The sequence below is a fragment of the Enterobacter sp. GER_MD16_1505_Eko_090 genome (assembly GCF_003331015.1).
Taxonomy (GTDB): Bacteria; Pseudomonadota; Gammaproteobacteria; order Enterobacterales; family Enterobacteriaceae; genus Enterobacter; species Enterobacter roggenkampii.
Window position 1 is genome coordinate 57,672 of record NZ_PUQF01000012.1, and the last position, 56,810, is coordinate 114,481.

Below are 56,810 nucleotides of genomic sequence, written 5' to 3' on the forward strand. Positions count from 1 at the left end.
CTGCTGCCGCAGCTGTTGCAGGAGGTGTATGGCTATACCGCCACCTGGGCGGGTCTGGCGTCGGCACCTGTCGGGGTGATCCCGGTCCTGCTGTCGCCGATTATTGGCCGCTTCGCCCATAAGCTCGACATGCGTCGGCTGGTGACGTTCAGCTTCATCATGTACGCGGTGTGCTTCTACTGGCGTGCGTATACCTTTGAGCCGGGAATGGACTTTGGCGCCTCGGCGTGGCCGCAGTTCATTCAGGGCTTTGCGGTGGCGTGCTTCTTTATGCCGCTGACCACCATCACGCTCTCTGGCCTGCCGCCCGAGCGTCTGGCGGCCGCGTCGAGCCTGTCGAACTTCACCCGTACGCTGGCGGGCTCTATCGGGACGTCGATCACCACTACCCTGTGGACAAACCGCGAATCAATGCACCACGCGCAACTGACCGAAGCGGTGAACCCGTTCAACCCTAACGCACAGCAGATGTACAGTCAGCTGCAGGGAATGGGGATGACGGAGCAGCAGGCGTCCGGCTGGATCGCCCAGCAGATCACCAACCAGGGGCTGATTATCTCGGCCAACGAGATTTTCTGGATATCGGCAGGGATCTTTATCGTCCTGCTGGGGCTGGTGTGGTTTGCCAGACCGCCGTTTGGTGCCGGTGGCGGCGGTGGCGGCGCGCACTAGTCTTGTGCGCAGGTTGCTAGTTCTGTGCGACGGTTGCCCGGTGGCGCTACGCTTACCGGGCCTACGAACGTAGGCCGGATAAGGCGGAGCCGCCATCCGGCAAAAAACCGCACCGTGTCCAGAACGCGACAGCCATTGTCAGTGCCGATAAAGCAGCGCGCCTGAAATCGATTCACGATAGTGAAAAGACAACAGGAGCGCATCATGCTGAACACACCCGCCGACAAGTACCAACCCTTTCCCCCCCTTTCCCTGCCCGACCGTCGCTGGCCGGAACAACGCATCACCCGCGCGCCGCGCTGGCTCTCGACCGACCTGCGCGACGGCAACCAGGCTCTGGCCGAACCGATGGACAGCACGCGCAAGCTGCAGTTCTGGGACCTGCTGTTAAGCTGCGGGTTTAAAGAGATTGAAGTTGCCTTTCCTTCCGCCTCGCAGACGGATTTCAACTTTGTTCGCCAGCTGATTGAAGAGAACCGCATCCCGGATGACGTGACGATTCAGGTGCTCACTCAGGCACGGGAAGATCTCATCCATCGCACTTTTGAATCCCTGCGCGGCGCGAAGCAGGCGACCGTGCATCTGTATAACGCCACCGCTCCGCTGTTCCGCCGCCTGGTATTCGGCATGGATAAAGCACAAATCGTTGAGCTGGCCACCCGCGCCACGCGGCTTATCCGCCAGCTTTGTGAAGAGAACCCTGAAACCCGCTGGCAGTACGAATACTCTCCGGAAACCTTCTGCTTTACCGAGCCGGAATTTGCGCTGGAGATTTGTGAAGCCGTAGCGGAGATCTGGCAGCCTTGCGACGAACGCCCGATGGTGATCAACTTACCCGCCACCGTCGAAGTGAGCACGCCGAACGTCTATGCCGACCAGATCGAGTACTTCTGTCGCCACTTCAGCCGCCGCCGCGATGTCTGCATCAGCGTGCATCCGCATAACGACCGCGGTACCGGCGTCGCCTGCGCGGAGCTGGCCGTAATGGCGGGGGCTGACCGCGTGGAGGGCTGTCTGTTCGGTAACGGCGAGCGCACGGGCAACGTCTGCCTGGTGACGCTGGCGATGAACCTCTACAGCCAGGGTATCAGCCCGACTCTGGACTTTAGCGATATGAACCGGGTGGTGGACGTGGTGGAAACCTGCAATCAGCTGCCGGTGCACCCGCGCCATCCGTGGGCAGGACGGCTGGCCTATACCGCCTTCTCCGGCTCGCACCAGGACGCAATCAAAAAAGGCTTTGATGCCCGCAGGCCTGGCGATCGCTGGGAGATGCCTTACCTGCCCGTCGATCCCCAGGATATCGGCTGCACCTACGAAGCGGTGATCCGCGTGAACAGCCAGTCAGGGAAAAGCGGCAGCGCGTGGCTGATCGAACAGAATCATGGTCTGAAACTGCCCCGCGCCCTGCAGCAGGATTTCAGCCAGCACGTGCAGCAGGAAACCGACCGTCACGGAAAAGAGATGACGCAAAATGCGCTGTGGCAGCTGTTTCGCACCCGCTACGGCCTGGTGGCCACGCCGCACTATGCGCTGCAATCCTACCGCAGCGACAGCCAGCAGGACGGCCAGCTGCGTTTGACGGCCAGCGTCGTCACGCAGGGAGGAACGCGCCAGCTGGAAGGTCACGGCAACGGTCTGCTCTCCGCCGCCGCTCACGGCCTGAGCCGCTGGGTCAACGCCCCGTTCGTGATTAAGGATTATCACGAGCATACGTTAGGCGAACGCAGCGACAGCCGCTCGGTGGCCTACATCCGCTGCCTGTTCCAGGACGGCAGCAGCCGCTGGGGCGTGGGCATTGATAGCGACGTGGCGCGCGCGTCGCTTCAGGCGCTCTTTAACGCCGTCAGTCGTTCTTAAAGTAATCGCTGGGGGAGACGCCCATCACCCGACGGAACATGGCCGTAAAAGCGCTGTGGCTGCCGTACCCCAGATCCAGCGCCACGCGCAATACCGGCTGGCCCTGCGCCAGCCGCACTAAGGCTTCCAGCAGACGCGCCCTTCTCAACCACTCGCCGTAGCTTAAACCCGTCTGCTGATGAAAATGGCGGTTCAGGGTGCGCTCGCTCATGTTCATCAGGCTCGCAGCCTGCGCGCTGCTCCAGCTTTCCCCCGGGTTTTGCCGGATTTGCAGGCACAGGCGACGTAACGCCTCGCTTTCCGGCTCCGGCAGGTGAAACGGCAGCACCGGCATAGTGCGGATTTCATCGAGAATCAGCTCATAGACGCGTTCATCCCGGCTTCCGGGTGAGTACGATTCAGGCAACGCAAGGGAGACGAGGATCAGCTCGCGCAGCAGCGGCGCGATCTGCACGATCTGGCAGGTGGCGGGAAGATCGGCCCGCGCCAGCGGATCGATAAACAGCGTTTGCGCCGCCACGTTGCCGGTAATGCGCAGGGAATGCTGCGTGCCCGCAGGCAGCCAGACGCCGCGACCGGGAGGCACAACCCAACAGCCTGATGCGGTATCCACCCTTACCACGCCGCTCAGGGTGTGCAGCAGCTGCGCGCAGTCGTGCTTGTGCCAGGGTTCGCTGTCACCATGAACGTAATCATGGGCAAACGGAACGAGGGGACGGTGGGTAAAGGAGAAGGTTAAGGTTGTGGTCAAAGGAGGCACCAGCACAATGTAGGCCCGGTCAGCGAAGCGCCACCGGGCATCCACAGGCACAATACTAGATGTGCAGTTCCTGCAGTTTTTCTTTCGGCAGGGCCAGCTCTTCGTTGCTGTTCACGCGAACGTCGCGTTCGATGATGTGGCGCGCGATCTCCTGCGCTTCTTCCAGAGAGTGCATCTGGTAGGTGCCGCACTGGTAAACGTTCAGCTCAGGGATCTGGTTCTGCTCTTTCACCTTCAGCACGTCTTCCATGGCCGCTTTCCAGGCATCTGCCACACGTTTCTCTTCAGGCTGACCAATCAGGCTCATGTAGAAACCGGTACGGCAGCCCATCGGAGAGATATCGATGATCTCAACGCCGTTGCCGTTCAGGTGGTCACGCATGAAGCCAGCGAACAGGTGTTCCAGCGTATGAATGCCTTTCTCCGGCATCACTTCTTTGTTTGGCACGCAGAAGCGCAGATCGAAGACGGTGATCGTGTCGCCGTGCGGGGTGTGCATGGTCTTCGCCACGCGGACTGCAGGTGCTTCCATACGGGTATGGTCGACAGTAAAGCTATCTAATAACGGCATACGTCACCTCCGATAGTGATTTTTTTTAAAATAAACTGAACTCTTCTACAGAATGCGCGTCTGAGTATATGAAAGACGCGCATTTGTTATCATCATCCCTGAATTCAGAGATGTATATTTTGGCCACAGCGATGTGGCCTTTTTCTTTTCTGCTTAAGCCTGCTTCGCCAGAAACGCCTCAAACGACTCGGTATCCGCCGCTTCAACCTCTTTCTGACGCACAACGGACGCTTCGCGTTCCGCGACAAAATCTGCTTCGCTCAGGATTTCTAACGGCTCCTGGATCAGCATTTCACGGTACTCCGCCGAGAGTGAGCGCCCCGTACCACCAATGCCCTGATCAATCATAGAACGCAGAATGCGCGCTGAGAACGTCAGTTCCGGGTTATCAAAGCACGCCACCAGCTGGTCGCAAATCTGTTGATACGCGTCGCCGCCGTCGATGCTGTCCATCGTCCGGGCAACACGCTTCAGGTCACGGAACAGATCTTTGCCGACTTTCGTCAGCGGGAACTGTGCCGTTTCGCAGCCGATACCCAGCGTCAGGCCCGGTTTACGCCCTTCCAGAATCACGCGGTTCCAGTTTGTACGGGTGCAGAGCAATTCGTCTGAACTCATTTCCGGCGCATCCGCCAGCACGCACCAGACCATAAACAGATCCAGGAAGCGAATCTGCTGTTCATCAACGCCAATCGGTGAGAACGGGTTGATATCCAGCGAGCGCACTTCAATGTATTCGATCCCGCCGCGCTGCAGCGCATCCGACGGGGTTTCGCCGCTGCGGGTTACGCGCTTAGGACGAATTGGCGCATACAGCTCGTTTTCAATCTGCAGGACATTGCTGTTGATCTGCAGACGCTTACCGTCTTTTTCGAGGCCGATTTTTTCGTACTCTTCCGACGGGGTTTTGATCGCCCGCTTCAATCCTGCCACATATTCGTGCAATTCGTTAAACGTAATACCGAGATTGCTTTGCGATTTATTGGTATAGCCGAGATCGCTCAGACGCAGAGAGGTGGCGTACGGGAGATAGTACATTCCGCAGTCGGTCTTCTCGAACGGCAGCGTCGTCGGTTTCCCCTGCAGGAACGAAGAACAGATCGCCGGGGAGGCACCAAACAGATACGGGATCACCCAGCCGAAACGGTAGTAGTTGCGTATCAGGCGGAAGTAGCCTGCTGAGATGGCGTCTTTATCCGTTTCACCGCATTTCGCCTGCCAGAACGCCATTGGCAGCGAGAAGTTGTAGTGCACGCCAGAGATGGTCTGCATCAACGCGCCGTAGCGGTTCTTCAGCCCCTCACGGTAGAGCGTTTTCAGCCTGCCGATATTTGACGTGCCGTACTGTGCCAGCTCAATCTCCTGCCCCTGCTCGATATAGCACGGCATGCTGAGGGGCCACATACGCTCATCGCCGAGATTGCGCGCGGTGTAGCGATGGATATCGCGCATAATCGTCAGCATATGATCAATATCACCTTCTACTGGGGTGATGAACTCCAGCAGCGCTTCAGCGAAATCGGTTGTGATCCATTTATGTGTCAGCGCCGAGCCTAACGCCTTCGGGTGACCCGTCGTCGCTAAACTGCCGTCCGCGTTAACGCGCAGCGTTTCACGCTCAAGACCACGCTGAATACCCTTCAATGCCTGAGGGTGGTTTTCCAGCCAGGCCAGCGCCTGAGATACGTCCGGGATCAAATTGACCTCCCGCCTGTCAAAGTAATGTTACTCAGCATAATTGTAATGGTTGACGATTGAAGGTCGCGTATTCATTCCACCAATTAGTGCCACCACGTCATACCCTGTAGTGTTGCCCACGCCACGAGAACATAGCGCAACGCCTTGCCAAGGCACAAAAAAAAGAGCACCGGTCCCCAGGAGATGCGCATCCATCCCGCCAGCAGACACAGTAAATCGCCTATTACAGGCATCCAGCTTAATAACAGCGTGGCAGCGCCATAGCGTTTTAGCCAGCCGACTGCCTTTTCCTGCCAGCGCGATTTTTCACGCAGCGGAAAGAAACGCCCAAGAATAACGTTAGTCAGCCCTCCAAGGCTATTACCCATTGTTGCTATTACTACAAGCAGCCAGGGCTGACTCACGCCGGACAACAGCATCGCCACCAGCACCACTTCCGAATTGCCCGGTAACAGCGTGGCGCTGAGAAAACTGCTGGCGAATAATGAGGCAAGTGACAGCGCGTCACTCACAGTAAGCGTACATCCACCGCATCCATTCCGGCATCACGCGCGGCCTGGATCCCAAAATCGGCATCTTCAAACACGACGCACTTTGCCGCCGGGACGCCCATTAATTCTGCGCAAAGCAGGAAGGTGTCCGGTGCGGGCTTGTGACGTTTAACATGATCGGCGGCGACCACGGCAGAAAAATAGTGGCGCAGGCCAAGATGATTGAGCAAGGCTTCTGCAATCGCGCTTTCGCTGCCCGTCCCCACCGACATCGGGCGACGCCCGTACCACTCTTTTACCACATCAATCAGTGGTAACGGACGTACCGTATCTAAAAGCATGGCTTTTACCGCATCGGTTTTTTCGCGCGCGAGCAGGTGCGGGTCGAGATCGGCCTGATTCAGTTCAATCACGGCCTGCGCAATACGCCAGGTGGGGGAGCCGTTGAGGGCGATCATCGCCTGAAGGTCGAAACGCATGCCGTAGCGGCCCAGGACGTCGGTCCAGGCTTGACGATGCGTGGGTTCGGTGTCCAGTAGGGTACCATCCATATCGAAGATCAAACCGTCATACTGTGCGTACATCGTGCTCTCGCTAACCGATTAACAAAGCATTACTTTATCGTAAATGGTGGTTTTTGTCGCTGATTGCAAAATGATAACAACGAGAGTGATTAAGAACTAAACATCGAAGGGAAAGGCAGAAGAGATGGTGCATCCGGGAGGATTCGAACCTCCGACCGCTCGGTTCGTAGCCGAGTACTCTATCCAGCTGAGCTACGGATGCATCGGGATTTACTACTGTACTGCTCGATATTCATATCACTTCTAAAGCAATATGAAGTAATAGATGGTGCATCCGGGAGGATTCGAACCTCCGACCGCTCGGTTCGTAGCCGAGTACTCTATCCAGCTGAGCTACGGATGCATCGGGATTTACTACTGTACTGCTCGATATTCATATCACTTCTAAAGCAATATGAAGTAATAGATGGTGCATCCGGGAGGATTCGAACCTCCGACCGCTCGGTTCGTAGCCGAGTACTCTATCCAGCTGAGCTACGGATGCATCGGGATTTACTACTGTACTGCTCGATATTCATATCACTTCTAAAGCAATATGAAGTAATAGATGGTGCATCCGGGAGGATTCGAACCTCCGACCGCTCGGTTCGTAGCCGAGTACTCTATCCAGCTGAGCTACGGATGCAAAATGGCGGTGAGGCGGGGATTCGAACCCCGGATGCAGCTTTTGACCGCATACTCCCTTAGCAGGGGAGCGCCTTCAGCCTCTCGGCCACCTCACCACACAACGCCTCTTTCGAGTGCTTCGAGTAACTCGTTAAGAGCTTCTCGTCGCTGCGTGGCGCATATATTACTTTCTGGGACTTATAAGTCAAACAATTTTCCAAAAGCTTTTATCGTTTGCACAAATCACACGCAATTCGCATGTAAAAGCCGCAAAGAGGGTGTTTTATAAGCGGATTTTGCAGGCATCTTCGCAGAAAACTGATGCGGAAAGAACAGTGTTGGGACGAGATAAGGGTAGCGGAGTGGTCAAAAAGAGAGCGATTGAAATTAAACGGTAACTTTGCGCAGGAAAAATAGCGGGAGGGTTGCGTCTCGCCCGACAGCGAGACGCGACAATATCAGTAACTGGACTGCTGGGATTTTTCAGCCTGGATACGCTGGTAGATCTCTTCACGGTGGACAGATACTTCTTTAGGAGCGTTAACACCAATACGTACCTGGTTACCCTTTACCCCTAAAACTGTCACGGTGACCTCATCCCCAATCATGAGGGTCTCACCAACTCGACGAGTCAGAATCAGCATTCTTTGCTCCTTGAAAGATTAAAAGAGTCGGGTCTCTTGTATCCCGGCATTATCCATCATATAACGCCAAAAAGTAAGCGATGACAAACACGTAAAGTGTAAGCAGTCACGGCATCACATTCTGTTAAACGTAAGTTTAGCCGATATACACAAACTCAACCTGACTTTATCGTTATCGATAGCACAGTGAACAAGACGCCATAACGTTACCGCTATGGCGTCAGCTTGTGCTTTGTAGTTATTACAGTTTCGCGCTTACCCAGCTTTCAACGCTGGCTAATGCCGCAGGAAGTGCCGCCGCATCCGTACCACCGGCTTGCGCCATGTCCGGACGACCGCCACCCTTGCCGCCCACCTGCTGAGCGACCATGCCAATCAGTTCCCCTGCTTTTACGCGGTCAGTCACATCCTTAGAGACGCCCGCAATCAGAGAAACCTTACCTTCTGCCACTGTCGCCAGCACGATAACGGTAGAACCAAGCTGGTTCTTGAGATCGTCGACCATAGTACGCAGCATCTTAGGCTCAACGCCCGCCAGATCGCTGACCAGCAGTTTGACGCCCTTAATGTCTACAGCCTTGCTGGAGAGGTTTGCACTCTCCTGCGCCGCAGCCTGCTCTTTCAGCTGCTGCAGCTCTTTTTCCAGCTGACGCGTGCGTTCCAGCGCAACGCGCACTTTCTCGCCCAGGTTCTGGCTATCGCCTTTCAGAAGCTGCGCGATGTCGTGCAGCTGATCGCTCTGCGCATGCAGGCTGGCAATCGCGCCTTCACCGGTCACCGCTTCAATACGACGCACGCCTGCCGCCGTTCCCGACTCGGAAACGATGCGGAACAGGCCGATGTCACCGGTGCGCGAGGCGTGTGTACCGCCGCACAGCTCGGTAGAGAAGTCGCCCATGCTCAGCACGCGAACACGTTCGTCGTATTTCTCGCCAAACAGCGCCATCGCACCTTTTTTCTTCGCGTCCTCGAGATCCATGATGTGGGTCTCGATTGGCAGGTTACGACGGATCTGCGCGTTCACCAGATCTTCCACCGCGCGGATTTCAGACGGCTTCATCGCTTCAAAATGCGAGAAGTCGAAGCGCAGCACTTTGTCGTTAACCAGAGAACCTTTCTGTGCAACGTGGTTACCGAGCACGTCGCGCAGGGCAGCGTGCATCAGGTGGGTTGCAGAGTGGTTCAGACGAATGCGCGCGCGGCGAGCTTCATCAACGTTAGCCTGGACGCCCTCGCCCACTTTCAGAGAACCGGAAACCAGTTTGCCCTGGTGGCCAATTGCCTGACCGTATTTCTGGGTGTCGGTCACGCTGAAGCTAAAGCCATTGCCTTTCAGCTCGCCTTTATCGCCAACCTGGCCGCCGGATTCGGCGTAGAACGGCGTTTTGTCCAGAATGACTACGGCTTCCTGACCTGCGCTGATGCTGTCCACGGCTTTGCCGTCAACAAACAGGGCGGTCACTTTGCCGGTCAGTTCCAGCGCCTCATAGCCTTTGAATTCAGACGCGCTATCAACGCGGATCATCGCGTTATAGTCTGCACCGAAACCGCTGGACTCGCGCGCACGACGGCGCTGCTCTTCCATCGCGGCTTCGAAGCCCGCTTCGTCAACTTTAATGTTACGCTCGCGGCAAACGTCCGCCGTCAGGTCAACCGGGAAGCCGTAGGTGTCGTACAGGCGGAAAGCGGTTTCGCCGTCCAGGGTGTCGCCCTTAAGCTTCGCCAGCTCTTCGTCCAGCAGCGCCAGACCGCGCTCCAGCGTACGGGCAAACTGCTCTTCTTCGGTTTTCAGAACCTGCTCAACCTGCGCCTGCTGGCGTTTCAGCTCGTCACCCGCTGACCCCATCACGCCAATCAGTGGCCCAACGAGTTTATAGAAGAAGGTGTCCTTCGCGCCCAGCATGTTGCCGTGACGAATAGCACGACGAATGATACGACGCAGCACATAGCCACGGTTTTCATTCGACGGGATAACGCCGTCGGCAATCAGGAACGCGCAGGAACGAATGTGGTCTGCGATAACGCGCAGCGATTTATTATTCAGGTCGGTCGCGCCGGTGACTTCGGCAACGGCTTTGATCAGAGTGCTGAACAGGTCAATCTCATAGTTGGAGTTAACGTGCTGCAGTACCGCGGCAATACGCTCCAGACCCATACCGGTATCAACGGAAGGCTTCGGCAGCGGCTCCATGGTACCGTCGGCCTGACGGTTGAACTGCATGAAGACGATATTCCAGATCTCAATGTAGCGATCGCCGTCTTCTTCCGGGCTGCCTGGAGGGCCACCCCAGATGTGGTCGCCGTGATCGTAGAAGATCTCGGTGCACGGACCGCAAGGACCGGTGTCACCCATCTGCCAGAAGTTGTCAGACGCGTATGGCGCGCCTTTGTTATCACCGATGCGAATAATACGCTCGCGCGGGATACCGACCTCTTTTTCCCAGATTTCGTAGGCTTCGTCATCGGTTTCATAGACGGTAACCCACAGACGCTCTTTCGGCAGGTTGAACCAGTTTTCACCGGTCAGCAGTTCCCACGCGTATTGAATGGCATCGTGTTTGAAGTAGTCGCCGAAGCTGAAGTTACCCAGCATTTCGAAGAAGGTGTGGTGACGCGCGGTGTAACCGACGTTTTCCAGGTCGTTGTGTTTACCGCCCGCACGCACGCAACGCTGTGAGGTTGTGGCGCGGGAATAATTACGCTTGTCGAGACCAAGGAACACATCCTTGAACTGGTTCATCCCGGCGTTGGTAAACAGCAGAGTCGGATCGTTGTTCGGTACCAGGGAGCTGCTGGCAACAACCTGGTGTCCCTTACTATGGAAAAAATCGAGAAACGCCTGACGGATCTCAGCGGTGCTCTTGCTCATAATTATCCTGAAATCAAGCTAACGAAATGTCGTAGCCAGCCTGTATCGGTAAACCGTTGGACAGACCAGCTACTGGAAAAAGTGGGAATAAGATAAGTTTTCTTTAGTGGGAAGTAAAATCCCGCATGCGTTCAATCGGCAAAATTACGCCAGATATCCTGAATATCTTCCATCAGAAAGCCGCGGTAGAGCAAAAAGCGCTGGATTTTGACTTTTTCTGAAAAATCACGCGGCAGCGGTTCGCCGTACTTACGAATCGCCTGCTCTTTTGCCAGCTCGCACCAGTCCGTATCGCATTCGCGCATCGCTTTTTCGATGGACTCCCGGGCCACCCCTTTCTGGTTCAGCTCCTGCCGGATGCGCGCAGGGCCGTAGCCCTTGCGGCCGCGGCTGGCGAGAAAGCGGGAAGCAAAGCGATCGTCGTCCAGGTAATGATGCTCATAGCACCAGGCCACCACGCGGTCGTAGTCTTCCGCCGTGGCATCAATCTCTTCCGGCCCGTTTTTACTCATCACCGGAGCCGACAGCTTCCGCCGCAGCTCCTGCTCACTGTGTTCACGCACGGCGAGGATGCGCACCGCACGATCCAGCAAGCGCGCGTAGGCGGGTCGGCGTGATGTCGGTTCACTCATAAAAAACCTGTAGAATCAGAAATGCAAAAAGGGCCGCATCAGCAGCCCTTCATCTTTACACGAGAGACTTAAAAGTCTTCGTTGGTTTCTTCAGCATCCGCAGCATCGACTACGAAATCAGGTTTGGAGTCCTGGTTGTTCAGCAGAAGCTCGCGCACCTTCTTCTCAATCTCTTTCGCCGCAGCCGGGTTCTCTTTCAGCCAGGAGATAGCATTCGCTTTACCCTGACCAATCTTGTCACCGTTGTAGCTGTACCAGGCGCCCGCTTTTTCAATCAGCTTCTCTTTCACGCCCAGGTCAACCAGTTCACCGTAGAAGTTGATCCCTTCACCGTAGAGGATCTGGAACTCAGCCTGTTTGAACGGTGCAGCGATTTTGTTCTTCACCACCTTCACGCGGGTTTCGCTACCGACGACGTTTTCACCCTCTTTCACCGCACCGATACGGCGGATATCCAGACGGACAGACGCGTAGAATTTCAGGGCGTTACCACCGGTTGTGGTTTCCGGGTTACCGAACATCACACCAATTTTCATACGGATCTGGTTGATGAAGATCAGCAGCGTGTTGGACTGCTTCAGGTTACCGGCCAGCTTACGCATCGCCTGGCTCATCATACGTGCCGCGAGGCCCATGTGAGAGTCGCCGATTTCACCTTCGATTTCCGCTTTTGGCGTCAGTGCGGCAACGGAGTCAACAACGATAACGTCAACCGCACCGGAGCGCGCCAGCGCGTCACAAATTTCCAGGGCCTGCTCACCGGTGTCCGGCTGAGAACACAGCAGGTTGTCGATGTCCACGCCCAGCTTACGCGCATAAACAGGATCCAGCGCGTGCTCGGCATCGATGAACGCACAGGTTTTACCTTCGCGCTGTGCCGCAGCAATCACCTGCAGCGTCAGGGTAGTTTTACCGGAGGATTCTGGCCCGTAGATCTCTACGATACGGCCCATTGGCAGGCCGCCCGCGCCCAGCGCGATATCCAGAGAAAGCGAACCGGTGGAGATCGTTTCCACATCCATGGTACGGTCTTCACCCAGGCGCATGATGGAGCCTTTACCGAATTGCTTTTCGATCTGGCCCAGTGCTGCCGCCAACGCTTTCTGTTTGTTTTCGTCGATAGCCATTATTACTCCTGTCATGCCGGGAGAAGCGACTGTGCTTCACCGTGGATTTCTGTTCTGTTGGTGCAATTATACTGTATGGTCATACAGTATCAAGTGTTTTGTAGAAATTGTTGCCAGAGCGTTTTTAACGCATATTCCGTTGCCTGACGGCGCACGCTTTCGCGATCGCCGCTGAAGCACTCCCGGCGGGTGATCCCTTCCCCTTTAGACGTGGCAAACCCAAACCAGACGGTGCCAACAGGCTTCACGTCGCTGCCGCCGTCCGGCCCCGCGATGCCGCTAATGGAAATCGCATAATCTGCCCGCGCCGCCTTGAGCGCGCCAATGGCCATTTCAATGACCACCGGTTCGCTGACCGCGCCATGCTGTTCCAGCGTAGCTTCACGCACGCCAATCATTTGTGCCTTAGCTTCGTTACTGTAGGTCACAAAACCGCGTTCAAACCAGGCGGAACTGCCGGCAATATCGGTAATCACTTTCGCCACCCAGCCGCCGGTGCAGGATTCCGCGGTGGTCATTGTCGCCCCACGCTGCTTAAGCGCCAGGCCAACGATCTCGCTAAGCTGCATCAATTCATGGTCAGTCATTCTCGCTCCAGGCATCAGAAAAACGTGCTGCACAAGATAGCACTTTCTCGTCAGATGTGGGGATGCGCTTCAGGTTTTACGAGGGGGCTTCAGAAAAAAGCCGGTGCAAACGCACCGGCCGTGGAAGAGGTTATTTCATGCTGTCGGCGAGCGTATTCACGTTGTGGCGGAACGCCTTGACGTAGGTGTCTGCCACGCCGCCTTTTGCTGACAAGGCCTCCGGGTAAAGTTCTCCCCCTGGCTGCGCGCCCGTCGCCGAGGCAATCTGCTTCACCAGACGCGGATCGAGCTGGTTTTCCATAAACCAGGTTTTCACGCCGTCGGCTTTAATCTGATTGATGATCTCAGCAACCTGCGCCGCGCTGGCCTCGCTCTCTGAAGAGAGTCCTTGAGGTGCCATGAAGGTTACGCCATAAGCGCGGCTGAAATAGCCGAAAGCGTCATGGCTGGTCAGCACCTTGCGCTTCGCCTGCGGGATCTGGCTAAAGCGCGTTTTGGCCCAGCTATCCAGCTGGTTGAGCTGCGCGATATAGGGTTTACCGGAGGCTTCCAGCGCGGCTTTGTCCTGCGGATCGGCTTTCACCAGCCCGTTAAGAATATTTTGTGCATATAACGCCCCGTTCGCCGCGCTGTTCCACGCGTGCGGATCGGTCACGGTCTTTCCATCTTCCTCAAGCGTGTGCGTTTTCACGCCTGTTGAGGCGATGACCAGTTGCCCTTTGAACCCGGAGGCTTTCACCAGGCGGTCAAGCCAGCCCTCCAGCCCCAGACCGTTCACCACCACCACATCGGCCTTGCTCAGCGCCGCGCTGTCCTTCGGCGACGGTTCGAAGGTATGCGGATCGCCGTCCGGCCCCACCAGCGTCGTCACCTTCACATGATCGCCGCCCACCTCCTGGGTGATGTCCCCCAGTATCGAGAAGCTGGTGACCACATTCAGCGTTTTCGCCATCACGGCCTGCGACATCATCCCCAGCGCGAGCGCCACTGCCACTACTAGTCCTGTACGTTTCATCGTTTCCCCTTGCGTTAAAAATACGCCCGCAGACTGCCAGCGAGCCTGCTTCGCGTACCCAATAAAATGGAAATAAAGAACAGCGCGCTGGCGGTGAGCACAATGGATGGCCCGGCCGGGAGACTCATCGCCCAGGAGAGGCTCAACCCCAGCCATGCGCAGACAATACCGCTGATGCCCGCCATCAGGAGTAACGCCGGTAGCGTGCGTACCCAGCAGCGTGCCGCCACGGCCGGCAGCATCATCAGACCGACGGCCATCAGCGTGCCGAGCACCTGAAAACCGGCCACCAGGTTAAGAACCAGCAGCGCCAGAAACAGTCCGTGCAGCAGGCCGGGCAGCCAGCGGGCGTTCACCTGTAGCCAGGCGGTGTCAAACGCTTCGGTAACCAGGCCGCGATAAAACATCGCCAGCACGATAAGAGTGAACATGCACACGCCCGTGACAAACAGCGCGGCGTCGTTGTCCACGGCGAGGATAGAGCCAAACAGTAAATGCAGCAGATCGACATTCGACCCACGAAGCGATACCAGCGTGACCCCCAGCGCCAGTGAGCCAAGATAAAACCCGGCAAAGCTGGCATCTTCCTTAAGCGGCGTGCGTCGGCTGACCAGACCGGCCAGCAGCGCCACGGTAATGCCCGCGACAAAACCGCCGATACTCATTGCCAGCAGCGACAGGCCGCTGAGCAGGTATCCCACGGCGACGCCCGGCAAAATAGCGTGAGAAAGGGCATCGCCCATCAGGCTCATCCGGCGCAGCTGGAGGAATACGCCGAGCGCGGTGGTGCTGATAGAAAGCGCCAGGCAAACCACCAGCGCGCGGCGCATAAAGCCGTACTCGATGAACGGCTGGAAGAATGTGTGCCAGATCATGCCACCCTCACCCGCTCGGTTTTCCACTGAGGCACATCAGCATCCAGCCGCAACGTCTGCGGGAAGTGGCGCGACACGCGCTCGCTGTCGTGCAGTACCGCGAGCAGCGTTTGCCCCTGCATATACATCTCCAGCATCACATCCATCAGCACGTTACAGGTGGCTTCATCGATGCCGGTAAAGGGCTCGTCCAGCATCACCAGCGGCGCCTGCTGTACCAGGACGCGGGCAAACAGCATGCGCTGGAACTGGCCGCCGGAGAGCTCATCAATGGTGGATGATGCCATGGATGCCAACCCGACCCGCTCAAGCGCGCTGGCAATACGCAACCGCGTTTCGCGACGAAACCCGGAAAGCAGCGAAATGCCCGGCCAGCAGCCCATGCTGACGACATCGCGCACGGTCAGCGGAAACTGCGCCTCCAGCGCGTGACGCTGTGCCAGCCAGCCAATCACCGGGCGCTTCCCCTGCCAGCGAAAACCGCCGCTTACGGGTGGGATAAAACCGGCGAGCGTTTTCAGCAGTGTGGATTTGCCGCAGCCGTTGGCCCCAACAACGGCGGTCATGCTGCCGCGTTCAATGACGCCCGAAAGCGCGCGCGTGACGGGCCGGTGGTCGTAACCCGCAACCAGTTCATTCATCACGATCATGGCAATGCCACCGCCCAGCGCACGGCCAGGCCGAGAAAGACGATAAGCACCAGCGCCAGCAAAAGCCGAACCGGCGCAGACAGAGAGAAAAGGGACGTTGACATCTCGGCACCAATTTAAATGTTATAACATAACAATAATGAAAGGTGATTAGGATGTAAATGGCAGGGTTGAAAAGGGAGTGTGGCGAAATGTTTCTGCAAAACGCCCTCTCCCATGGGAGAGGGCAACAGGCCGCACCGTGCGCGCAGCCATGCCGGGTGGCGGCGTTGCCTTACCCGGCCTACCCGTCGGGGTAACTTACTGACTAAACGGTGACGCCGCCGGCACGCGGGCCTGCGATACCGCCAGCCCCAGCTGCCATACGGCCATCGCATAGTGGGTGCTGTGGTTATAGCGGGTGATGGTGTAGAAGTTCGGCAGCCCGTACCAGTACTGATAGCCCGTTCCGACATCGAGACGCAGCAGACTCGCCTGCTGTGCATTGCCCAGCGCCTGCGTTGGCGTTAGGCCTGCCGCGGACAGCTGCGAAATGCTGTAGTTGGTTTTGAAGCCGTTTTCCAGCCCCGGCGCCTGACCGTTCGCCTGCACCGCCACCTGGCCACCCGGCACCCAGCCGTGCGCCTTGAAGTAGTTCGCCACGCTGCCGATGGCATCCACCGGATCCCACAGGTTGATATGGCCATCTCCGTTAAAGTCGACGGCATACTGTTTATAGGAGGACGGCATAAACTGGCCGTAGCCCATCGCGCCGGCAAACGACCCTTTCAGATCGAGCGGATCGTCCTGTTCGTTGCGCGCCATCAGCAGGAAGGTTTCCAGCTCGGAAGAGAAATACTCCGCGCGGCGCGGGTAGTTAAAGGAGAGCGTCGCCAGCGCATCCAGAATGCGGGTTTTGCCCATCACGCGGCCCCAGCGGGTTTCCACGCCGATAATCCCGACGATAATTTCAGGCGGCACGCCGTACACCTGCCACGCGCGGTTAAGCGCATCTTCATACTGATTCCAGAACGCCACGCCGTTTTGCACGTTGTCCGGGGTAATGAACTGTTTGCGATAGCGCAGCCACGCCCCGTTTGGCCCGCTCGGCACCTGGGCCGTCGGCGCCTGTCTGTCCATCAGGCGCAGCACGTAGTCCAGACGCTTGGCCTGAGACAAAATTTCGTGCAGCTGCTGTCTGTCAAAGCCGTGCTTAGTCACCATTTTATCGATGAACTGCTCGGCCGCCGGGTTATTCGCGAAGTCGCCGCCCATCTGCATCATATTGTGCTGCGGCTCCAGCAGGAATCCTCCGGAAGGCGCGCCCGCCGTTTGCTGAACGGCTTCGGTCTTAGGTTTGCTACTACAGGCAGACAGCAGAATAAGCGCAGGCAACAGCGCTGCATAACGACGCTTGAACATGAGACATCCATTTAACGGGTTCGATAAGAACCCAGTATGGTAAAGCATCCGCAACACCTCAAGGAAGCGGTACGCACCTCCCCAACGCAAATCCGTGCTTTTTTCCCCCGAAAATCATTCACCACGTCAATTATCTTTCAAAATAATCCATTTTTCTTTCATTGTGAGATCTAACTAACACTTTAAAACCTTTCAAAGTGATTATTATTAGCCACAGATAGACAAAAACAAACGCCCTACAGGAGAGAAGAATGATAGAAACCATCACCCACGGCGCCGAGTGGTTCATCGGGCTGTTTCAGAAAGGCGGAGAAGTGTTCACCGGCATGGTGACCGGGATCCTGCCCCTGCTGATCAGCCTGCTGGTGATCATGAACGCGCTGATTAACTTTATCGGCCAGCAGCGCATTGAGCGCTTCGCCCAGCGCTGCGCCGGGAACCCGCTGTCCCGCTACCTGGTTTTACCCTTCATCGGCACCTTCGTGTTCTGCAACCCGATGACCTTAAGCCTCGGCCGCTTTATGCCAGAGAAGTACAAGCCGAGCTATTACGCCGCCGCCTCCTACAGCTGCCACTCCATGAACGGCCTGTTCCCGCACATCAACCCCGGCGAACTGTTTGTCTATCTCGGGATCGCCAGCGGCCTTACCACGCTTGGCCTGCCGCTCGGCCCGCTGGCGGTGAGCTACCTGCTGGTCGGTCTGGTGACCAACTTCTTCCGCGGCTGGGTGACCGACCTCACCACCGCTATTTTCGAGAAAAAAATGGGCATCCAGCTTGAACAGAAAGTCCATCTTTCAGGAGCAACAGCATGAACCGGATCCGCATTGAGAAAGGCACGGGCGGCTGGGGCGGCCCGCTGGAGTTCGACGCCACCGAAGGCAAAAAGATTGTGTACATCACCGCGGGCACGCGCCCGGCGATCGTCGACACGTTGCGCGATCTGACCGGCTGGGAAGCGGTCGACGGCTTCAAGGAAGGCGAACCGCCGGAAGCGGAAATTGGCGTGGCGGTGATCGACTGCGGCGGCACGCTGCGCTGCGGCATCTATCCGAAGCGCCGCATTCCGACGGTAAATATTCACTCCACCGGGAAATCCGGCCCGCTGGCGCAGTACATCGTTGAAGATATTTATGTGTCAGGCGTGAAGGAAGACAACATCACCCTGGTGAAGGGCACATCCGCGCCGCAAAAAGCGGCCCCGCGCGAGTACGACACCAGCAAGAAAATTACCGAGCAGAGCGACGGCCTGCTGGCGAAGGTCGGGATGGGGATGGGGTCCGCCGTGGCGGTGCTGTTCCAGTCCGGGCGCGACACCATCGACACGGTGCTGAAGACCATCCTGCCGTTTATGGCGTTCGTCTCGGCGCTGATCGGCATCATCATGGCCTCCGGCCTGGGCGACTGGATTGCCCACGGCCTCGCCCCGCTCGCCAGCCACCCGCTTGGGCTGGTGACGCTGGCGCTGATCTGCTCCTTCCCGCTGCTGTCGCCGTTCCTCGGCCCGGGCGCGGTGATTGCCCAGGTCATCGGCGTGCTGATTGGCGTGCAGATTGGTCTGGGGAATATTCCTCCGCACCTCGCCCTGCCCGCCCTGTTTGCCATTAACGCCCAGGCAGCGTGCGACTTTATCCCCGTGGGGCTGTCGCTGGCGGAAGCACGCCAGGACACCGTGCGCGTGGGCGTGCCGTCCGTGCTGGTCAGCCGCTTCCTGACGGGCGCGCCGACGGTGCTGATTGCCTGGTTTGTCTCCGGCTTTATTTATCAATAAGAGGTTCCTGCCATGACCGTGATTTACCAGACCACCATTATCCGCATCGGCCAGAGCGCCACCGACGCGCTGAGCGACCAGATGCTGATCACCTTTCGCGAAGGGGCGCCTGCGGATATCGAAGAGTTTTGCTTCATCCACTGCCACGGCGAGCTGAACGGTGAGCTAAAGGCCGGGAGCCAGCTGGAGCTGGGCGAGGCGCGCTATGCCGTGACCGCCGTCGGCGACGTCGCAGAACAAAACCTGCGCGAGCTGGGCCACATCACCCTGCGTTTCGACGGCCAGCCGCAGGCGGAGTATCCCGGCACGGTTCACGTCGCGGGCCCGGTTCCGCAGGCTGTTACCCCAGGCTGCACGTTAAAATTTGTTGCGTAATTAAGGAGATAGACATGAGTCAGGTTGCCGTTGTCATTGGTGGGGGACAAACCTTAGGCGAGTTCCTCTGCCGTGGGCTTGCCGCTGAGGGTTACCGCGTGGCGGTAGTGGATATTCAGAGTGAAAAGGCCGCCCGCGTGGCGGACACCATCAACACCGAGTTTGGTGAAGGAATGGCGTACGGGTTTGGCGCCGACGCCACCAGCGAGCAGAGCGTGATGGCGCTCGCCCGCGGCGTGGACGAGATTTTTGGACGCACCGACCTGCTGGTCTACAGCGCGGGGATTGCGAAAGCGGCCTTTATCAGCGACTTCGAGCTGGGGGATTTTGACCGCTCGCTGCAGGTCAATCTGGTGGGCTATTTCCTCTGCGCCCGCGAGTTTTCCCGTCTGATGATCCGCGACGGCATTCAGGGGCGCATCATTCAGATCAACTCAAAATCGGGGAAAGTGGGCAGCAAGCACAACTCCGGCTACAGCGCGGCGAAGTTTGGCGGCGTGGGGCTGACGCAGTCTCTGGCGCTGGATCTGGCCGAATACGGCATTACCGTCCACTCGCTGATGCTGGGCAATCTGCTGAAATCGCCGATGTTCCAGTCCCTGCTGCCGCAGTACGCCACCAAGCTCGGTATTAAAGCGGAAGAAGTGGAGCAGTACTACATCGATAAAGTGCCGCTCAAGCGCGGGTGCGACTATCAGGACGTGCTGAACATGCTGCTGTTTTACGCCAGCCCGAAAGCCTCATACTGCACCGGACAGTCGATTAACGTCACCGGTGGGCAGGTGATGTTCTGAGTTCATTCCCCGGTGGCGCTGCGCTTACCGGGGCTATAATCCCCGTAGGCCGGGTAAGGCGCAGCCGCCACCCGGCAATTAAAGGAGCCGATATGGTCACCGCACTCATCACCGTCGCCGCCCTCGCCTGGATCTGCCAGATGGCGTTTGGCGGCTGGCAAATCCATCGGTTTAACCGCGCGTTTGACGCCCTGTGCCAGAAAGGCCGCGTGGGCGTCGGGCGTTCCGGTGGACGTTTCAAGCCGCGGGTCGTCGTGGCTGTTGCGCTGGATGAAAACAACAAGGTCTGCGATTCCCTCATCATGCGCGGCATGACCGTCTTTGCCCGTCCGGTGAAAATCCAGGCAATCAACGGCATTTCGCTACAGGAATTGCAGCCCGATGTGATCTTTCCCCATGATCCACTTTGTCAGAATGCACTATCATTAGCGCTTAATCTGAAACATGGATAATTTCGTTGTGAAAGATATAGACTTGCGAAATTATCATTTCGCAACCTAAGGAACGAAGCGCCTATGAAACCTCGTCAGCGGCAGGCGGCCATTCTCGAGTATCTGCAAAAGCAGGGAAAATGCTCGGTAGAGGATCTGGCCCACTACTTTGACACCACCGGCACGACGATACGCAAGGACCTCGTATTGCTCGAAAACTCTGGCGCCGTCATTCGAACCTACGGCGGCGTGGTGCTCAATAAAGACGAAGCGGACCCGCCTATCGACCACAAAACGCTGATCAATACCCACCAGAAAGCGCTGATTGCCGAAGCCGCCGTAAAATTTATCCACGATGGCGACTCGATCATTCTGGATGCAGGCAGTACCGTCCTGCAGATGATCCCCCTGCTCAGCCGCTTTAACAACATCACGGTGATGACCAACAGCCTGCACATCGTCAACGCCCTGTCGGAGAACGACTGCGAGCAGACCATCCTGATGCCCGGCGGCACCTTCCGTAAAAAATCCGCGTCGTTCCACGGGCAGCTGGCGGAGAACGCCTTCGACCACTTCAGCTTCGATAAACTGTTTATGGGTACCGACGGCATCGACCTGAACGCGGGCGTCACGACGTTTAACGAGGTGTTCAGCGTCAGTAAAGCCATGTGCAACGCCGCGCGGGAAGTGATTCTGATGGCGGACTCGTCGAAGTTTGGCCGCAAAAGCCCCAACATAGTCTGTAGCCTTGAAAGCGTTGATAAGCTGATTACCGACGCGGGTATCGATCCGGCGTTCAAAAAAGCGCTGGAAGAGAAAGGCATCGACGTGATCGTAACCGGAGAGAGAGATGAGTGATTTTCTGTTAGAAACGGGCCGCCAGACGCTGATGCTGGAGCTGCAGGAAGCCAGCCGCCTGCCGGAACGTCTGGGCGAGGATTTTGTCCGCGCGGCCAACACCATTATCCACTGCGAAGGCAAAGTGATCGTGGCGGGCATCGGTAAATCCGGTCACATCGGCAAAAAGATTGCCGCGACGCTGGCCAGCACCGGCACCCCGGCCTTCTTCGTGCACCCTGCCGAAGCGCTGCACGGCGATCTGGGAATGATTGAAAGCCGCGACGTGATGCTGTTTATCTCCTACTCCGGTTCGGCGAAAGAGCTGGATCTCATTATTCCACGCCTGCAGGAAAAATCGGTCGCCCTGCTGGCGATGACCGGGAAATCCCGCTCGCCCCTGGCGCTGGCCGCCAAGGCAACGCTGGATATTTCCGTTGAGCGTGAAGCCTGTCCGATACACCTCGCCCCCACTTCCAGCACCGTGAATACCCTGATGATGGGCGACGCGCTGGCGATGGCGGTAATGCAGGCGCGCGGGTTTAACGAAGAAGATTTCGCCCGCTCGCATCCGGCGGGGGCGCTCGGGGCGCGCCTGCTCAACAAGGTCCACCACCTGATGCGCACAGAAGATGCGATTCCACAGGTCAAACTCAATACCAGCGTCATGGACGCGATGCTGGAGCTGAGCCGTACCGGTCTGGGGCTGGTGGCGGTGTGCGATGACGACGGATACGTCAAAGGCGTGTTCACCGACGGCGACCTGCGCCGCTGGCTGGTGGGCGGCGGTAAGCTGGAAACAGACGTGTCGGACGCCATGACCCAGGGCGGGCTGACGCTGAACGCCGAGAGCCGCGCCATTGAAGCCAAAGAGGTGCTGATGAAGCGCAAAATCACCGCCGCACCGGTGGTGGATGACACCGGCAGACTGTGCGGTGCCATTAACCTGCAGGATTTCTATCAGGCCGGGATTATCTAACCCTTCAGCCCGAGACGCTTCGCCAGCCGGTGCAGGTTGGCGACGTCCATCTCCAGCGCCCGGGCGCACGCCGCCCAGTTGCGGTTGTTCTGATCCAGCGCGCGGATAATCATCTGACGCTGAAACGCCTCTGTCGCGTCACGCAGGTTTTCGCTCGTTATCTCCGGAGCTGCATGGGCAATCGTCGGTGCGGTTTCATCATGCTGCGCAAAATGCCGGGCATGTATAACCACTTCATCACCCGAACGCGTCGCTCGCGCCAGCACCACCGCGCGGTGAATCGCGTGCTCCAGCTCGCGCACGTTGCCCGGCCAGCCGTAGCTCAGCAGATGCGCCCTCGCCCCCGGGCTTAACACCACGCGGGAAAGCCCCATCCTGAGACGGCACTGTTCGCAGAAATAGCCCGCCAGCAGCACCACGTCGTCCCCGCGCTCGCGCAGCGGCGGCACGGTAAGCGGAAACACGCTCAGGCGGTGGAACAGGTCGGCGCGGAACTGCCCGGCAAGCACCGCCTCACGCAGGTCGCGGTTGGTCGCCGCCAGCACGCGAACGTCCACTCTGTGACTGCGGTCGTCCCCCACGCGCTGGATATCGCCGTACTGCAATACGCGCAGGAGTTTGGCCTGGAGCGACAGAGAGAGCTCGCCAATTTCATCCAGAAACAGCGTGCCGTTATCGGCCATTTCGAACTTGCCGCTGCGGTTGCTGATGGCGCCGGTAAACGCCCCTTTGACGTGACCAAACAATTCGCTTTCCGCCACGCTTTCCGGCAGCGCGGCGCAGTTGAGGTACACCAGCGGACTGACCGCGCGCGGCGACGCTTCGTGAATCGACTTCGCCACCAGCTCCTTGCCGGTGCCGGTCTCCCCGAAGATCAGCACGTTCAAATCGGACGCGGCAACAATCTCAATCTCTTTTTTGAGCTGCGCCATGCCCGGCGAGAGGCCAATCATCTCCGTGTGCGTCACCTGCTCAAACGCCGCCGGGCTGCCGGGAGAAATATTCTGACTCTCCAGCTGTTCAATCAGCAGCGCATTGTTCAGCGCCCCGGCGGCCAGGGCGGCAATCAGGCGAAGCTCCTCATCGCTGAAGGTATCGAACTGGTCCGGCGACAAGCCGTCGAGGGTTAACGCGCCAATCAGATTCTGCCCGGCAAACAGCGGCAAGCCAATACAGGCGTGCACCTTCAGGCTCTCCTGGCCTGGAATCAGCCCGTCGTACGGGTCGGGCAGATCGCTGTCCGCCGGGAAACGCACCACGTCACCCGCGCGGGCGATAGTTTCCAGACGCGGATGGCCTTCAAGGGTAAAGCGCCGCCCGAGCACGTCCTTCGCCAGGCCGTCGATGGCCAGGGGAATAAACTGCCGCCCCTCGTAGCGCAGCAGCGCCGAGGCGTCGCACGCCAGCACGTGGCGCAGCGTGGAGATCAGCCGCTGGAAGCGGTCCTGATGACCAATACCGGTTTGCAGTTCAATGGCGATTTTCGCCAGCACGTCTACGGAAAAGCTCATCTCTGCCTCGCTGTCATTTTGACAATGCATGTTGTCATAGTGACACTGTTTTTAATAGTCATAATGACTACCCACTTCGGATCGTCAAAATATTAACCTATAAAAATCAATATATTAAAAGTTGGCACGCGGCTTGATATAAGCAAACCATCCTATTTGAAAAACGCGATATTACGCTGAGGTTTGCTATGTCTATTCTGGTTAAAAATAACATTCATTGGGTGGGTCAACGTGACTGGGAAGTGCGCGATTTCCACGGGACGGAATATAAAACGCTGCGCGGCAGCAGCTACAACAGCTATCTCATTCGTGAAGGCAAAAATGTGCTGATCGATACCGTCGATCACAAGTTCAGCCGCGAGTTCGTGCAGAACCTGCGCGGCGAAATCGATCTGAACGCCATCGACTACATCATCATCAACCACGCGGAGGAGGATCACGCCGGGGCCCTGACCGAGCTGATGTCGTATATTCCGGACACCCCGATCTACTGCACCACCAACGCCATCGACTCGATCAACGGTCACCACCACCATCCGGAGTGGAACTTCCACACCGTGAAAACGGGCGACGCGCTGGATATCGGCAACGGCAAGCAGCTGATCTTCGTGGAAACGCCGATGCTGCACTGGCCGGACAGCATGATGACCTACATGACCGGCGACGCGGTGCTGTTCAGCAACGACGCCTTCGGCCAGCACTACTGCGATGAACGTCTATTCAACGACGAGGTGGATCAGACCGAGCTGTTCGAACAGTGCCAGCGCTACTACGCCAACATCCTCACCCCGTTCAGCCGTCTGGTGACGCCTAAAATCACCGAGATCCTCGGCTTTAACCTGCCGGTGGAGATGATTGCCACCTCCCACGGCGTGGTGTGGCGTGAAAACCCCACCCAGATCGTGGAGCTGTACCTGAAGTGGGCGGCGGATTACCAGGAAGATCGCATCACGATCTTCTACGACACCATGTCCAACAACACCCGCATGATGGCGGACGCCATTGCCCAGGGCATCAACGAAGTGGACCCGAACGTGGCGGTGAAAATCTTCAACGTGGCGCGCAGCGATAAAAACGAGATCCTCACCAACGTCTTCCGCTCCAAGGGCGTTCTGGTGGGCACCTCCACCATGAACAACGTGATGATGCCGAAGATTGCCGGTCTGGTCGAAGAGATGACCGGCCTGCGTTTTCGCAACAAGCGCGCCAGCGCCTTTGGCTCCCACGGCTGGAGCGGCGGCGCGGTCGACCGCCTTTCCACCCGTTTACAGGATGCAGGGTTTGAGATGTCGATGAGTCTGAAGGCGAAATGGCGGCCGGATATCGACGCCCTGGAAATCTGCCGCCAGCACGGCCGCGACATTGCCCGTCAGTGGGCGCTCGCACCGCTGCCGGAAACCGCCCCCGCTGCGGCGGTTGCGCCGGAAGCCGTAGCTGAAGCCGCCGCTGCCGACCTCGGTCCTTGCATGCAGTGCAGCGTGTGCCAGTGGATTTACGACCCGGAACGGGGCGAGCCGCTGCAGGATGTCGCCCCGGGCACGCCGTGGAGCGAGGTGCCGGACAATTTCCTCTGCCCGGAATGTTCCCTCGGGAAAGACGTCTTTGATGAACTGGCAACGGAGGCAAAATGAGCCACGGCATCGTCATTATCGGCTCGGGCTTTGCCGCCCGCCAGCTAGTGAAAAATATCCGCAAGCAGGACGCTAACGTGCCGCTGACGCTGATCGCCGCCGACAGCATGGACGAGTACAACAAGCCTGATTTAAGCCACGTCATTAGCCAGAACCAGCGCGCAGACGATCTCACCCGCCAGACGGCGGGGGCGTTCGCAGAACAGTTTAACCTGCGTCTGTTTCCGTACACCTGGGTCACCGATATCGACGCCAACGCCCGTCTGGTGAAAGCGAAAGATAAAACCTGGCAGTACGACAAGCTGGTGCTGGCCACGGGTGCCTCTGCGTTTGTGCCGCCGGTTGAGGGCCGCGAGCTGATGGTCACGCTCAACAGCCAGCAGGCGTATCAGGCCAGCGAAACGGAGCTTCGCGACGCCACGCGGGTGATGATTGTCGGCGGCGGGCTGATCGGTACCGAGCTGGCGATGGACTTCTGCCGGGCGGGAAAATCCGTGACCCTGGTCGACCACGCGGCGAGCATTCTGTCAGCGCTGATGCCCGCGGAAGTGAGCAGTCGCTTACAGCATCGTCTGACCGACATGGGCGTGCATCTGCTGCTGAAATCGCAGCTGCAGAGCCTGAGCAAAACCGGCAGCGGCATACGTGCGACGCTCGACCGCAGCCGCAGCGTGGAGGTGGATGTGGTGATTGCGGCGACGGGGTTGCGCCCGGAAACGGCGCTGGCGCACCGCGCAGGCGCCGAAATCAACCGCGGCGTGAAGGTTAACAGCTACCTGCAAACCACCCAGCCGGACATGTATGCCCTGGGCGACTGCGCGGAAATTAACGGCCAGGTGCTGCCGTTCCTGCAACCGATTCAGTTAAGCGCCATGTGCCTGGCGAAAAACCTGCTCGGCGGCAACGCCCCGGTGAAATTACCCGCCATGCTGGTCAAAGTGAAAACGCCGGAATTACCGCTGCATCTCGCAGGCGAAACGCAGCGTCAGGATCTGGACTGGCAGATTGCCCTTTCGCCGCAGGGCATGGTGGCGCGCGGCACCGATACCGACGGTCAGATGCGCGCCTTTGTCGTCAGTGAGGACAGAATGAAGGAGGCCTTCGCCCTGCTGAAATCGCTCCCTGCTTAACCCTCGTATTGCCGGGTGGCGCTCCGCTTACCCGGCCTACATGCAGACCCGTGAAAGCGTAGCGCCACTGGACTGGTTCGTTCAGGAACGTACCACCAGCGCGTCGTAGCCGCGCCAGCGGTAATTCGCCATCGAGATCAGCCAGCAGGCGACAAACAGACCCACGACGACAAACCCGGCGTTGCCCAGATTGTCGTTCACCGCGCCAATCAGATCCCAGAGGCCGCCGCTGAGGGCAAATTTATCCATCAGCAGACCCAGCGCTTCCAGCCCGCCGATAAACAGCGCCACCACCACGGAGGTGCCGGTGATGGTCATGTTGTAGTAAAGCTTGCGCTGCGGTTTGTTAAACGCCCAGCCGTAGGCACCCACCATCAGCAGGTTGTCGAGGGTATCCACCAGCGCCATGCCGCTGGCGAAGAGTGCCGGGAAGATCATGATTGACCACACCGACATTCCGCTGGACGCGCTGGCGGCAGAGATCCCCAGCACGCCGATCTCGGTGGCCGTGTCAAAGCCGAGACCAAACAGGAAACCGACCAGGTACATCTGCCAGCTTTTATTGACGAGGCGGAAGGTCTTGCCGAACAGCCAGTTCATCACCCCGCCCTGAACAGGTAGCGTGATGTCGTCCTGCACCGGCCTGCCGCGTTTTAGCGCCTGAAAATTGCGCCAGACGCCGCGCAGGATCACCATATTCACCAGCGCCATCGCCAGCAGGAAGGTCGCGGAAACGGCGGTGCCAATCAGGCTGCCGGTTTCGTGGAACCACGCCATGTTCTTCTGAAACGCCGTGGCGGTAGCGGCGATGGCAATGGAGGCCAGCACCACGATAGTAGAGTGGCCCAGCGAGAACCACGCCCCCACTCCAGAGGGGCGTTTGCCCTGCTGCATCATCTTACGCGTCACGGTATCAATGGCGGCAATGTGGTCAGCGTCCACCGCGTGACGCAGTCCGTAGCACCACGCCAGCAGGCTTGCCGCCATCAGCGCCGTGCTGCCGCTAAAGGTGTGCCATGCCCATCCCCAGGCCAGCAGGTTTGCCATTACCAGAGCCAGCAGCAGGAGCGCGGCGCGAGGTTCATTGCGTAACAGTCGTAACATTTTAAGTCCTTTGTAAACATGACCGGGCAGCGGCGACCACCGCCTGCCCGAAGGAGATCGCTCCGTCACCTGCGGGCAGGCGCGAAGGAAAAAGAAGCGTAAAGTCAGAAAGATAATGACGCAGACGCGCGCGCAGCAGACGGTTGTGCAATACCCCGCCGCTGAGGCAGATTGTCGACAGCGACAGGCGCCGGGCGTGAAACGCGGCGAGCTGCGCCAGCCCTTTTGCCAGCGCGTCGTGAAACGCCCAGGCGCGCGCGCAGGGCTCCGCCTGCCAGCTCAGCCACTGCTGCCAGAAAAGCGCGAGATTATCCGCGTCCAGCGTCACCGGATGGTCGACACCCGCGCACTGCGATGCCAGGGCTTCCAGCCGGCAGGCGGCCTCACCTTCCCAGGATTGGGTTTCGATACCCAGCGCGCAGGCGACTGCATCAAACAGGCGACCGCAGGACGAGGCCCGCGGCGCGTTGAGGCCACGCTGGATCGCCGTCGCCAGCAGCGGCCAGTTCTGGCGCTGTACCGCGTGGGTTTCCGGGTACTGCTGCCAGTCAGGCACAAACGCCAGGCAGTGGGCGAGCAGATTGCGCCACGGCTGCCGCGCCGCCAGATCGCCGCCCGGCAGCGCAACGGCAGGCAGGCCACCCAGATGCGCGTATTCGAGATAGCTGACCCGCAGGCACTCTCCGCCCCACAGCGCGCCGTTTTCCCCCATGCCGATCCCGTCCAGCGTCAGGGCGATAACGTCTCCGCCCTCGCGCGGCCAGCCGTTTTCGGCCAGGCACGCCGCGGCGTGAGCGTGATGGTGGTGTACCTCTTCAAGGGGCAACGCCTGCGCCTGCGCCCACTGGCGAGCGCGGTATCCAGGATGGGCATCGCACACCACGCGCGTCGGCTGAAAGGCGTAAATGTCCTGCATCACCGACAGCGCGGAACGCCACTGCGCTTCCACACCCTCGTCACCGAGATCGCCAAAATGCTGGCTCAGCACCGCCTGGTTCCCACGCACCAGGCAGAAGGTGTTTTTCATCTCCGCCCCGGTGCACAGCATGGCGGGGATATTGTCGAACCCGGAAGGCAACGTGATGACATCGGGCACAAAGCCGCGCGCGCGACGCAGCATCGCACCGTCCCGATCCATCACCGAATCGTCCATCCGCTGCAGGATATCGCGGTTATGCAGCAGGAAGCCGTCCGCGATGCCGCTGAGCTCATCCAGCGCCTGGCGGTTGGTGACGGCAGGCGGTCTGCCGCTGAGGTTGCCGGAGGTCATCACCAGCGGGCGCTGACAGTCCATCATTAGAAGATGCTGCAGCGGGTTCGCAGGAAGCATGATGCCCACGGAATCCAGACCGGGCGCGATACCTTCCGGGAGCGCGGGCAGCCAGACTTTTGGTGTGAGCACAATGGGTGCGGCGGGTGAGCGCAGCAGTGCCTGAACCGTCTCCGGCAGGTCATCCGCATGCGGGATCATTACCGCCAGCGGCTTCGACGGGCGCTGCTTGCGTGACCGAAGCGTCGCAACCGCCTCCGGGTTACGCGCATCGCAGACGAGGTGAAAGCCGCCCAGCCCTTTAACCGCAACAATACCGCCGCTTTTCAGCATCGCTACCGCCGCGCGCAGCGCAGCCTCGCGCTCAGCGGTCATGTCGCCCGCACGCCACGCCAGCGCGGGTCCGCAGTCCGGGCAGGCGACCGGCTGGGCGTGAAAACGGCGGTCGGCAGGATTACGGTACTCTGCTTCACACGGCCCGCAGAGCGGGAACGGCGCCATTGCCGTGGCCGGACGGTCATAGGGCATCGCGCGGATAATGGTAAACCGCGGCCCGCAGTGGGTGCAGTTGATAAACGGATAGCGATAGCGGCGTTCGCGTGGGTCGCACATCTCAGCCAGACACGCCGGGCAGGTCGCGGCATCGGGGACAATCTGGGTGTCCATCGTCCCGGCCCCGCTGTGGCGGATGGTAAAGTCCTCCGGCACGTGCGCCCAGGTAAACGGCTGCGTTTCCACGCGATCAATGCGTGCCAGCGGCGGGCAGTCCTGATGCAGCCTCGCGGTAAAGGCCCCCCCATTACCCGCGAGGCGCACCAGCACGCCCTCTCCGTCATTGCAGACGTCACCGGTCAGCTGAAGCGCCTGCGCCAGCTGCCAGACGAAGGGACGAAACCCCACGCCCTGCACCTTGCCGCGCACCCGCAGCTGAACGCCGTTGCTGCTCATACGGTTCAGAACAGCAGTGATGACGAGGTGTCGAACGCCGCGCGACGGCGCTTTTCGGCGCTCATCTGCTCAAGCTTGTCGCGATCCACGCAGACCAGCGCGTGCGTCGGGCAGGCTTCCATACAGGCCGGGCCGGCCTCACGGTGGTAGCACAGGTCGCACTTGTTGGCTTCGGCTTTCTCCGCCCGCACGCTCAGCCCCATGCCGCTGTTGCGCACCACCGGACGGACCACCACCTCCATCGCGCCATACGGGCAGGCAACCACGCAGGTTTTGCAGCCAATGCAGCGCTCCTGCATCACATGCACAAAGCCTTTCTCGCGTTTAATCGCCCCGTTCGGGCAGACGTTCGCGCACGGAGCGTCTTCGCACTGGCGACAGATGGCGGCGGTGGAGATATTCACGCCTTTGATGACGTGGATGCGCGGCAGGAAGGTGTCAGGGGTGAGCGACGCACAGTCCTGCTCCGCCTGATGGGAGACCACGCACGCCACTTCACAGGTACGGCAACCAATACACTTACTGGCATCGGCCATAATAAAACGGTTCATCTGCTTCTCCAGCATTACAGTTATGCGCGGAGATATTCATAAACCGTGCCAATAATTAACACATTGATTTTATGGGACTTTTAAAATCACAGCGGCGCTGTCATCGTCACTTATGACGATGACAGCTGTCGACATCAGCGGTGTGGGCCGTCAATAACCGAGTCGCGCAGGACAAGCTCGCCGGAGAAGGTTTGCTGATATTTAAACTCGCCGCCGTCGAGCATGAAGATCAGGCGGCTGATGGTCTCCTGAATCATCTCCGTTACCGGAATGCGTACGCTGGAGAGCGACGGCACGATGTAGGGCGCGATGGCCACATCGTCGAAACCGATCACCGACACCGCGTCCGGCGTGGCCACGCCGCTGTCGTGCAGCTGCTTCAGGGCACCGATGGCCATATCGTCATTGCTCGCCACCAGCGCCGTAAAGCGTTCGCCGCGCGCAAGCAGGTCGGACACCGCCGCCGCGCCGCTGGCGGGGTTCCACTTCCCCTGCGCGATCAGCCCCTCGCGCAGCGGAATACCGTGCTGCGCCAGCGCGTCCTTGTAGCCGGAGAGACGCTCGACCCCGGTTGGGGAATCCATCGAGCCGGTGATAAAGGCGATCTCCCGATGCCCTTTCGCAATCAGCTGTGACACCGCGTCCTGGCTGGAGGCTTTATGATCGGACCAGACGCTGTGGCTGCTGTTTTTCCGCAGGCGGCGGTTGAGCACCATAATGGGCTGCTCGCACTTCTCGACGATCGCATCCATCTCATCCACGCTCAGAAAACGCGGATAGATGATCACCGCGTCGCAGCGCATATCCAGCAGATACTGGATCGCCTCGCGCTCCTCATCGGCGCTGTGCTTGCCGTCCGCGAGGATCAGCTGTCGCCCTTTCTCTTCGGTCATGCGCGCGGCGTGAAACAGCAGTTCGCTAAAGTAGACGCCGTGATAAAGGGTGTTCGTCACCACCAGGCCCAGCGTCTGGGTGCGTTTGGTCGCCAGGTTGCGCGCCAGCAAATTTGGGCGATAGCCGCTCTCTTCAATGGCCTGAAACACCCGGTCTTTGGTCTCCTGGCTGACGTAGCCATTACCCGACAGCACCCGGGACACCGTCGCTTTCGAAACGCCTGCCCGCTTCGCCACTTCCAGCATCGTGGTCATGTTTTTTTTCCATCCGAAACTCATGCGGGCAGTGTACTGCACTGCAGAAAAATTGTCGCAGCGGCGACATCACGCTTTCGGCACCTCATTGCGACATTCATCACGAAACGAAAAAATGGTCAAAAAGCGATCTTGTTTCATTCATAAAAACTCATGATGATTATGTGGAACCGGTTTCCTACATTTCACACAACGATAACAGGATCACATCCGATGGCCAAAAATTACGCTGCGCTGGCGAACGACGTTATCAGCGCGCTGGGCGGCAAAGAGAACATCGTCGCCGTCACCCACTGCATGACGCGACTGCGTTTCGTTCTGAAAGACGAAACCCTCACCGACGCCGCGCGCCTGAAAAGCATCAGCGGCGTGCTCGGCGTGGTGCGTAACGACAACCAGTGCCAGGTGATTATTGGCAATACCGTCTCTCAGGCGTACCGCGAGGTGGTAAGCCTGCTGCCCGCTGACCTGCAGCCCGCGGTGCCGGAAGGCCCGCAAAAGCTGACGCTGCGCCGCATTGGCGCCGGGATCCTCGACGCGCTGATTGGCACCATGTCCCCGCTGATCCCGGCGATCATCGGCGGCTCGATGGTCAAGCTGCTGGCGATGATCCTTGAGATGACCGGCGTGCTGCCCAAAGGCGCGCCGACGCTCACCATTTTGACCGTCATCGGCGACGGCGCGTTCTTCTTCCTGCCGCTGATGGTGGCGGCCTCGGCGGCGGTAAAATTCAAAACCAACATGTCGCTGGCGATAGCCATTGCGGGCGTGCTGGTGCACCCGAGCTTTATCGAGCTGATGGCGAAAGCCGCGCAGGGCGAGCACGTTGAGTTCGCCTTTATCCCGGTGACGGCGGTGAAATACACCTACACCGTCATCCCCGCGCTGGTGATGACCTGGTGCCTGTCGTACATCGAACGCTGGGTGGATCGCATCACCCCGGCGGTGACGAAAAACTTCCTCAAGCCGATGCTGATCGTGCTGATTGCCGCCCCGCTCGCCATCGTGCTGATTGGCCCGCTGGGGATCTGGATCGGTAGCGCCATCTCCGCGCTGGTCTACACCATTCACGGCTACCTGGGCTGGCTCTCCGTGGCGATCATGGGCGCATTGTGGCCGCTGCTGGTGATGACCGGGATGCACCGCGTCTTTACGCCGACCATCATTCAGACCATTGCCGAAACGGGCAAGGAAGGGATGGTGATGCCGTCGGAAATTGGCGCCAACCTGTCGCTCGGCGGTTCGTCGCTGGCGGTGGCGTGGAAAACGAAAAACCCGGAGCTGCGCCAGACGGCGCTGGCGGCGGCGGCCTCCGCCATCATGGCGGGGATCTCTGAACCGGCCCTGTACGGCGTCGCGATCCGTCTGAAACGCCCGCTGATTGCCAGCCTGATCAGCGGCTTTATCTGCGGCGCGGTGGCGGGCATAGCCGGTCTTGCCAGCCATTCGATGGCGGCACCGGGGCTGTTCACCAGCGTGCAGTTCTTCGACCCGGCCAACCCAATGACCATCGTCTGGGTGTTTGGCGTGATGGGTCTGGCAGTGGTGCTGTCGTTTATTCTGACCCTGATACTGGGCTTTGAGGATATTCCGGTCGAAGACGAGGCTGAAAAAGCGCGCGCCCTGCAGACCGCACCGGTACAGAACAACGCAGCAAAAGCATAAATTGAAAGCGAGGTAAGAATGTCTGTTTTTCCACAAGGATTTTTATGGGGCGGCGCGCTTGCCGCCAACCAGAGCGAAGGGGCTTACCGTGAAGGCGGCAAAGGGCTGACGACGGTCGATATGATCCCCCACGGCGCGAATCGCCTGGCGGTGAAGCTCGGTAAGGAAAAGCGTTTCTCGCTGCGTGACGACGAGTTCTACCCGAGCCACGAGGCGATTGATTTTTACCATCGCTATAAAGAGGACATCGCCCTGATGGCGGAGATGGGCTTTACGGTGTTCCGCACCTCGATCGCCTGGAGCCGCCTCTATCCGAACGGCGACGAGCCGCTGCCGAACAAAGAAGGCATTGCCTTTTACCGCGCGGTGTTCGAGGAGTGCAAAAAGTACAACATCGAGCCGCTGGTGACCCTCTGCCACTTTGACGTGCCGATGCACCTGGTGACGGAGTACGGCTCCTGGCGCAACCGCAAGATGGTCGATTTCTTCGCCCGCTACGCCCGCACCTGCTTCGAAGAATTTAACGGGTTGGTGAAATACTGGCTGACCTTCAACGAAATCAACATCATGCTGCACAGCCCGTTTTCCGGCGCGGGACTGGTGTTTGAGGAAGGCGAAAACGAAGACCAGGTGAAATACCAGGCCGCGCACCACGAGCTGGTGGCGAGCGCGCTGGCGACCAAAATTGCCCACGAGGTAAACCCGGAAAACCAGGTCGGCTGCATGCTGGCGGGCGGTAACTTCTACCCCTACTCCTGCAAGCCGGAAGACGTGTGGATGGCGCTGGAGAAAGACCGCGAGAACCTGTTCTTTATCGACGTGCAGGCGCGCGGAAGCTACCCGGCCTACTCTGCCCGCGTGTTCCGCGAGAAAGGCGTGGTGATTGTTAAAGATCCGGGCGATGACGAACTGCTGAAAAATACCGTCGACTTTGTGTCGTTTAGCTACTACGCCTCGCGCTGCGCCTCGGCGGACATGAACGCGGGCAACACCAGCGCGGCGAACATCGTGAAGTCCCTGCGCAACCCGCACATCCAGGTGAGCGAATGGGGCTGGGGCATCGACCCGCTCGGGCTGCGCATCACCATGAACATGATGTACGACCGCTACCAGAAGCCGCTGTTCCTGGTGGAGAACGGCCTGGGAGCGAAAGACGTCGTTGATGAAAACGGCGAGATTAACGACGACTACCGCATCAGCTACCTGCGCGAGCACATCCGCGCAATGGGGGATGCGATTGAGGACGGCGTGCCGCTGATGGGCTACACCACCTGGGGCTGCATTGACCTGGTCTCGGCCTCAACCGGTGAGATGAGCAAGCGCTACGGGTTTGTGTACGTTGACCGCGACGACGCCGGGAACGGCACGCTGGAACGGAAACGCAAGAAATCGTTCGGATGGTATAAGAAGGTGATTGCGAGTAACGGGGCGGATCTCGAGTAGCCTGTTTTGCCGGGTGGCGGCTTCGCCTTACCCGGCCTACAAAACCGTAGGCCCGGTAAGCGTAGCGCCACCGGGCGCTGCTCAGAGCTGAGAAAAACCTCCATCCCCAACCCACCCGGCAAGCCGTGAATACACCACGTCCACCGCCTCTTTCACCGGCGGCGTCATCGGGTAATAAAACCCGACAATATCCGGCTGAATGCCCAAAAACAGCACCTCGCCCACGTCACCTTTGATCTGATCCACGAGGTAGTTCAGCGGCATATTGTGGGTGGTCATCATAAACATCTCGGCGATGTCGTCCGGGTCAATCAGGCGGATCTCGCCGGGGTTGAGCCCCATATCGGTGGCATCGACGATCAACAGCCTGTCCGGACGCAGCTCGCGGATGGCCACCACGTCGTTTTCCGGCGCGCTGCCGCCGTCAATCACCACCCAGTCGCCCTGCGGGTTCGCGGCACACATCTCTGCGAGCAGCGGACCCGCGCCGTCGTCGCCCATCATGCTGTTGCCGACACACAGTAAAACGTCAGTCACGTAATCTCCTCACCATCAGGTAGATGGCGCTCTCCTGATGAATATCATGCAGCATGCCGAGCAGCGTTTTGCTCCAAGTCTGCTGCTCGGGGGTTTGCCTGCCCAGCGCCGCGTCAAAGGCGTTGGCGAGCATGGCAATGTGGTTCACATCGATCACGATCTCGCCGTACTTCGGCACGCCTTCCATTTTGCGCCGCGCCGTGCTGCCCTCCTCCAGCGTGGCAATCCACGCCAGGTATTCCGGCCAGGGGCAGCTCAGCGCGGCCTCCAGGCAGTCAATCACCCCGAGGTGATGCCCAATCGCCAGGCTGTAATAGACCACCTGCTGCGCCGCATCCGGCGTGGCATCGTTCTCATCAATAAACTTACGGCTCAGCTGGCTGAACACCACCGTTTCACTCATCGGATACGCGCCTCGTCGACGATGCTGTTCAGGTTCGCCACAATCTCATTGAGGCGCGGATCGTTTTCCGCCTCCAGCCAGCGCGCGACCTGGTGGTCACCCTGGCTCAGCAGGCGCAGATAATCATCGGCAATCTGGCGCCCGTAGCGGTACCCCGCCAGCCTGCGCGCCGTGCGGTCAACCTTCACCCGCAGCGGCTGCACCATGTCCGGGTGCAGAATGGCGGCCGGCTGGTTGTCGAGTTCGCCCGGCTCGCGCGCGTGGATTTTCTGCTCCAGCAGGCCGAGCGCCATCGCGAAGCCGTACAGCGTCGCAGCGGGCGTCGGCGGGCAGCCCGGGATGTAGACGTCCACCGGCACGATTTTGTCGGTGCCGCCCCAGACGCAGTAGAGGTCATGGAAGATGCCGCCGCTGTTGCCGCAGGCGCCGTACGAGATGCAGATTTTCGGGTCCGGCGCGGACTGCCAGGCGCGCAGCGCGGGCGAGCGCATGGCGCGGGTGACGGCCCCGGTGAACAGCAGGATGTCCGCATGACGCGGGGACGGCACCACCTTGATGCCGAAGCGCTCGGCGTCAAAGAGCGGCGACAGCGTAGCGAAGATCTCAATCTCGCAGCCGTTGCAGCCGCCGCAGTCCACGCGGTAGACGTAGGCCGAGCGTTTGATTTTTTTCAGCAGCGACGCCTTCATGCTGGCGATGGATTCGTCCACCGTCATCGGCACCGGAATGCCGTTTGCGTCGCGCGGGCCCAGTAGGTTTTCCATCAGCTGGCCTCTCTCATGTGACGGGTGATATCAATGCGGTCGGACGGCAGCAGGCATTTCTGACGCTTGCACGCCGGGCAGGTTTCGAAGCTTTCGCGGTGGTGTTCCGCGCGCGCGTCGCCGTTGTGCTGCAGCAGCGCGATGGCGTAATCGATCTCTTTTTGCACGGCGAACGGGCGCTGGCAGACCCGGCAGTGGCACAGGTCAAAGCGCGACTGCTGCAGGAAATCCTCTTTCTTCCACACCGCCAGCTCGTACTCCTGAGACAGGCGAATGGCGACCGTCGGGCAGACCTCCTCACAGCGGCCGCAGAAGATGCAGCGTCCAAGGTTAAACTGCCAGGCCAGCTCGCCGGTTTTGAGATCCGTTTCCACCGTCAGGGCATTCGACGGACAGGCGTTGACGCAGGCCGCGCAGCCGATGCACTGCTGCGGGTTGTGCTCCGGCTTGCCGCGAAAGTTTTTGTCGACCGGCATCGGCTCCAGCGGATAGCGGCTGGTCTGCGTGCCGGTTTTGATCACTTTTTTGATAAAGGTAAACATGGCGAATCCTTATTTCAGCGGCGAGTTCTTACGCTCGATGCTGTAGCGCTCAAGCTCTTTGTACGGCACCACCTGGCTTTTTTTCTTGCGCACGTCCACGACGGTCATGCGGTCGGTGCAGGAGTAGCACGGGTCGAGGCTGCCGATGATCAGCGGCGCGTCGGAGACCGTGTTGCCGCGCAGCATGTAGCGCAGGGTTGGCCAGTTGGCGTAGGTCGCCGCACGGCAGCGCCAGCGGTAGAGCTTCTGGTTGTCGCCGGTCATGCTCCAGTGGATGTCGTCCCCGCGCGGCGCTTCGGCAAAGCCGAGGGCAAAGCGGTTTGGAATGTAGGTGAAGCCTTCCACCATCAGCGGGCCGCCCGGCAGGTTGTCCAGACCAAAGTCGATCATGTTCAGCGCGGTGAACACCTCGTTGATGCGCACCTTCAGGCGGGAAATGACGTCGCAGCCCTGCTCGCTGTGCACGGTCATCGGCAGCAGGCCGTAGCCGACGAACGGGTGATCGGCACGCGTGTCGCGGGCGTGCCCGCTGGCGCGCACCATCGGGCCGACGTTGCTGAAGTCGCGGGCGATCTCCGGATCGAGGCGGCCAATGCCGACGGTGCGCTGCTCGATGTTGGGCGTGCTGAGCAGCATGTCCACCAGCTCCTGCACGTCCCGGCGCATCTGCTGCGCCAGCAGGCGGGTCTGGATCATGTCGTTTTTCAGCAGGTCGCGGCGGATCCCGCCGATCAGGTTCAGACCGTAGGTTTTGCGCGCCCCGGTGAGTATCTCCGCCATCTTCATCGACGCTTCGCGCACGCGGAAGAACTGCATAAACCCGGAGTCAAAGCCGACGAAGTGGCAGGCCAGGCCGAGGTTCAGCAGGTGCGAGTGCAGGCGCTCCACCTCCAGCAGGATGGCGCGGATCATCTGCGCGCGTTCCGGCACCACGATCCCCATGCCGTTCTCTACCGAGGTGGTGTAGGCGGTGCTGTGGGCGAAGCCGCAGATGCCGCACACGCGGTCAGAAAGAAACGTCACTTCGTTGTAGCCCATGCGGGTCTCCGCCAGCTTCTCCATGCCGCGGTGGACGTAGAACAGGCGGTAGTCGGCGTCGATAATGTTTTCACCGTCAACGAACAGGCGGAAGTGGCCCGGCTCGTCAGAGGTGACGTGCAGCGGGCCGATCGGCACCACGTTATTCTTCTTGCTGCCCAGCTCGTTGATGAACTCGTAGGTTTCGCTGTCGGTAGTCGGCGCCGGACGCTGGCGGTAGTCCATGCTGTCTTTGCGCAGCGGATAGAGTTCGTCCGGCCAGTCGTCCGGCAGCACCAGACGGCGCTCATCCGGCAGGCCAACCGGCACCAGGCCATACATGTCGCGCACTTCACGCTCGCCCCAGACGGCAGCGGGCACGCGCGGCGTGACGGACGGGTATTCCGGTTTATTCGGGTCGACCTCGACGCGCACGGTGATCCAGCACTTCTCGCCCTGCTCCATCGACATCACGTAATACACCGCGTAACTGCCGCACAGCTGGCGCTCGTCGTTACCGAACAGCACCGACAGCCAGCCGCCCTGCTGGTAGTAGAGAAACTCCACCACTTCCGGCAGATAGTTCACCTTAATGGTGACGGTGATCTGGTCTTTGGTTTGCCAGGACTCCTCCAGCACCACGCCCGGGAAAGCCTGATGCAACGCGGCGAGATACTGCTGACCTTTCTTTTCTTCAGACATAAATACTCTCTTTAATCACGCCACCAGCAAGGAGACGAACGCTAAAAATGCAAAACCAAACCCGGCCCAGGTGATGCGGGACGTTTCCACAAAACGCAGGCGCGCCATGCTGTTTTCGAACAGGGCAATGACCAGCACGCCGACCAGCAGCTTGAGGGCGGCAACCACGACGGCCAGCAGCAGTCCACCCGCAGAGAACTGCGTCATCTGCCCCCACGGGAAGAAGACGCCGACAAACATCTGCAGCACCACCAGCTGTTTGAGGCTGATGCCCCACTTCAGCACCGCAAAGCCGTAGCCGCTGTATTCGGTGAGCGGCCCTTCCTGCAGCTCCTGCTCGGCTTCGGCCAGATCGAACGGCAGCTTGCCCATCTCGATAAACGTGGCGAACGCGCAGGCGCACAGCGCCAGCACCAGCGGAAGGGAGCGGGCAACTGGCCAGTGGTAAACGGTGTCGGTGATAAAGCTGATGTGCGTGGAACCCGCAACCTGCGCGGCGACCCACAGCCCCAGCAGCAGGATCGGCTCAACCAGCACGCCGAGCATCGCCTCGCGGCTGGCACCGATGCCGGTAAACGGGCTACCGGTGTCCAGGCCCGCAATCGCAAAGAAGAAGCGGGCGATGGCGAAGAGGTAGATAAGCGTAATCAGATCGCCAAGCACGGGCAGCGGCGAAGCCACCGTCACCACCGGCAGCGCGGTGGCGACGGTGAGCATCACGCCCACCATCACAAACGGCGTCAGGCGGAAGACCCAGCCTGCGGCATCCGGGGCCACGCTCTGGCGAGAAAGCAGCTTGAAGAGATCGCGGTACTCCTGCAGTACGCCAGGCCCGCGACGGTTGTGCATCCGGGCACGCGCCACGCGCGTGATGCCCGACAGCAGCGGCGCGGCGGCGAACAGCACCAGCGCCTGAAGAATTGCCAGTAACAGACTCATGTCAGGCTCCTCGTGAAATCACAATCACTACCAGCACCGCCAGCTCGATCAGCGCCAGACGGCGGAACAGCGCGGGCGCGGCAGCGTTCTGCCAGCCGGGTACCCAGCCCACCGGGTTCAGCCAGTGGCGCAGCTTCAGCACGGCGGCGAAGTTCTCTTTCACCGGCATAGCAAAACCGTGGGCGGTGATGACCATCGACTGTTCGTGTTCATAACCGCAGGCCCACGCGGCACCGCGCGAGCGGGAGGTGAGCCGGTCGCGTTTGAAGAACAGCATGAGCACGAACGGCAGCAGCGGCGCGGCAATCAGCAGCAGTGCAATCATCGGCTGGGAAACGACGGTGTGCGCCGTCTCAAGCGGCAGCGGAATGGCGTGGCCCAGCAGCGGCAGCAGCCACGGCGCGGCAACCCCGCCCGCGATGCAGCACAGCGCCAGCGCGACCACGCTTACGCCCATCAGTACCGGTGCGCAGCAGGCGTTCTCAGCCTCACGCGTACGCGGTGCGCCAAGGAAGGTCACGCCATAGACTTTCGCCATGCACATCACGGCCAGCGCCCCGGTAATCGCCAGCCCGACCGCCAGCAGCGGCCCCAGCAGGCGGGCGATAAACGCCTCGCTCTGACCGAGGGCGAAGAAGGACTGATAGATCACCCACTCCCCGGCAAAGCCGTTCAGCGGCGGCAGCGCGGCCATCGCCATCAGCCCGACCAGCATCGCCAGCGAAATCACCGGCATTTTTTTGCCAATCCCACCGAGCTTTTCGATATCCCGATGGCCGGTGCGGAACCAGACGCTGCCCGCCCCGAGGAACAGGGTGCTTTTAAACAGGCTGTGGTTGATCAGGTGATACAAACCGCCGATAAAGCCGGCGGCAATCAGCGACGGTTGATTAAGCGCCAGCCCGGTCACGCCCGCGCCCATGCCGAGCAGGATGATGCCGATATTCTCCAGCGTGTGGTACGCCAGAAGACGCTGGATATTGTGCTCCATCAGCGCGTACAGGCCGCCGATGAAGGCGGTGATCATGCCCGCAATCAGCAACACCACGCCCCACCACAGCGGCGGCTGGCCGCCGGTCAGCGTCATCGCCAGAATCCCGAACAGACCGACCTTCATCACCACCACAGAAAACAGCGCGGCAGCGGGCGCGGAGGCATTCGCATGCGCCTGCGGCACCCAGCCGTGCAGCGGGATAATCCCGGCCAGCAGGCCAAAGCCGATCACGCCCAGCAGCCAGACGTCATTGCCCAGCGGATGCCCGTTAAGTGCAGCGAACTCCAGCGTGCCGAAACGCTGCCACACCCGCCAGCAGGCCAGCGCCAGCAGCAGCGTCCCGAGGCGTCCAAGCGCAAACCACACTTTCCCGGAGGCGCTGCAGCCGGTCAGGAACACGCCGCAGAGCGCCATGATCTCCGCCATCACCACCAGCGCGCCGAGGTTGCTGGCGATCACGGTGCAGACCGCCGTCGCCATCAGCAGGTTCACCAGCAGGCCGTTGGCTTTGGCGTGCGGATGGCGGTGCCAGTCGATATTGAACAGGCTGATAAACAGCCCGCACAGGCCAAAGGTCACCAGCCAGATGGCGTTCAGCGGCGTAATCGCTACGGTGTGGCGAATCAGCGGCATCACGGCCTCTGCGGACTGCCCGCCGAGCAGGACAACTCCACCCGCCGCCAGCGTCATCAGGCTGCCGACCGCCCCGCCGATCCCGGCGATCCAGCCGCTCAGGGTTTTATGGAATGACAGAAGCCACGCCAGCACGGCGGCGGCGGCAAAGTACGCCACGGCGCTGGTAATCATCGTAATCGCGTTCATTTCACCCCCTCGTTGAGCGCCTGCAGAAGCGAAAGATCGCCGACGTCGGTATTAATGGTCAGCTCGCGCTTGCGCTTGCTGGTGCGGGCGATGTCGCGAATGTTCACCAGAATCAGCGCTTTGGTTGGACAGGTGCGCACGCAGGCCGGGCCCTGTTCATCGAAGCTGCACAGGTCGCACTTCACCGCAACGGCGCGGATGCCGGGCACCCAGTCCAGCAGCGTGCTGACGCGTGCAGGCGCCGGAGGCGCGGGCGGGGCTTTAGGCGAATTGGCATTGGCCGGAATATGCAGCGGGCGGCTGCCGGAGAATTCAATCGCACCGAACGGGCAGGCAATGCCGCACAGCTTGCAGCTTACGCACAGGCTTTCGTTCAGCTGGACTGCGCCATCCACGCGGGTGATGGCGTTCACAGGACAGACACCCGCGCAGGGGGCATCTTCACATTGATGGCAGAGCTGCGGGGCAGACTCTTTTTCATTACGCATGACGTGCAGGCGCGGCATGGACTGTAGCCCATGCAGGCGATGCGTTTCCGAACACGCCGCCTCACAGGTTCGACAGCCAATACAGACCGTCGAGTCAGCAATTACAAAACGGTTCACCGGGTTATCCTCTGGTGATAGTCATTTTTGACGAAAAACTGTCTTGTCGACACTTCTCGACACACTGGGGGTCAGGCCACGTTCGCTGAAGTATTTCCGTCCATCAGCTGCTTCAGGTTGACCGGGAGATCGTGTTCAACGGCGGTGTACAGGCCGTTATAAACCGGGGCGATTTTTTCCAGATAGTGCTCCAGTACCTGCTGGCGATCGCGGTTGCTGACGTGGCCGTCCACCATGCCGTCAGCCATCAGCTGCGCCTTTGCAATACGCTGTTTTTCACCGTCTTTTGTCTCGAGGTAGTACTCGATAGTGTGGCTGTTGAAGTTATCCGCCAGGGTGACGTTGATGATGAAATGGCCGAAGAGGACAAAGCGCATATCGCCCTGCGCCGCACAGCTCATCGCGTGGTGAAGACGCGCTTTCGACAAGGTAATGCCCTGAACCAGAGAGTTGCAGTAAAGGTGCCACTGGTCCTGTAACTGCTGATGACGCTGCGCGATGTATTCCGCTTTTTCGCTGATTTCCCAAATAGTCATAAAAGGTATCCGTTTAATGGAGATAGCGGCTGTTAAGCAGATTCCATGCCAGTTTTTATGTTTTTGATTTTCAATGGATTTAATTAAAAATTCGCTGTCAACATCGCGGTGTCGACGTGTCATTTCGACAGCGGTGACATCGACACGCCTTAACAAATATCAAGCTGGCACTGTTATTGCATTACCGGGGCAATTCATTGAGGAGGCGTCATGCACGAAATCACCCTCTGCCAGCGGGCTCTGGAACTTATCGAACAGCAGGCTGTGCAAAACCACGCGAAACGCGTCACCGGCGTCTGGCTGAAGGTCGGGGCGTTTTCCTGCGTCGAGACCAGCGCCCTGACCTTCTGTTTTGAGCTGGTGTGCCGCGGCACGCTGGCGGAAGGCTGCGAACTGCATATTGAGGAGCAGCAGGCGGAGTGCTGGTGCGAACAGTGCCAGCAGTACGTCACCCTGCTCTCATCAAAGGTACAGCGCTGTCCGCAGTGTCAGAGCACCGGGCTGCGCATCGTGGCGGATGACGGCATGCAGATCCAACGCCTCGAAATCGAGAAGGAGTAAAGTATGTGTAGTACCTGCGGTTGCGCCGAAGGCAACCTGTATATAGAAGGGGATGAGCACCGTCCCCACTCCGCGTTTCGCTCCGCGCCCTTTTCCCCTGCCCCGCGCCCTGCGGCAGCCCTGACCGGCATTACCTTTGCGCCGCAGCGTTCCGACGCGGGCGACCTGCATTACGGCCACGGCGAAGCGGGTACCCACGCGCCGGGCATGAGCCAGCGTCAAATGCTGGACGTGGAAATCAACGTGCTGGACAAAAATAACCAGATCGCCGCCCGCAACCGCGCCCGCTTCGCCGCCCGCAAACAGCTGGCGCTGAACCTGGTCTCCAGCCCCGGTTCCGGCAAAACCACGCTGCTGACCGAAACGCTCAAACGCCTCACCGGGCGCGTCTCCTGCGCGGTGATCGAGGGCGACCAGCAAACGGTAAACGACGCGGCGCGTATCCGCGAAACCGGCACCCCGGCAATTCAGGTTAACACCGGCAAAGGCTGCCACCTGGATGCGCAGATGATTGCCGACGCCGCCCCGCGCCTGCCGCTGGCGGATAACGGCATCCTGTTTATTGAAAACGTCGGCAACCTGGTCTGCCCGGCGAGCTTCGATCTGGGTGAACGACACAAGGTGGCAGTGCTTTCGGTGACCGAGGGCGAAGACAAGCCGCTGAAATACCCCCACATGTTCGCCGCGGCATCCCTGATGCTGCTGAACAAAGTCGACCTGCTGCCGTACCTGAATTTCGACGTGGATAAGTGCCTGGCGTATGCCCGCGAAGTGAACCCGGAGATTGAGATCCTGCTGGTCTCCGCCACGCGCGGCGACGGCATGGACGGCTGGTTACGCTGGCTGGAGAACGAACGATGTGCATAGGCGTACCGGGACAAATCCATTCCCTCAACGGTAATCAGGCCAAAGTCGAGGTTTGCGGCATCCTGCGTGATGTAGACCTGACGCTGGTGGGCAGCACCGATGAAACGGGCGCGTCGCGTCTCGGCCAGTGGGTGCTGGTCCACGTGGGGTTTGCCATGAGCGTGATTAACGAAGCGGAAGCCCGCGACACGCTGGATGCGTTGCAAAACATGTTCGACGTGGAGCCGGACGTCGGCGCGCTGCTGTACGGCGAGGAGCGATAATCATGCGTTACGTTGATGAATACCGCGCGCCGGAGCAGGTGCTGCAGCTTATCGGACACCTCAAAACGCGCGCGGCGCGGCTGGACTATACGAAAGAGAAACCGCTGCGGATCATGGAGGTGTGCGGCGGGCACACGCACGCGATCTTTAAATTTGGCCTCGACCAGCTGCTGCCGGAGAACATTGAGTTTATCCACGGCCCCGGCTGCCCGGTCTGCGTGCTGCCAATGGGACGCATCGACAGCTGTATCGAGATTGCCAGCCGGCCCGACGTCATATTCTGCACCTTTGGCGACGCGATGCGCGTGCCGGGGAAAAACGGCTCGCTGCTGCAGGCGAAAGCGCGCGGGGCGGACATCCGGATCGTCTATTCGCCGATGGATGCCCTGACGCTGGCAGCGGATAACCCCGCGCGCAAGGTGGTGTTTTTTGCCCTGGGGTTTGAAACCACCATGCCCGCCACCGCCATCACGCTGCAGCAGGCGAAAGCGCGCGGCGTCGATAACTTTTTCTTCTTCTGCCAGCACATTACGCTTATCCCCACCCTGCGCAGCCTGCTGGAAGCGCCAGGCAACGGCATTGACGCCTTTCTGGCACCGGGCCACGTCAGCATGGTGATTGGCACAGACGCCTACGGTTTTATCGCTGAACAGTACAATCGTCCGTTAGTGGTCGCTGGTTTCGAACCACTTGATCTACTGCAAGGTGTCACCATGCTGGTTGAGCAGAAAATAGCGGCCCTGAGCGCGGTCGAAAACCAGTACCGCCGCGTGGTGCCGGATGCCGGCAATGAACGGGCTCAGCGTGCCATTGCGGAGGTGTTCAGCGTCGAAGGCGACAGCGAGTGGCGAGGACTGGGGCTGATTGCCGAATCCGGCGTGCGCCTGACGCCAGCCTATCGCGCGTTCGATGCCGAAGCGCATTTCCGCCCGCAGCCGCAGCAGGTTTGCGACGATCCCCGGGCCCGCTGTGGCGAGGTGCTCACCGGCAAATGCAAACCGCATCAGTGCCCGTTATTTGGCAAAACCTGTAACCCGCAAACGGCGTTTGGCGCGCTGATGGTCTCCTCCGAAGGGGCATGCGCCGCGTGGTATCAATATCGCAACCAGGAGTGTGAAGCATGAACACGGTGGAAATGGCGCACGGAAGCGGTGGACAGGCGATGCAGCAGCTGATTAACCGGCTGTTCATGGAGGCCTTTAACAACCCCTGGCTCGCCGAGCAGGAAGACCAGGCGCGCATTGACCTCGCCACCCTCACCGCCCAGGGCGACCGGCTGGCCTTCTCCACCGACAGCTACGTCATCGATCCGCTGTTCTTTCCCGGCGGCGATATCGGCAAGCTCGCCGTCTGCGGCACGGCCAACGACGTGGCCGTCAGCGGCGCCATTCCCCGCTACCTCTCCTGCGGATTCATCCTTGAAGAGGGTCTGCCGATGGAGACGCTCTCGGCGGTGGTGAACAGCATGGCACACACCGCGCGCGAGGCGGGTATCGCTATCGTCACCGGGGACACCAAAGTGGTCCAGCGCGGTGCGGCCGATAAGCTGTTTATCAACACCGCCGGAATGGGGGCTATCCCCGCCAACATTCACTGGGGCGCACAGCGGCTTAGCGCGGGCGACGTGCTGCTGGTAACCGGCACTTTGGGCTGCCACGGAGCGACTATCCTTAACCTGCGCGAAGGCTTAGGGCTGGACGGTGAACTGCGCAGCGACTGCGCGGTGCTCACCCCGCTGATTCAGACGCTGTGTGCTATTCCCGGCGTGAAGGCCTTGCGTGATGCCACCCGCGGCGGGGTGAATGCCGTGGTTCACGAATTCGCCGCAAGCAGCGGGTGCGGGATTGAACTGACCGAGCGTGGCCTGCCTGTAAAAGCTGCTGTGCGGGGGCTGTGCGAACTATTGGGACTTGACCCACTGAACTTTGCTAACGAAGGCAAGCTGGTGATCGGCGTGGAACGCGCGGCGGCAGAAGCCGTTCTTGCTGAGCTGCGCGCGCATCCATTAGGGAAAGAGGCCGCCATCATCGGCGAAGTGGTTGAGCGCAAGGGGGTGCGCCTGACCGGACTTTACGGCGTGAAGCGCACGCTGGACCTGCCGCACGCGGAACCGTTACCCCGAATTTGCTAGAGCCGCGCCATAAGCGGTCAGCACTGAATGTCTCTTTTTTGCCAGTTTCTATTGGAAAGCAATAATGCCGTATACACCGATGAGCGATCTTGGACAGCAGGGCCTGTTTGATATCACGCGCACACTTTTACAGCAGCCCGATCTCGGCGCGCTGAGCGATGCCCTGACGCGGCTGGTCAGGCAATCAGCGCTGGCCGACAGCGCGGCGATTGTACTGTGGCATAGCGGAACGCACCGCGCGAGCTACTACTCAACGCGCGATAATGGCAAAACGTTTGAGTACGAAGACGAAACGTATCTCGCGCATGGCCCGGTGCGCCGTATTCTCTCCCGTCCGGAAGCGCTGCACTGCAACTTTGAGGAGTTCCGCACGGCGTGGCCGCGGCTCGCGGAGAGCAACCTCTACCAGCCGTTCGGCCACTACAGCATGCTGCCGCTCGCGGCGGAGGGACATATTTTTGGTGGCTGCGAGTTTATTCGCACGACTGACCAGCCCTGGAGCGAGGCGGAATACGAGCGTCTGCACACCTTTACCCAGATTGTGGCCGTCGTCGCGGAGCAGATCCAAAGCCGCGTGACCAATAACGTGGATTACGACCTGCTGAGCCGCGAGCGCGACAACTTCCGCATTCTGGTCGCCATCACCAACGCCGTGCTGTCGCGCCTTGATATGGACGAGCTGGTCAGCGAAGTGTCGAAAGAGATCCACCACTATTTCAAAATCGATGCCATCAGCATCGCGCTGCGCGGCCATCGCAAGGGCAAGCTGAACATCTACTCCACGCATTATCTGGATGAAGCCAACCCGGCGCACGAGCAGAGCGAAGTGGACGAAGCGGGCACCCTTTCTGAGCGGGTATTTAAAAGCAAAGAGATCCTGCTGCTCAACCTGAGCGAGCAGGACCCGGTGGCTCCGTACGAGCGGATGCTGTTTAACACCTGGGGCAACAAGATTCAGACCCTGTGCCTGCTTCCCCTGATGTCCGGCAACACCATGCTGGGGGTGCTGAAGCTGGCGCAGTGTGATGAAGCCGTGTTTACCACCGCCAACCTGAAGCTGCTGCGCCAGATCGCCGAGCGTATCTCCATCGCGCTGGATAACGCCCTCGCCTATCAGGAGATCCACCGCCTGAAAGAGCGGCTGGTGGATGAGAACCTGGCCCTGACCGAACAGCTCAACAACGTGGACAGCGAGTTTGGTGAAATCATCGGGCGCAGCGACGCCATGTACAGCGTGCTCAAGCAGGTTGAGATGGTGGCGCAAAGCGACAGCACGGTGCTGATCCTTGGCGAAACCGGTACGGGTAAAGAGCTGATTGCCCGGGCCATCCACAACCTGAGCAACCGCAACAGCCGTCGGATGGTGAAGATGAACTGCGCGGCGATGCCCGCAGGCCTGCTGGAAAGCGACCTGTTCGGCCACGAGCGCGGTGCATTCACCGGGGCCAGCAGCCAGCGGCTGGGCCGTTTTGAGCTGGCGGACAAGAGCTCGCTGTTTCTCGACGAAGTGGGCGATATGCCGCTGGAGCTACAGCCGAAACTGCTGCGCGTTCTGCAGGAGCAGGAGTTTGAACGTCTTGGCAGCAACAAGCTTATCCAGACTGACGTGCGGCTGATTGCCGCCACCAACCGCGACCTGAAAAAAATGGTCGCCGACCGTGAGTTTCGCAGCGATCTCTACTATCGCCTGAACGTCTTCCCGATCTTCCTGCCGCCGCTGCGCGAGCGCCCGGAAGATATTCCCCTGCTGGTCAAAGCGTTTACCGCCAAGATCGCGCGTCGGATGGGGCGAAACATCGACAGCATTCCTGCCGAGACGTTACGTACCCTTTCATCAATGGAGTGGCCCGGCAACGTGCGCGAGCTGGAAAACGTCATCGAGCGTGCGGTGCTGCTGACGCGTGGCAATGTGCTGCAGCTCTCCCTGCCTGAAGTGACGCTGCCTGACGTGACCGTACCCGCCGCCGAGACGGCGAAAGAGGGAGAAGATGAATATCAGCTCATTATGCGCGTGCTCAAAGAGACCAACGGCGTGGTCGCCGGGCCAAAAGGTGCCGCCCAGCGTTTAGGGTTAAAACGCACTACCCTGCTGTCGCGCATGAAGCGTCTCGGGATCGACAAAGAGAGCCTGGTTTAAGCCCCCAATCCGGCGGTGTTTTTCTGGCACCGCCTTTCGTTACCCTGCGCAATTGTCCCTCATTGACACAAAATCGTTTCCTCTGTATAAAATTCCGCCTTAATAATGAGTTTCATTTGCATCAATAATAATATTAATCAAGGGTAGCGTTTCATGAAGAAGGTCATCTGCGCGTTAGGCCTGGCGGTTGCGTCGGTCAGTTCTGCTCTGGCAACCACATATCCTCTGACGATTGAAAACTGTGGCTATAAAGAGACATTCACCAAAGCGCCGGAACGCGTCGTGGCTCTGGGTCAGAATACCGTCGAAATTCTGCTCCTGCTGGGGCTGGAAGATAAGGTGAAGGCCAGCGCCTTCTGGCCGACGAAAGTGCTGCCGCAGCTGGCGGACCAGAACACAAAAATCAAAACCCTGACGGTCGAAATCCCTACCCTTGAATCCGTGCTTGCGCAAAATCCCGACTTTGTCCCCGCGCAGTCACCGCTGCTGCTGGGGCCAGAAAGCAAGGTCGCAAAACGCGACGATCTGATGACCCTGGGCGTGAACAGCTACGTGTCCCCGGGCATGTGTGCGACCAAAAAAGCCACCGGCGATATGTACGGCAGCCGCCAGAAACTGTGGGATATGACGTATCTCTATCAGGAGATTGAGGATTTCGCCAAAATCTTTAACGTTGAAGACCGCGGTCAGGCCGTGATTGCCGATTTCAAAAAACGTGAGGCTGACCTGCGCCAGGAATTCAGTAAAAACAAAAAAGATCTCTCCTTTGTTTTCTGGTTCTCAAGCTCCTCCCCTTCTGCGGACGCCTACGTAGGCGGTAAAAATAGCCCCTCCGGGTTTATCGCCAGCCTGATGGGCGGGCATAACGCCATCACCTCCGAGACCGAATGGCCAACCGTGGGTTGGGAAAGCATTATTGCCGCCAATCCGGATGTGATTGTGGTCTCCAGCCTGGACCGCAACCGCTGGGCGCTGGATAACGCGGAAGAGAAAATCAAATTCCTGAAAAGCGATCCGGCCGTCAGCCAGCTGGACGCGGTGAAAAAAGGCCATATCGTGGTGATGGACGGTCAGGCCATGAACCCGACAATTCGCACGATTTACGGGGCTGAGCAGGTTGGCGAACAGCTCAGAAAACTGGGGCTGAACTGATGAGCACCGCTGTCCTTCAGGCCAGGCAGAGCCTGGTTCTGACGACCTCGTGTTTGCTCGCCTTTGTCCTGCTATTTCTGGTTATCGCGCTGAGCGTCAGCGTCGGCGAGCTGTCCATCCCGCTGGATAACGTGTTTTACGCCATCAGCAATAAAATGGGGCTCACCGATGTTCCGCTCACTCGCATCTATGAGAGCGTGATCTGGGACTTCCGCCTGAGCCGCGCGCTGGTGGCGGCCTGCTGCGGCGCAGGTCTGGCCATCTGCGGGGCCGTATTGCAGAGCCTGCTGAAGAACGCGCTGGCGGAACCCTACGTGCTCGGCGTGTCCGCGGGCGCATCGACCGGGGCGGTTTCTGTCGTCGTATTGGGGATCGGCACCGGTGCGGTGTCGCTCTCTGCCGGGGCCTTTGCCGGGGCGTTCGCCGCGTTTGCGTTTGTCGCGTTTCTGACGAACGGGGCGCGCGGCGGGAATGAACGTACGATTCTGGCAGGCGTCGCCGCCTCGCAGCTTTTTAACGCCATTACCGCCTACACCATTAGCACCTCCGCCAGTGCCCAGCAGGCGCGCGACGTGATGTTCTGGCTGCTGGGCAGCTTCAGCGGCGTACGCTGGCCTGAATTCCAGCTGGCGCTGGTCGTGGTGCTGATTGGGTTAGCCGTGTGCCTCTACTATTCCCGGGCGCTGGATGCCTTTACGTTCGGTGATGACGCCGCGGCGTCGCTGGGCATTGCTGTCCCCTGGGTGCGCCTGGCGCTCTTTACCACCACCGCGCTGATCACCGCGACCATCGTCAGCATGGCGGGGTCAATCGGCTTTGTCGGGCTGGTGGTGCCGCACGTCATGCGTTTCCTGTTCGGGCCGCTGCACCGCACGCTGCTGATTGCCAGCGCGCTGGCAGGCGCGATCCTGATGGTGCTGGCAGACATTGCCTCGCGCATGCTGATTGCGCCGCAAAGCCTGCCCGTCGGCGTGGTCACCGCGCTGGTTGGCGTTCCGTTCTTTGCCGTGATTATCTACCGCTCAAGGAATAAGTGATGAGCATCTGCGCTGAAAATATTACCTGGAAGGTCGGCAAAAAAGTCATCGTTAATGACGTCTCGCTGAAGGTTTCACGGGGCGAAACGGTAGGACTGCTTGGCCCTAACGGCTGCGGCAAATCGTCTCTTTTACGTATCCTCGCGGGGCTGCGTCGCCCGGATGCGGGCTGTGTGACGCTGGACGGCCAGGACATCTCTCGTATTGCCAAAAAGCAGCTGGCCCGCCGGGTCGCCTTCGTGGAGCAGCACGGCATGACTGACGCCAACATGCGCGTGCGCGACGTGGTCAAACTCGGGCGGATTCCGCACCACTCCGCCTTTTCCAACTGGAGCACGCACGATGACGAAACCGTCACCGCCGCTCTGCAGCGCGTGGATATGCTGGATAAAAGTGACCAGGGCTGGCTGAGCCTCTCCGGCGGCGAGCGCCAGCGCGTCCACATTGCCCGCGCGCTGGCCCAGACCCCGACGGAAATCCTGCTGGATGAACCAACAAACCACCTGGACATTCATCATCAGATGCAGCTGATGCAGTTGATCAGCGAATTACCGGTCACCAGCATTGTCGCTATCCACGATCTCAACCACGCCTCGATGTTCTGCGACTCGCTGATTGTGATGCAGAAAGGGCAAATTGTGGCGACGGGGACACCGCAGGACATCCTGTCCGAGTCGTTGCTCTGGGACGTATTCCGGGTCAAAACCAAAATCGAGATCTCGCCGTTTCATGGCAAAAAACACATTCACTTTATCGTTTAGGGGCGAGTGACCAACGATGCCCCTTCGCCCTGCCACCACGCTCTGGCCGCCCGTTTTACTGGGTAGCCAGTTTGTTTTTAACATCGGCTTTTACGCCGTTGTCCCCTTCCTGGCGATATTCCTGCGCGACGATATGCTGCTCTCCGGCGGGCTGATCGGGCTGATCCTCGGCCTGCGCACGTTCTCTCAGCAGGGGATGTTTATCGTCGGCGGCGCGCTCTCGGACCGGTTTGGCGCGAAAATCGTTATCCTGAGCGGGTGCATTATTCGCGTCGCGGGGTATCTGCTGCTGGCGCTTGGAGAATCGCTGTGGCCGATTATTCTGGGCGCGTGCCTGACGGGGGTGGGCGGCGCGCTGTTTTCTCCCTCTATTGAGGCATTGCTGGCGAAAGCGGGCACGCACAGCGAGGCGAAAGGTAAACGAAGCCGGGCGGAGTGGTTCGCGCTGTTTGCGGTCTGCGGGGAACTCGGTGCGGTACTGGGCCCGGTTGCCGGCGCCCTGCTCACCGGCCTGGGCTTTCGCCAGGTGGCGCTGGCGGGCGCTGGCGTCTTTCTCGTTGCGATGGTGGTTCTCTACTTTTGCCTGCCCGCGTCACGCCATGCCGCGCGGACGCTGAAGCTCGTTCCTTGGTGGACGACCTTTCGCCAGCCCCGCTTTGTCGCCTTTATCATTGCCTATAGCTCGTGGCTTTTGAGCTATAACCAGCTCTATCTGGCGCTGCCGGTAGAGATACAGCGCGCCGGCGGTAACGAGAAAGATCTCGGCCCGCTTTTTATGCTGGCCTCTGTACTGATTGTTGCTTTACAGCTGCCGCTGGCGCGTTTCGCCCGGCGCGTGGGCGCGGTGAGGATCCTGCCGGTGGGCTTTTTATTCCTCTCCGCCGCCTTTGCAAGCGTGGCAATCTTTGCACCGACGGCACCGCCAGAGGGCTGGCTGCGCCTGCTGCCGTCGGTCTGTTTCGTGACGCTGTTGACGCTGGGACAGATGCTGCTGGTACCCTCGGCTAAGGACCTGGTCCCCCGGTTTGCCGAGGAGTCCACGCTGGGGGCGCACTACGGCGCACTCGCCACCGCCGGAGGCATTGCGGTACTGGCCGGAAATTTGCTGTTTGGCAGCCTGCTGGATCGCGCGCTGGTGCCCTCAACGCAGGCGATGCTCCCCTGGCTGCTGCTCGCCCTCTTCCCGCTCTGCAGCGCGCTGGCCCTTAACGTGATTTGCCGCCCGCTCAGAAGCTGAACCGGTCACTTTTTCGGACGATACTTTTCCGGCAGTTCCGGTACGGGACGACGGTCATCCATCAGATGGCGGACGGTCAGAATGGGGTGACGCCAGAGCATTCGCGGGCCTGCCCAGCGCATAATCTGCTTCATCTCTTCGCGTTTTGCAGGCTGGTAGCAGTGGACCGGACACTGTTTACAGGCGGGCTTTTCCTCCCCGAAAACGCATTTATCCAGACGCTTATCGGCATAGGCATTTAGCGCCTGATAGTGCCCCTCTTCCACAGAGGCCTGAGGACATTGCTTCTGATACAGCGCGATCATTTTCGCGATGGTCTCTTTTTCGCGTGAAATTCGTTTACCGGACATAGCGACTTACCGAACAATAAAGTGCAAAAATAATACACCTTTCAATGCGGGATTTCAGTTATTGCATGTCGTTTTCTGAAGCCTGATTCCAGTTTTAGCCCTGCAAGGCCCAACCATCACTGGTATTTTATACAGGCATCAGTAATGACTTTTATCCGTGTTGTCGGGAGACCCTATGCAAGAACTCGCTATCAACAAACCCTATCGCCATTTAACAGTGGGATATTTCAGAAAGCGCCATGAAGACCGCAATACCAAGATACCGAAGCGCTACAGCGTGCATGCGGCACTGAGCTTAAAAGGTGACTGGCTTGAAAAGGCAGGGTTTACCACCCACTCCCGGGTGCGAGTGGGTGTGGAGCATGGAAAAATCGTCATTGAGCTCATGCCGGAAGACGCCTCGTAAAGCGGCGACATTTTTCTGCGCCGTACCTTTTTTTCATGCGACAATAGAAGGAACAAACGGCCACTGAGCCGCTCAAAACGGTTTATATTCAAAGAAATGGACATCATAACTCCATGAGCACACTCGACAATTTCGACGCACATACGCCGATGATGCAGCAGTATAGAAAATAAGATTATAGTAAATTGATATGTATGAATATTTAAATAAAAACAAACACAACAAGCTACCTATAGGCTACAAATAGTGAAATCAATCTGGCTGCTCTTGTATAAGCTGGATTTCTAAAAGGTAAGTTTTCCTCTAAAAACTCATCGGCAAAAACATCATTCACAGCAGGTTTACTGTTGTGTCTTAGGAAATCCGATGCCATCTCCGCTGCGTATGGCGTTTCTAGGTAATACGTCAAAAACTGTTTGGATGGTCGTTGGCACGTATGGTATCTGTCGAGGGCTATGGGTTAAGTATGTGTTTTCTTGGTTTCTCTATTTCTTAACTAGTTTCAAAATGTTAAATCCATCACAAAAATGCGGTAGTAGAAACTATGAGCATATGATTTGCCATTTTTTGAGGGTTGAATGTAAACAAGCCTGTTGGCAAAATTGTTGATGTAGTTATGACTACTTTTTTGGGATTTTAAAATCCTACACAGCAATGACAACATAGTACCATCAAGAAACAGTTAAAAAGGAAATAATATGACTGCAAAACTATGTTTCTTCCCCGTAGGTAATGGGGATATGACACTTATTCAAACTGAAGATGGAAAAAATATATTAATCGATTGCCGTATTAGGGATGGAGAAGAACATCCTGATGTCCGCTCACAACTTAGAGAAAAACTCTCTCGAGATAGCGAAGGGCGTCTTTTCGTCAATCTTTTTATTTGGACGCATCCTGATTCAGATCATTGTGATGGAGTATCTGATCACTTTCACTTGGGGAAACCTGAAAATTGGAGTGAAAAGAGCGATAAAATTTTTATCAATGAAATTTGGTCAAGCCCAATTGTATTTAGACGCCATCATGCTCAAAATCACCCATTATGTGATGATGCAATAGCGTTAAATACAGAAGTGAAGAGAAGAGTTAATCTTTACAAAGAGAAGGGCTACTTGGATGGTGTCGGAAATCAAGTCTTGGTTTTAGGAAAAGACGAGAATGGTAAAACTGATGATATACCATATATTCTTTTAGAATTAGATAATACAACCAGTTATATTAACGGAGAATCTTCATCAGTTTTTCAAGCCCGGTTATTAGGTCCATCACCCAAGAAAGATCTCGACGAGTTAGAAGATAAATTAGGTAAAAATCATTCGAGTGTTATCATAAACTTTGAATTAAAAGGTGATAACAAAACTGCTTATTTTTTAAGTGGAGGTGATGCTGAGGTTGTGTGCTGGGAAGGTGTGAAGGATCGTCTGTCAGACAAGAATGAAATGTCATGGTTAGATTATGATATCTTACAAACACCACATCATTGTTCTTGGCACAGTATATCTCATGATAGTCTAAGCCAAAAAGGCGATGATGCAAAAACCTCTGAAAAAGCAATGGAGGTATTTAACCGTGCAAAACAAAATGCTTTCATTATATCAAGTTCGAAAACAATTGAAGACGATGAAAAAGATCCTCCAGCTTACCGAGCAAAAGAAGAGTATGAAAAAATAACAGATGATAAAAACGGTCAATTTCTGTGCGTATCTGATCATAAAAAAAATGGGAAAAATGTTCCTTTGGAAATTGAAATTTCCAGTAATGGTATTAAGAAGATAGCGGCATCTACATTAGGTATGGCAGAATCATCTAATACTGTCGTAAATAGACAAGGTGGTGGTGGTTATGCCTGATTGTCTTAAAAAAAAGATAGATCAGTTAAATAAAATCCTTGCACCTTATGGTGCAAGGAAGCTGTCCAATACTGAATTATCTATTCTTGATGAAAAATATATATGTGTCTGGGAATTACCTACAGATTTAGTATTCAATGACGACTCAATTGTATTACAAATAAGGTATAAAAGTTTAACACAGCATGATATCCCAGAAGTATTTGTATCATCTCCAGCAATAAATGTATGTCAATTACCTCATATAGAAAAAAATGGTAAACTATGTGTTTGGCCAAATACATACATTATTGATTTGAGTGATAATTCATATGTTCTTGAATTATTAAGTGATGCCTATTCGATGTTGAAAAAAGGCATCAAAGGAGATCTTAGAGATGATTTTATTGACGAGTTTCAGAATTACTGGATTTATCATTGCAATAAAATAGAACGTGTTATTAGCCTATGTGATTTGAACATAAAGAACACAAGATTAGTATACGGCTACAAAGCAAAAACATTAGGATGGATATATTCTGATGGTGAACAAAAATTAATTAATTGGTTAGATAACCAGAAACTACTATCTTCCAATTCAGATAACTCTAATGCAAGAGATAAAAACCTACGTCAAAGACAACTTTCCAGAATAATATCTATTCCATTAATATTTTTTGAAAATGCATGGTATCCAGAACAATATCCAAGAACAATAAGAGATTTATTCAATTTAATCAATGAATATCATAATGAGCCAGATATAGTTGATGAGTTTATTTTAAAATCAATAGCAAATATATATAATCGCAACCCAACTGTTTTAATAGCATTTCCTACGCCCTCAGGAATGAATATTATAGGAATTCGAATTTCTGAGAATGTAGGTGATCGTCATACAGATAGATATGATACAAGAGCTATCGCTAACGGTCGATTCCACATTAATTCATTATTAGATGGTCATAGAGATTATATCAATGGCCGCATTTTAAAGAATAGAATTGGTGAGTTAAAAGCACAAAACATCTTAGTTGAACGTAACGATAACTCATGGATAATGGGTAGAGATCATAATCCTACTTATAAAAAAATATCTGAGCATACAGTAGCTATAATCGGATGTGGCTCAGTCGGTTCATCTATATCGAGGCTGTTAATACAATCTGGCATTACAAATATAATGCTCTGGGATGAAGACTCTATGAAATCAGAAAATTCTTCACGACATCTCCTGGGGTTCGATTCTGTTAACAAAAATAAAGCATCTGCTCTCGCATCCAAACTTCGTTTAGAATTTCCAAACACCAATATAGAGTATTTTAATGAAGAATGGTCCGAAAACGCTGAATCAAGTACAAGAATTACTGAGGCTGACCTTATCCTAAGCTGCACTGCCGATTGGAATACCGAGCAACAACTGTTAAGTAAACAATCTCAGTGTAATTTGGGAGTTCTTGTTTTTGCTTTTGTTGAAGCCCATGCAATGGCTGGACATGTAATAGTAAATCAAATAGATTCTGGTGCCTTTAATGCCTGGCATTACACACAAGGTGAAAAAATAGGTGCATTGAGATATCCTGCT

55 protein-coding genes and 5 tRNA genes (2 of these 60 cut by a window edge) are annotated in these 56,810 nt (G+C 58.1%); 26 read left to right on the forward strand and 34 right to left on the reverse strand.

What is annotated here, in order from left to right:
• Positions 1-672 carry the 3' end of a multidrug efflux MFS transporter permease subunit EmrB gene (gene emrB / locus C6A40_RS14755; RefSeq protein ID WP_008502580.1) on the forward strand. The gene continues 876 nt to the left of window position 1, outside the view, so the window shows 672 of its 1,548 coding nt (coding positions 877-1,548); the start codon falls outside the window, past its left edge; the stop codon is at positions 670-672.
• A gap of 204 nt (positions 673-876) precedes the next feature.
• Positions 877-2,532, forward strand: a complete 1,656-nt coding sequence (gene leuA / locus C6A40_RS14760) for a 2-isopropylmalate synthase (RefSeq protein WP_058657639.1) — start codon at positions 877-879, stop codon at positions 2,530-2,532.
• Here leuA and C6A40_RS14765 read toward each other — a convergent pair.
• From C6A40_RS14765 to mltB, 19 genes are all read right to left on the reverse strand, one after another.
• Positions 2,519-3,283 carry an AraC family transcriptional regulator gene (locus C6A40_RS14765; protein ID WP_045336647.1) on the reverse strand — a complete coding sequence of 255 codons (765 nt, stop codon included), beginning with the start codon at positions 3,281-3,283 and terminating at the stop codon, positions 2,519-2,521. The two genes, leuA and C6A40_RS14765, sit on opposite strands and share 14 nt — an antisense overlap.
• A gap of 64 nt (positions 3,284-3,347) precedes the next feature.
• Positions 3,348-3,863 (reverse strand): S-ribosylhomocysteine lyase, encoded by a 516-nt coding sequence (gene luxS / locus C6A40_RS14770; RefSeq protein ID WP_008499539.1) that lies wholly within the window; start codon positions 3,861-3,863, stop codon positions 3,348-3,350.
• 153 nt (positions 3,864-4,016) lie between these two features.
• Positions 4,017-5,561, reverse strand: a complete 1,545-nt coding sequence (gshA, locus tag C6A40_RS14775; RefSeq protein ID WP_045336643.1) for a glutamate--cysteine ligase — start codon at positions 5,559-5,561, stop codon at positions 4,017-4,019.
• An 83-nt stretch (positions 5,562-5,644) separates the two neighbouring features.
• Entirely contained in the window at positions 5,645-6,073 is a 429-nt protein-coding gene (locus C6A40_RS14780) for a YqaA family protein (RefSeq protein ID WP_021241956.1), read from the reverse strand.
• The gene (gene yqaB, locus C6A40_RS14785) at positions 6,070-6,636 is read right to left on the reverse strand and encodes a fructose-1-phosphate/6-phosphogluconate phosphatase (RefSeq protein ID WP_045336645.1); all 567 of its coding nucleotides are present in this window, start codon (positions 6,634-6,636) and stop codon (positions 6,070-6,072) included. The genes C6A40_RS14780 and yqaB overlap by 4 nt, the downstream gene beginning before the upstream one ends.
• A gap of 125 nt (positions 6,637-6,761) precedes the next feature.
• Positions 6,762-6,838 (reverse strand) — tRNA-Arg (locus tag C6A40_RS14790).
• Between the two features lie 64 nt (positions 6,839-6,902).
• Positions 6,903-6,979, reverse strand: a tRNA-Arg gene (locus C6A40_RS14795).
• Positions 6,980-7,043: 64 nt separating this feature from the next.
• Positions 7,044-7,120, reverse strand: a tRNA-Arg gene (locus C6A40_RS14800).
• A gap of 64 nt (positions 7,121-7,184) precedes the next feature.
• Positions 7,185-7,261, reverse strand: a tRNA-Arg gene (locus C6A40_RS14805).
• A gap of 4 nt (positions 7,262-7,265) precedes the next feature.
• Positions 7,266-7,358 (reverse strand) — tRNA-Ser (locus C6A40_RS14810).
• A 342-nt stretch (positions 7,359-7,700) separates the two neighbouring features.
• Positions 7,701-7,886 (reverse strand): carbon storage regulator CsrA, encoded by a 186-nt coding sequence (gene csrA / locus C6A40_RS14815; protein ID WP_000906486.1) that lies wholly within the window; start codon positions 7,884-7,886, stop codon positions 7,701-7,703.
• A 241-nt stretch (positions 7,887-8,127) separates the two neighbouring features.
• The gene (gene alaS / locus C6A40_RS14820; protein ID WP_045336567.1) at positions 8,128-10,755 is read right to left on the reverse strand and encodes an alanine--tRNA ligase; all 2,628 of its coding nucleotides are present in this window, start codon (positions 10,753-10,755) and stop codon (positions 8,128-8,130) included.
• Positions 10,756-10,886: 131 nt separating this feature from the next.
• Positions 10,887-11,387: a recombination regulator RecX gene (gene recX, locus C6A40_RS14825; RefSeq protein WP_045336565.1), complete on the reverse strand. Its 501-nt coding sequence runs from the start codon at positions 11,385-11,387 to the stop codon at positions 10,887-10,889.
• 68 nt (positions 11,388-11,455) lie between these two features.
• Entirely contained in the window at positions 11,456-12,514 is a 1,059-nt protein-coding gene (gene recA / locus C6A40_RS14830) for a recombinase RecA (RefSeq protein WP_008499546.1), read from the reverse strand.
• A gap of 89 nt (positions 12,515-12,603) precedes the next feature.
• Complete coding sequence (pncC, locus tag C6A40_RS14835; RefSeq protein WP_008499547.1) at positions 12,604-13,101, reverse strand: nicotinamide-nucleotide amidase; 498 nt, start codon at positions 13,099-13,101, stop codon at positions 12,604-12,606.
• A 130-nt stretch (positions 13,102-13,231) separates the two neighbouring features.
• Positions 13,232-14,116: a metal ABC transporter substrate-binding protein gene (locus tag C6A40_RS14840; protein WP_045336563.1), complete on the reverse strand. Its 885-nt coding sequence runs from the start codon at positions 14,114-14,116 to the stop codon at positions 13,232-13,234.
• A gap of 14 nt (positions 14,117-14,130) precedes the next feature.
• Entirely contained in the window at positions 14,131-14,991 is an 861-nt protein-coding gene (locus C6A40_RS14845; protein ID WP_021241951.1) for a metal ABC transporter permease, read from the reverse strand.
• On the reverse strand, positions 14,988-15,641 hold the full coding sequence (locus tag C6A40_RS14850) for a metal ABC transporter ATP-binding protein (RefSeq protein ID WP_045336561.1): 654 nt from the start codon (positions 15,639-15,641) through the stop codon (positions 14,988-14,990). Before C6A40_RS14850 ends, C6A40_RS14845 begins: the two co-directional genes overlap by 4 nt.
• Before the next feature lie 300 nt (positions 15,642-15,941).
• Positions 15,942-17,042 (reverse strand): lytic murein transglycosylase B, encoded by a 1,101-nt coding sequence (gene mltB, locus C6A40_RS14855; RefSeq protein WP_045336559.1) that lies wholly within the window; start codon positions 17,040-17,042, stop codon positions 15,942-15,944.
• 251 nt (positions 17,043-17,293) lie between these two features.
• Here mltB and srlA point away from each other — a divergent pair, with 251 nt between their 5' ends.
• From srlA to gutQ, 7 genes are all read left to right on the forward strand, one after another.
• A complete protein-coding gene (gene srlA, locus C6A40_RS14860; RefSeq protein WP_023333189.1) occupies positions 17,294-17,857 on the forward strand; it encodes a PTS glucitol/sorbitol transporter subunit IIC in 564 nt (187 codons plus the stop codon).
• A complete protein-coding gene (gene srlE / locus C6A40_RS14865) occupies positions 17,854-18,813 on the forward strand; it encodes a PTS glucitol/sorbitol transporter subunit IIB (RefSeq protein WP_045336558.1) in 960 nt (319 codons plus the stop codon). The genes srlA and srlE overlap by 4 nt, the downstream gene beginning before the upstream one ends.
• A gap of 12 nt (positions 18,814-18,825) precedes the next feature.
• On the forward strand, positions 18,826-19,188 hold the full coding sequence (srlB, locus tag C6A40_RS14870; protein ID WP_023294410.1) for a PTS glucitol/sorbitol transporter subunit IIA: 363 nt from the start codon (positions 18,826-18,828) through the stop codon (positions 19,186-19,188).
• Between the two features lie 14 nt (positions 19,189-19,202).
• Positions 19,203-19,982 carry a sorbitol-6-phosphate dehydrogenase gene (gene srlD, locus C6A40_RS14875; RefSeq protein ID WP_023294411.1) on the forward strand — a complete coding sequence of 260 codons (780 nt, stop codon included), beginning with the start codon at positions 19,203-19,205 and terminating at the stop codon, positions 19,980-19,982.
• Between the two features lie 92 nt (positions 19,983-20,074).
• The gene (gene gutM / locus C6A40_RS14880) at positions 20,075-20,434 is read left to right on the forward strand and encodes a transcriptional regulator GutM (RefSeq protein ID WP_032653148.1); all 360 of its coding nucleotides are present in this window, start codon (positions 20,075-20,077) and stop codon (positions 20,432-20,434) included.
• Positions 20,435-20,497: 63 nt separating this feature from the next.
• A complete protein-coding gene (gene srlR, locus C6A40_RS14885; RefSeq protein WP_039025238.1) occupies positions 20,498-21,271 on the forward strand; it encodes a glucitol operon DNA-binding transcriptional repressor SrlR in 774 nt (257 codons plus the stop codon).
• On the forward strand, positions 21,264-22,229 hold the full coding sequence (gutQ, locus tag C6A40_RS14890) for an arabinose-5-phosphate isomerase GutQ (RefSeq protein WP_045336557.1): 966 nt from the start codon (positions 21,264-21,266) through the stop codon (positions 22,227-22,229). Before srlR ends, gutQ begins: the two co-directional genes overlap by 8 nt.
• Here gutQ and norR read toward each other — a convergent pair.
• The gene (gene norR, locus C6A40_RS14895; protein ID WP_045336555.1) at positions 22,226-23,740 is read right to left on the reverse strand and encodes a nitric oxide reductase transcriptional regulator NorR; all 1,515 of its coding nucleotides are present in this window, start codon (positions 23,738-23,740) and stop codon (positions 22,226-22,228) included. The two genes, gutQ and norR, sit on opposite strands and share 4 nt — an antisense overlap.
• A gap of 188 nt (positions 23,741-23,928) precedes the next feature.
• On the opposite strand from norR, the gene norV reads away from it, so the two are divergent.
• Both norV and norW read left to right on the forward strand, forming a co-directional pair.
• A complete protein-coding gene (gene norV, locus C6A40_RS14900; RefSeq protein ID WP_008499561.1) occupies positions 23,929-25,371 on the forward strand; it encodes an anaerobic nitric oxide reductase flavorubredoxin in 1,443 nt (480 codons plus the stop codon).
• Positions 25,368-26,501 (forward strand): NADH:flavorubredoxin reductase NorW, encoded by a 1,134-nt coding sequence (gene norW / locus C6A40_RS14905; RefSeq protein ID WP_045336553.1) that lies wholly within the window; start codon positions 25,368-25,370, stop codon positions 26,499-26,501. The genes norV and norW overlap by 4 nt, the downstream gene beginning before the upstream one ends.
• Before the next feature lie 81 nt (positions 26,502-26,582).
• Here the strand turns inward: norW and C6A40_RS14910 are convergent, their stop codons facing one another.
• The 4 genes from C6A40_RS14910 to C6A40_RS14925 all read right to left on the reverse strand — a co-directional run bounded on the left by C6A40_RS14910 (position 26,583) and on the right by C6A40_RS14925 (position 31,522).
• A complete protein-coding gene (locus C6A40_RS14910; RefSeq protein ID WP_045336550.1) occupies positions 26,583-27,605 on the reverse strand; it encodes a HoxN/HupN/NixA family nickel/cobalt transporter in 1,023 nt (340 codons plus the stop codon).
• A gap of 1 nt (position 27,606) precedes the next feature.
• Positions 27,607-29,823, reverse strand: a complete 2,217-nt coding sequence (gene hypF, locus C6A40_RS14915; RefSeq protein ID WP_045336546.1) for a carbamoyltransferase HypF — start codon at positions 29,821-29,823, stop codon at positions 27,607-27,609.
• Positions 29,824-29,828: 5 nt separating this feature from the next.
• Positions 29,829-30,374, reverse strand: coding sequence for an electron transport protein HydN (hydN, locus tag C6A40_RS14920; protein WP_008499565.1), 546 nt, complete (start codon positions 30,372-30,374; stop codon positions 29,829-29,831).
• Between the two features lie 134 nt (positions 30,375-30,508).
• Positions 30,509-31,522 carry a LacI family DNA-binding transcriptional regulator gene (locus C6A40_RS14925; protein ID WP_023325960.1) on the reverse strand — a complete coding sequence of 338 codons (1,014 nt, stop codon included), beginning with the start codon at positions 31,520-31,522 and terminating at the stop codon, positions 30,509-30,511.
• A 213-nt stretch (positions 31,523-31,735) separates the two neighbouring features.
• Here C6A40_RS14925 and ascF point away from each other — a divergent pair, with 213 nt between their 5' ends.
• Entirely contained in the window at positions 31,736-33,187 is a 1,452-nt protein-coding gene (gene ascF / locus C6A40_RS14930; RefSeq protein WP_008499568.1) for a PTS cellobiose/arbutin/salicin transporter subunit IIBC, read from the forward strand.
• 18 nt (positions 33,188-33,205) lie between these two features.
• Positions 33,206-34,630, forward strand: coding sequence for a 6-phospho-beta-glucosidase (locus C6A40_RS14935; RefSeq protein ID WP_021241941.1), 1,425 nt, complete (start codon positions 33,206-33,208; stop codon positions 34,628-34,630).
• A gap of 81 nt (positions 34,631-34,711) precedes the next feature.
• Here the strand turns inward: C6A40_RS14935 and hycI are convergent, their stop codons facing one another.
• The 9 genes from hycI to hycA form a co-directional block, all read right to left on the reverse strand.
• A complete protein-coding gene (hycI, locus tag C6A40_RS14940) occupies positions 34,712-35,167 on the reverse strand; it encodes a hydrogenase maturation peptidase HycI (protein WP_032664243.1) in 456 nt (151 codons plus the stop codon).
• Entirely contained in the window at positions 35,160-35,570 is a 411-nt protein-coding gene (locus tag C6A40_RS14945; protein ID WP_021241939.1) for a formate hydrogenlyase maturation HycH family protein, read from the reverse strand. The genes hycI and C6A40_RS14945 overlap by 8 nt, the downstream gene beginning before the upstream one ends.
• Positions 35,567-36,334, reverse strand: coding sequence for an NADH-quinone oxidoreductase subunit B family protein (locus C6A40_RS14950; protein ID WP_021241938.1), 768 nt, complete (start codon positions 36,332-36,334; stop codon positions 35,567-35,569). Before C6A40_RS14950 ends, C6A40_RS14945 begins: the two co-directional genes overlap by 4 nt.
• Positions 36,334-36,876 carry a formate hydrogenlyase complex iron-sulfur subunit gene (locus C6A40_RS14955; protein WP_008499573.1) on the reverse strand — a complete coding sequence of 181 codons (543 nt, stop codon included), beginning with the start codon at positions 36,874-36,876 and terminating at the stop codon, positions 36,334-36,336. The genes C6A40_RS14950 and C6A40_RS14955 overlap by 1 nt, the downstream gene beginning before the upstream one ends.
• Before the next feature lie 9 nt (positions 36,877-36,885).
• Entirely contained in the window at positions 36,886-38,595 is a 1,710-nt protein-coding gene (gene hycE / locus C6A40_RS14960) for a formate hydrogenlyase subunit HycE (RefSeq protein ID WP_045336543.1), read from the reverse strand.
• Positions 38,596-38,610: 15 nt separating this feature from the next.
• On the reverse strand, positions 38,611-39,534 hold the full coding sequence (locus C6A40_RS14965) for a respiratory chain complex I subunit 1 family protein (RefSeq protein WP_045336541.1): 924 nt from the start codon (positions 39,532-39,534) through the stop codon (positions 38,611-38,613).
• Position 39,535: 1 nt separating this feature from the next.
• Positions 39,536-41,350, reverse strand: coding sequence for a formate hydrogenlyase subunit 3 (hycC, locus tag C6A40_RS14970; protein ID WP_045336539.1), 1,815 nt, complete (start codon positions 41,348-41,350; stop codon positions 39,536-39,538).
• On the reverse strand, positions 41,347-41,955 hold the full coding sequence (locus C6A40_RS14975) for a 4Fe-4S dicluster domain-containing protein (RefSeq protein ID WP_045336537.1): 609 nt from the start codon (positions 41,953-41,955) through the stop codon (positions 41,347-41,349). The genes hycC and C6A40_RS14975 overlap by 4 nt, the downstream gene beginning before the upstream one ends.
• Positions 41,956-42,026: 71 nt before the next feature.
• Entirely contained in the window at positions 42,027-42,491 is a 465-nt protein-coding gene (gene hycA, locus C6A40_RS14980) for a formate hydrogenlyase regulator HycA (protein WP_045336569.1), read from the reverse strand.
• Between the two features lie 210 nt (positions 42,492-42,701).
• Here hycA and hypA point away from each other — a divergent pair, with 210 nt between their 5' ends.
• From hypA to C6A40_RS15035, 10 genes are all read left to right on the forward strand, one after another.
• Positions 42,702-43,052, forward strand: a complete 351-nt coding sequence (gene hypA / locus C6A40_RS14990) for a hydrogenase maturation nickel metallochaperone HypA (protein ID WP_008499580.1) — start codon at positions 42,702-42,704, stop codon at positions 43,050-43,052.
• Between the two features lie 3 nt (positions 43,053-43,055).
• Complete coding sequence (gene hypB, locus C6A40_RS14995) at positions 43,056-43,919, forward strand: hydrogenase nickel incorporation protein HypB (protein WP_045336535.1); 864 nt, start codon at positions 43,056-43,058, stop codon at positions 43,917-43,919.
• Positions 43,910-44,182 carry a HypC/HybG/HupF family hydrogenase formation chaperone gene (locus C6A40_RS15000; protein ID WP_008499582.1) on the forward strand — a complete coding sequence of 91 codons (273 nt, stop codon included), beginning with the start codon at positions 43,910-43,912 and terminating at the stop codon, positions 44,180-44,182. The genes hypB and C6A40_RS15000 overlap by 10 nt, the downstream gene beginning before the upstream one ends.
• Positions 44,183-44,184: 2 nt before the next feature.
• Complete coding sequence (hypD, locus tag C6A40_RS15005; protein ID WP_045336524.1) at positions 44,185-45,306, forward strand: hydrogenase formation protein HypD; 1,122 nt, start codon at positions 44,185-44,187, stop codon at positions 45,304-45,306.
• Positions 45,303-46,313 carry a hydrogenase expression/formation protein HypE gene (hypE, locus tag C6A40_RS15010; protein ID WP_023344802.1) on the forward strand — a complete coding sequence of 337 codons (1,011 nt, stop codon included), beginning with the start codon at positions 45,303-45,305 and terminating at the stop codon, positions 46,311-46,313. The genes hypD and hypE overlap by 4 nt, the downstream gene beginning before the upstream one ends.
• Positions 46,314-46,377: 64 nt before the next feature.
• The gene (gene flhA, locus C6A40_RS15015) at positions 46,378-48,450 is read left to right on the forward strand and encodes a formate hydrogenlyase transcriptional activator FlhA (protein WP_021241929.1); all 2,073 of its coding nucleotides are present in this window, start codon (positions 46,378-46,380) and stop codon (positions 48,448-48,450) included.
• A gap of 153 nt (positions 48,451-48,603) precedes the next feature.
• Positions 48,604-49,602, forward strand: a complete 999-nt coding sequence (locus C6A40_RS15020) for an ABC transporter substrate-binding protein (RefSeq protein WP_045336522.1) — start codon at positions 48,604-48,606, stop codon at positions 49,600-49,602.
• Positions 49,602-50,639 (forward strand): FecCD family ABC transporter permease, encoded by a 1,038-nt coding sequence (locus C6A40_RS15025; protein WP_045336520.1) that lies wholly within the window; start codon positions 49,602-49,604, stop codon positions 50,637-50,639. Before C6A40_RS15020 ends, C6A40_RS15025 begins: the two co-directional genes overlap by 1 nt.
• The gene (locus C6A40_RS15030; RefSeq protein WP_008499588.1) at positions 50,639-51,400 is read left to right on the forward strand and encodes an ABC transporter ATP-binding protein; all 762 of its coding nucleotides are present in this window, start codon (positions 50,639-50,641) and stop codon (positions 51,398-51,400) included. The genes C6A40_RS15025 and C6A40_RS15030 overlap by 1 nt, the downstream gene beginning before the upstream one ends.
• Before the next feature lie 16 nt (positions 51,401-51,416).
• On the forward strand, positions 51,417-52,637 hold the full coding sequence (locus C6A40_RS15035) for an MDR family MFS transporter (protein WP_045336516.1): 1,221 nt from the start codon (positions 51,417-51,419) through the stop codon (positions 52,635-52,637).
• Between the two features lie 5 nt (positions 52,638-52,642).
• Here C6A40_RS15035 and C6A40_RS15040 read toward each other — a convergent pair whose 3' ends face one another.
• The gene (locus C6A40_RS15040) at positions 52,643-52,987 is read right to left on the reverse strand and encodes a nitrous oxide-stimulated promoter family protein (protein WP_008499590.1); all 345 of its coding nucleotides are present in this window, start codon (positions 52,985-52,987) and stop codon (positions 52,643-52,645) included.
• 175 nt (positions 52,988-53,162) lie between these two features.
• Between C6A40_RS15040 and C6A40_RS15045 the strand changes: the two genes are divergently transcribed.
• From C6A40_RS15045 to C6A40_RS15060, 3 genes are all read left to right on the forward strand, one after another.
• A complete protein-coding gene (locus C6A40_RS15045; protein ID WP_044597727.1) occupies positions 53,163-53,393 on the forward strand; it encodes a SymE family type I addiction module toxin in 231 nt (76 codons plus the stop codon).
• Positions 53,394-54,091: 698 nt separating this feature from the next.
• On the forward strand, positions 54,092-55,246 hold the full coding sequence (locus C6A40_RS15055) for a hypothetical protein (RefSeq protein ID WP_071891085.1): 1,155 nt from the start codon (positions 54,092-54,094) through the stop codon (positions 55,244-55,246).
• Positions 55,239-56,810 carry the 5' portion of a ThiF family adenylyltransferase gene (locus C6A40_RS15060; RefSeq protein ID WP_001513933.1) on the forward strand. Its footprint extends 303 nt past the window's final position, so the window shows 1,572 of its 1,875 coding nt (coding positions 1-1,572); it begins with the start codon at positions 55,239-55,241; its stop codon lies off the right edge, out of view. The genes C6A40_RS15055 and C6A40_RS15060 overlap by 8 nt, the downstream gene beginning before the upstream one ends.

Coding starts and splice junctions, on each gene's coding strand:
- leuA (WP_058657639.1), top strand. CDS start 877: ATGCTGAACACACCCGCCGACAAGTACCAACCCTTTCCCCCCCTTTCC.
- luxS (WP_008499539.1), bottom strand. CDS start 3,863: ATGCCGTTATTAGATAGCTTTACTGTCGACCATACCCGTATGGAAGCA.
- yqaB (WP_045336645.1), bottom strand. CDS start 6,636: ATGTACGCACAGTATGACGGTTTGATCTTCGATATGGATGGTACCCTA.
- csrA (WP_000906486.1), bottom strand. CDS start 7,886: ATGCTGATTCTGACTCGTCGAGTTGGTGAGACCCTCATGATTGGGGAT.
- alaS (WP_045336567.1), bottom strand. CDS start 10,755: ATGAGCAAGAGCACCGCTGAGATCCGTCAGGCGTTTCTCGATTTTTTC.
- recX (WP_045336565.1), bottom strand. CDS start 11,387: ATGAGTGAACCGACATCACGCCGACCCGCCTACGCGCGCTTGCTGGAT.
- recA (WP_008499546.1), bottom strand. CDS start 12,514: ATGGCTATCGACGAAAACAAACAGAAAGCGTTGGCGGCAGCACTGGGC.
- pncC (WP_008499547.1), bottom strand. CDS start 13,101: ATGACTGACCATGAATTGATGCAGCTTAGCGAGATCGTTGGCCTGGCG.
- C6A40_RS14840 (WP_045336563.1), bottom strand. CDS start 14,116: ATGAAACGTACAGGACTAGTAGTGGCAGTGGCGCTCGCGCTGGGGATG.
- C6A40_RS14845 (WP_021241951.1), bottom strand. CDS start 14,991: ATGATCTGGCACACATTCTTCCAGCCGTTCATCGAGTACGGCTTTATG.
- C6A40_RS14850 (WP_045336561.1), bottom strand. CDS start 15,641: ATGATCGTGATGAATGAACTGGTTGCGGGTTACGACCACCGGCCCGTC.
- mltB (WP_045336559.1), bottom strand. CDS start 17,042: ATGTTCAAGCGTCGTTATGCAGCGCTGTTGCCTGCGCTTATTCTGCTG.
- srlA (WP_023333189.1), top strand. CDS start 17,294: ATGATAGAAACCATCACCCACGGCGCCGAGTGGTTCATCGGGCTGTTT.
- srlE (WP_045336558.1), top strand. CDS start 17,854: ATGAACCGGATCCGCATTGAGAAAGGCACGGGCGGCTGGGGCGGCCCG.
- srlB (WP_023294410.1), top strand. CDS start 18,826: ATGACCGTGATTTACCAGACCACCATTATCCGCATCGGCCAGAGCGCC.
- srlD (WP_023294411.1), top strand. CDS start 19,203: ATGAGTCAGGTTGCCGTTGTCATTGGTGGGGGACAAACCTTAGGCGAG.
- gutM (WP_032653148.1), top strand. CDS start 20,075: ATGGTCACCGCACTCATCACCGTCGCCGCCCTCGCCTGGATCTGCCAG.
- srlR (WP_039025238.1), top strand. CDS start 20,498: ATGAAACCTCGTCAGCGGCAGGCGGCCATTCTCGAGTATCTGCAAAAG.
- gutQ (WP_045336557.1), top strand. CDS start 21,264: ATGAGTGATTTTCTGTTAGAAACGGGCCGCCAGACGCTGATGCTGGAG.
- norR (WP_045336555.1), bottom strand. CDS start 23,740: ATGAGCTTTTCCGTAGACGTGCTGGCGAAAATCGCCATTGAACTGCAA.
- norV (WP_008499561.1), top strand. CDS start 23,929: ATGTCTATTCTGGTTAAAAATAACATTCATTGGGTGGGTCAACGTGAC.
- norW (WP_045336553.1), top strand. CDS start 25,368: ATGAGCCACGGCATCGTCATTATCGGCTCGGGCTTTGCCGCCCGCCAG.
- C6A40_RS14910 (WP_045336550.1), bottom strand. CDS start 27,605: ATGTTACGACTGTTACGCAATGAACCTCGCGCCGCGCTCCTGCTGCTG.
- hypF (WP_045336546.1), bottom strand. CDS start 29,823: ATGAGCAGCAACGGCGTTCAGCTGCGGGTGCGCGGCAAGGTGCAGGGC.
- hydN (WP_008499565.1), bottom strand. CDS start 30,374: ATGAACCGTTTTATTATGGCCGATGCCAGTAAGTGTATTGGTTGCCGT.
- C6A40_RS14925 (WP_023325960.1), bottom strand. CDS start 31,522: ATGACCACGATGCTGGAAGTGGCGAAGCGGGCAGGCGTTTCGAAAGCG.
- ascF (WP_008499568.1), top strand. CDS start 31,736: ATGGCCAAAAATTACGCTGCGCTGGCGAACGACGTTATCAGCGCGCTG.
- C6A40_RS14935 (WP_021241941.1), top strand. CDS start 33,206: ATGTCTGTTTTTCCACAAGGATTTTTATGGGGCGGCGCGCTTGCCGCC.
- C6A40_RS14945 (WP_021241939.1), bottom strand. CDS start 35,570: ATGAGTGAAACGGTGGTGTTCAGCCAGCTGAGCCGTAAGTTTATTGAT.
- C6A40_RS14950 (WP_021241938.1), bottom strand. CDS start 36,334: ATGGAAAACCTACTGGGCCCGCGCGACGCAAACGGCATTCCGGTGCCG.
- C6A40_RS14955 (WP_008499573.1), bottom strand. CDS start 36,876: ATGTTTACCTTTATCAAAAAAGTGATCAAAACCGGCACGCAGACCAGC.
- hycE (WP_045336543.1), bottom strand. CDS start 38,595: ATGTCTGAAGAAAAGAAAGGTCAGCAGTATCTCGCCGCGTTGCATCAG.
- C6A40_RS14965 (WP_045336541.1), bottom strand. CDS start 39,534: ATGAGTCTGTTACTGGCAATTCTTCAGGCGCTGGTGCTGTTCGCCGCC.
- hycC (WP_045336539.1), bottom strand. CDS start 41,350: ATGAACGCGATTACGATGATTACCAGCGCCGTGGCGTACTTTGCCGCC.
- hycA (WP_045336569.1), bottom strand. CDS start 42,491: ATGACTATTTGGGAAATCAGCGAAAAAGCGGAATACATCGCGCAGCGT.
- hypA (WP_008499580.1), top strand. CDS start 42,702: ATGCACGAAATCACCCTCTGCCAGCGGGCTCTGGAACTTATCGAACAG.
- hypB (WP_045336535.1), top strand. CDS start 43,056: ATGTGTAGTACCTGCGGTTGCGCCGAAGGCAACCTGTATATAGAAGGG.
- C6A40_RS15000 (WP_008499582.1), top strand. CDS start 43,910: ATGTGCATAGGCGTACCGGGACAAATCCATTCCCTCAACGGTAATCAG.
- hypD (WP_045336524.1), top strand. CDS start 44,185: ATGCGTTACGTTGATGAATACCGCGCGCCGGAGCAGGTGCTGCAGCTT.
- hypE (WP_023344802.1), top strand. CDS start 45,303: ATGAACACGGTGGAAATGGCGCACGGAAGCGGTGGACAGGCGATGCAG.
- flhA (WP_021241929.1), top strand. CDS start 46,378: ATGCCGTATACACCGATGAGCGATCTTGGACAGCAGGGCCTGTTTGAT.
- C6A40_RS15020 (WP_045336522.1), top strand. CDS start 48,604: ATGAAGAAGGTCATCTGCGCGTTAGGCCTGGCGGTTGCGTCGGTCAGT.
- C6A40_RS15025 (WP_045336520.1), top strand. CDS start 49,602: ATGAGCACCGCTGTCCTTCAGGCCAGGCAGAGCCTGGTTCTGACGACC.
- C6A40_RS15030 (WP_008499588.1), top strand. CDS start 50,639: ATGAGCATCTGCGCTGAAAATATTACCTGGAAGGTCGGCAAAAAAGTC.
- C6A40_RS15035 (WP_045336516.1), top strand. CDS start 51,417: ATGCCCCTTCGCCCTGCCACCACGCTCTGGCCGCCCGTTTTACTGGGT.
- C6A40_RS15040 (WP_008499590.1), bottom strand. CDS start 52,987: ATGTCCGGTAAACGAATTTCACGCGAAAAAGAGACCATCGCGAAAATG.
- C6A40_RS15045 (WP_044597727.1), top strand. CDS start 53,163: ATGCAAGAACTCGCTATCAACAAACCCTATCGCCATTTAACAGTGGGA.
- C6A40_RS15055 (WP_071891085.1), top strand. CDS start 54,092: ATGACTGCAAAACTATGTTTCTTCCCCGTAGGTAATGGGGATATGACA.